This window comes from Nocardia veterana NBRC 100344, assembly GCF_000308855.1.
Classification (GTDB): domain Bacteria; phylum Actinomycetota; class Actinomycetes; order Mycobacteriales; family Mycobacteriaceae; genus Nocardia; species Nocardia veterana.
On sequence record NZ_BAGM01000020.1, the window covers coordinates 1 to 57,671 of the forward strand.

The following is a 57,671-nucleotide window of genomic DNA, read 5'->3' on the forward strand; positions in this document are numbered from 1 at the left end:
GGCGTTCGCGCTGCTGTTCGTCGGCGCCGGGCCCGCCGTCATGGCGGTGGCCGGCGTGGCGGCCACGGTGTACCTGCGTTACCGCGGCGACCCGCCGCCCCGGGCCGGCGCACGGTGGGGTGAATGGGTGAGCGTCGGCGCCTGTGCCGCGCTCGCCGCGGCGATCTGCGGGCAGTTCGGTCCGGCGACGTGGCTCGCGATCGGTGCGCCGATCGCGGCCCTGGTCCTGGTCTTCGTCCCGCTGCGGCGGGTCCCGGCCGCGGAGCCGACGCGTCAGGGCGACGTCAGCGCCCCCGGGCACGCTGGACGGGCAGCGTCCGTACCTGTGAAGGAGAGCCATGTCGGTAGGACGAACAACTGACGAGACGCCCCACCACCCGACGTCCGGTGCCTTGGACTGGGTCGCCGAATTCGCCGATCACCCGAGCGGTTTCATCGCCTGCAACGACGGCACCGATCACTACTCCACCCCCGACGTTCCCGGCGTGGTGGCCTACCGTCGGCGCGGCCGGTCGGTTCTGATCTTCGGCGGTCCGTTCGCTCCGCGGCACGCCCGCGCGGACCTGCTGGCCGCCTTCGCCCGGGACGTGGTCGGCCGCCGCCACACCGTGGTCGTGCAGGTTCGTCCCGAGGATGTGGAATTCTTCGTGCGGCAAGGCTTTTCGGTGAACCAGTTCGGCTGCTCCTACTCGATCGAGCTGGCCGCGTTCACGAGTAGGGGTAAACCGCTGGCCAAGGTGCGCCAGAACATCTCGCGGGCCAAGCGGGAGGGCACCACCGTCACCGAGATCGCACCCGGGGAGCGCGAGGACGAACTCGACGCGATCGACGCCGAGTGGCTGCGGGCGAAGGGACGTCACGTGAAGAAGCTCGACTTCATGGTGGGCCAGCGCGGCGGCCGGGGAGCGCGGTCGCGACGCCTGTTCATCGCCGAGCGGGACGGGCGGATCACCGGCTATGTGTCGTATTCCCCGGCATTCGGCACCCGTCCCGGTTGGCTCTACGATCTCACCCGGCGTACCCCGGATGCGTCGGTGGGCACCATCGAGTTGGTCAATTTCCAAGCGCTGCAACAGTTCACCGCGGAAGGGGCGCGCTGGCTGCACCTCGGACTGACCCCGTTCGCCGGACTCGGAGCCGACGATCATCCGGGGGCGAACGGGTTGGTGCGTTGGATGGTGCGGACCCTGTCGGAACGGGGTTCCTTCGTCTACCCCGCCAAGACCCAGCAGGCCTTCAAACTGAAATGGGCACCGCACATCGTCGAGCCCGAATACCTGGCGTTCCGAGGCGGGCCGCGCCCGAGCTCGGTGTGGCAATTGCTTCGTGTCACCAATTCGGTCTGACGAACAGATCAGAGGAACAGGAATGGAGAACCAGTGACCGATATCGAATCCTCCGCAGGTCGGCTCGCGTGGCGCGCCAAGGTCGGCTTCGCCCGGCGCGCGGTGGTGGCTCAGCTGGCCGGGATGCCCAGCGTGGTGCGCGCGGCACTGGGGGGTGCGCACAACCGGCCCGGAATCACGGTGGCGGCGGCGCCACCGGACAGCCGGCTGGCCCGCCAGGCCACCGATCTGGCCGAGGAGATCTACGGTGAGCAATTGCTCGCCCACTGCGTTCGGTGCTGGTATTTCGGAGATGTCTTCGCGCAGTTGGGGAATCTGCGATACGACCCCGAATTGTTCTATATCGCCTGCCTGTTGCACGATGCCGGCCTGACCGACCGTTTCCGGCCACCGGCCGAGGCGGCGTGTTTCGCCGTGCACGGTGGTGCCGCCGCACGTGACACGTTGACCGGCTGGGGTGCCGAACAGCGTTTCGCCGACACCGTCGCCGACGCGATCGCTGTGCACATGGACGTGCGGGTTCCGGTGGACAGCGGAGTGGAGGCCCATCTGCTGCACGCCGGGGCGCATCTGGACGTTGCCGGGGTGCGCTGCGGTGACGTTCCCCGGGAGGTGCTGGCGGAGATCCTGCGGCGTTGTCCGCGTGCGGATTTCGCCACCGTATTCCTGTCGGCCATGCGGCGTGAGGCCCGGGAACGGCCGGATTCGCGCGCGGCGGTGATGTGGAAGCAGGGCATGGCGCTGCCGGTCAAGACCAATCCGCTCAACCGGATCTTGACCGAGTGACTGACCTTGGGTAGACTCACCGACTGAGGGTCGGTGAATCTACACCGGTTTGCCGAATGGTCATTGGGGGTTGTGATGGTTCGTTTCAGGGTGCTCGGTCGATGCGCCGAATTGGCCCTGCGCCGTCCCCGGGCGGTGCTCGTCGCCGCGCTCGCGGTGCTCGTGGCGGCCGGCGTGTACGGGCTGCCGGCCAGCCTGAAATTGCCCGCGGCGGGCTACGACGTTCCGGGATCCATGTCCGACCGCGCGGACCGGGTTATGGAGCAGCAGTTCGGTGCGGGCGGTTACACCCTGGTGTTCACCGTCCGCGCCCCGCAGGGTGCCGACAGCGCCGCGGCGCGCGATCGGGCCGCGGCGATTTCCGCGGCGCTGCAGAATTCGCCGCATTCCCGGCACGTGCTGTCCTATTGGACGGCGCCGCCACCCCTGAACGCGTCCCTGCGCAGCACCGATGCCACCGTCGGGTTGGTCGTGGCGCGCATCGGCGGAAACGATCGGGAGGCGACCACGCGGGCGCACGATCTCGCCGAACCGCTGATCGGCGAGGTGGGCGGGGTCGACGTCCAGGCCGGCGGTCAGGCGATGACCTACAGCGAGGGCGGGCGTCAGTCGCGCGACGATCTGTTCCTGATGGAGGCGATCGCCTTCCCGCTCACCTTCATCGCGCTGGTGTGGATCTTCGGCAGCGCCCTCGCGGCGCTGGTGCCGTTGGCCGTCGCCGGGGTGGCGATCGCCGCGTCCGCGGCAGCGCTGAGCTTGATCAACACGTTCGCCAGCGTCTCCGTCTTCGCCGTCAATCTGGCCACCGCCCTGTGTCTGGCGCTCGCCATCGACTACACGCTGTTCGTGGTCAGCCGCTACCGGGAGGAATTGGCACGCGGCGTACCGCGCGATCGGGCACTGGTCCGCACGATGAACACCGCCGGCCGGACGGTGACGTATTCGGCTCTCATCGTCGCGTTGACGATCGCGGCCATGGCCGTGTTCCCGCAATATCTGGTCCGATCCCTGGCGTACGCGGGCGTTGTGAGCGTCGGCTTCTCGCTGTTGGGTTCACTGCTGGTGGCGCCCGCGCTGGTGGTGTTCCTCGGGGACCGCATCGACGCATGGGATATCCGGCGACCGTTGGCCCGGCTGCTGGGCCGCGGCACACCCAGCGACCGCACCTCCACCGACAACGGCTGGTACCGCGTCGCGATCTTCGCGATGCGGCATGCGGTTCCGGTGGTCGTCGTGGTGGGCGGCCTCCTGCTGCTGGTCGGTGCGCCCGCGATCGGGATGAAGCTGGGTTATCCGGATGATCGGGTGCTGCCCACCTCGGCCTCGGCGCGCGCGACCGGTGACACACTGCGCACGGAATTCGCGCAGAACTTCGCCGGCACCGTCTACGTCGTCCTGCCCGAATACACCGGTGGTCCGAATCGGTTGAACGACTATGCCCGCGCTCTGTCGCGCGTGGACGGGGTCCTCGCGGTCAACGCGCCCGGCGCCGTATACGCTGCGGGACAAGCGGTTTCGATCAACAGCTACGACGCTGCCGCCGACAATCGCGCGGCCTACCTGAGTATCAGCTCGACTCGGGACCCCTACTCGGATGCCGGCCGCGATCAGCTGGCCGCGCTGCGGGCGGTGGACACTCCCGCGCCGGCGCTCTACGGCGGACTGGCGCAGCGCAATCTGGACAACGTCCGCGGCATCACCGATCGCACGCCGATCGTGATCGCCGTCATCGCCCTGATGACCTTCGTACTGATCTTCCTGATGACCGGCAGCGTCGTACTACCGGTGAAGGCGTTGATCATGAATGTGCTCTCGCTCGGCGCTGCCTTCGGCGTTCTGGTGTGGATTTTCCAGAACGGCCATCTCGGTGCGGCCGGGACCACCGCCACCGGGCATTTCACCGCATTCATTCCGCCTTTGCTGGCGTGCGTGGCCTATGCGCTGGCAATGGACTACGAAGTATTCGTGCTGTCTCGCGTACGGGAGGAATGGCTGAACTCGAGTCGCACCGTCGCCGATAACGAGCAGGCGGTCGGAATCGGTTTGGCGCGCACCGGCAGAATCGTCACCGCCGCGGCCACGGTGATGATATTCGTCTTCATCGCGATGAGTGCCGGGCAGGTGTCCTTCATGCGTGGGCTGGGCATCGGTTTGACCGTCGGTGTGGCATTGGATGCTTTCCTTGTCCGTCCGCTGCTCGTACCCGCGGCAATGCGTTTGATGGGACGATTCAACTGGTGGGCTCCCGCCGCTCTGTCCCGTTTCCACGAAAGGTGGGGATTGACCGAGGAGGAAACTGTGAGAAATCACAGCGACGTGTCGAAAAATATTCCGCAGCGGGATAATCGCGAATTCGTCGCAGATTGATGGTTCACGCACAATTCAGGTCTTGTACCGATCTGGCGATCCGGGGGTCCGGCAGCACGCCGAGCTCCCGGCTCAGCAAGCCTTTCAGATCGTTGTACAGGGCCACCGCCTCGGCCGTCCGCCCGGCCCGCTGCGCGGCCTCGATCATCAGTTCCCACAATCGTTCGTTGAGGGGGTTGTCCTTGATGAACCGGCGGCCGTGCAGGGCGATCCGGTCCAGTCGCCCGAGGTCCATCCACGCCGTCAGCAGGGCTTCCTGGGCATGGCAACGCACCGCGTACAGCTGCTCGGAGAAGCGGCGCACCCCGTCGCTGTCCACCACGTCGCGCAGGGCCTCCCCGCGCCACAGGGCGAGTGCGTCCTCCAGCACGGTGGCGGCGACCAGCGGGGTTTTCGCCGTCAGATCAGCGGCCTGCTCGACGGTGTCGATGAATTGCCAGGCATCGACCTGACTTCGTTCGATATCGATCCGGTAGCCGCTGGTTCCCGAGGTCTCCACCAGATCGGCCGGCAGTTCGTGGGCGCGGAGCCATCGGCGCAATCTCGTGATATGCGCGTGCAGGGCATTGACCGCATTCTGCGTCGATTCCGTGAGCGCGAGTTCTTCGATCAGTTCATCTCGTCCGACCACATCTCCCCGGCGGATGGCCAGTATCGCGACGAGACTGCGAAGTTTGTGCCCGTCGAGTCGAATCGAATTGCCCTCGGACGCCACTGCGGTCGGTCCCAGTACCTGAATTCGCACCTGCACAGCAGCCCCCGAAATAATGTGGCAATTCACCGAATCCCCCAAGCTCCGCTGCTCGTTTGTGAGAGTATTGGCTCGGCTTACCCAAGTCAACCTACCGGATCATCGGTGAGCGCTGCTCTGACGTCCGGCTGAAACCGGCCGCGTTTGCGCGTCAGAGCGGTTTCATACCTCGTTCGTAGTCTTCGTTTCCGGGGGATCGACGGCGTTTCCCTGCACATTCCCAGGATGTTCGAACGAGGTTGGTGAGCATGGCGAGCGCAGCGGACACAGTTGCGATCCCGTCTTTCGGGAGCTACATATCGGGCCGAGACGTCGACAGCGGTGACACGTGGGTCTATGTACCGCGAGCCCGGTCGACACTGACCGACTCGTTCCGGACCTTGACGGCGAAGCGGCGGCTCGACAGCGGTGAACTGCCGGCGACCGCGGCCGACCCGGACGTATTCGCCGGTCGGGTCGCGGTCGCGGACGACCGGACGATCGTCGCGGCGCTGGAGTCCGCCGCGGCCGCCGCGCGGGTGTGGCGGTCGGCGCCGCTGGAGACCCGCGTCGACCGTTTGCTGGAGCAGGTGCGGGCCAACATCGTCGACCACACCGAGACCATCGAACAGATGTTGACGGTCGAGGGGCACCCGCTGCAGTTGGCCCGGTGGGAGATCGCCGGGTGGCTGGAAGCGTGTGATCCGTTGTCGCGCAGCTTTTTCCGTGGCGAACTACACAAGGAATTCAGCTATCGCGGTCGGCGCCAGATCGTCCGGCGGCGCGCCGACGGTGTCGTCTGCGTCAACCCGCCGGCGAACGCGCCCATGTCGAGTGCCATCTTCGCGGCGACGTTGAGCGCGGTGGCGGGCAACGCCGTCGTGGTCCGGCTGCCCCGGTCGGTGCCGCTCGGTGCCGCCTGGGCGTTGCGGGTCGTTCTCGGTGCGGCGTTGGACGCGGTGGGGGCGCCCGCCGGGACGGTGAACGCCGTATGTGGCGAGCCGGAACCCGTCCTGCAGGCCTGGCTCGCCAGCCCCCTGGTCGACGACATCATGTACTTCGGCAGCGTCGAGAACGGACTGAACTTCGAGAAGCGTTGTGTCGCAGCGGGAAAGAAGCCGATTCTGGAGCTCGCCGGAAACGACATCGTGGTCGTGTGGTCGGACACCGATCTCGACCACGCCTCGGATGCACTGCTGGAAGGGTTCTTCGGATCGGGCCAGCTGTGCATGATTCCGAATCTGGTTCTCGTGCATCCGGATGTGGCCGACGACCTGATCGCGCGGGTCGCGAAGAAGGCGCAGCAGCTGCGCCCCGGCTATCCCGACGACGAGGACGTGCTGCTGTCGCCGGTGCTGCGCCACGACCGGTTCCGCCGGGTGCTCGACGACGCGCTGGCGAAGGGCGCACAGCTGATCACCGGTGGGTCCGGTATGCATCTCGACGGAACTCCGGGTGACAGCGGATATTTCCTGCAGCCGACCGTGCTCCGGGTGGACGGGCTCGAGCGCGCGCGCGAACTCGAGGCGGTCGAACACGAGACCTTCTTCCCGCTGCTTCCGATCGTGGTGCCGGCGCCGGAATCCGACGAGCGGCTCCTGGCGCGCTTCATCGACTTCGTCAACTCCAACCTGTACGGCCTGCGGAATTCGCTGTGGGCCGCCGATGCCGGCGTGATTCAGCGGTATGTGGACGAGGTCGTCAACGGCGGCTTGCTGAAGGTCAACGACTCGCACATCGCCTTCTCCGCCCCGCTGCCGTCGCACGGCGGCACCGGATTGACCGGCGGCGCCGTCGGCGAGGCGAACTATCCGGTGCTGCGCACCACGCATATCCAGGGTGTTTCCGTGCTGGCGCCGGGCACCGCACCTCGATACCACTGAAGGGGGAGTCCGGATGCGAACGATGGACGAAGCGCGTGCGGTCTGCGAGAAATACCTCCCGGGGCTGCGCTCGGCCCTGCTGGAACATCCGCTGCCGGAACTGGAATCACCCGGTGGTCCGGCCCTGGAGCTGTTCCGCAAGTACGGAGGTCCGGGTCTGCTGGTGCCGGCCGAGTACTCCGGGCACGGGGTCCAGCCGCTGGAAGCGGTGCGGATCACCCGGGCGATCGGGGCCTGCGCGCCGTCGCTGGCGGTAGCGACGACGATGCATCACTTCTCGGTGGCGACCATCTTCACGCTCGCTGCCGGGCTCCGGTCCAGCGGGGTCGAATGGGCGCTGCTGGAGGGCATCGCCGATCAAAACCTGCTCGTCGCTTCGGGTTTCGCCGAGGGCAGACCCGGACAGGGCATTCTGAGCCCGACGCTGCGCGGGACGCCCGCCCCCGGCGGGATCGTGGTGAACGGGTCGAAGAAGCCGTGCAGTCTCGCGGCGTCGATGGACCTGCTGTCGGCGAGCGTCGCGATCGAGACGCCCACCGGGGTCGAGACCTCGGTGATTCTGATCCCCGCCGGAACGGAGGGACTGTCGGTGCACCCGTTCTGGTCCACCCCGATTCTCGGCGGCGCCGAAAGCGACGAGGTTCGCCTCACCGACACCTTCGTCGACGAGCGACTCGTCGTCCCGGTCGGCGTCGGCGCGAACGGCGAACTGGACGAGCTGCAGACGGTCGGCCTGATCTGGTTCGAAATGCTCATCACCGCAAGCTATCTGGGGATGGCGAGCGCGTTGGTCGAGCGCGTGTTCGATGCCGACCGGGCCGGTGCCGACCGCCGCGCCGAACTCGGGATCCGCCTGGAAACCGCGGCATTGCTCCTGGAGGGTACGGCGGCCGCGCTCGCGGCGGGGGCCAACACCAATACCGACCTCGCCCGGGCCCTGGTGGCCCGATACGGCGCGGTCGACGCGATCCGCGACGCGGCCGGCGCGGCACTCGCGGCACTCGGCGGCATCGCCTTCGTCACCGATCCGGATCTCGCGTATCTCGTCGCCGCCTGCCAGTGTTCGGCATTTCATCCGCCCTCGCGCTCGGCGGCCGGGGCGGACCTGGTCGCGAGCCTGGCCGGCGACGTCCTGCGGATCGAGTGAGCGATGAGTATCGAAACCGAATTCGTTTCCACCGGTGATCAGGTCGCGTCGATCTACCGCCGGCACCTCAGCGCGGGCCGGGCCCGGGTCGGGGAGATGCTGGGCGGACATGTGGAGACCGAATCCAGCGGCGTTTGGGTGACGACCGGCGACGGCGGCCGCTATCTCAATGCCGGCGGGTACGGGGTGTTCATCATGGGCGCCCGGCATCCGCGGGTGATCGAGGCGGTCGGGCGCCAGCTCGACCGGCATCCGGTCGGATCCCGCATGTTCCTCGAACCGATGGCGGCGGAGGCGGCAGAGGCGCTGATGGCCGTGGCGCCGAGCAATCTCACCCGCGTCCACTTCTCCGGCTCGGGCACCGAAGCCACCGAAACGGCGCTGAAGCTCGCGCGGTTGAACGGCCGCACCCACCTGGTCGCGATGCGCAACGGATACCACGGCAAAACGCTGGGGGCGCTGTCGGTTACGGGCCGGGACGTCTTCCAGGACCCGTTCCGGCCGCTGCTTCCGGATGTCACCCACATCCCGTTCGCCAACCTGCCGGCGCTGGCCGCCGCGCTGACCCGCCACCCCGGTGCGGCCTGCGTGATCGTCGAACCGGTGCAGGGGGAGGGCGGGGTGATCGTCCCGCCCGACGGATATCTGCGCAGTGTCGCCGACCTGTGCCGGGAGTACGGGGCGTTGCTGGTCGTCGACGAGATCCAGACCGGGCTGGGCCGCACCGGACACTGGTGGGCGCTCGAGTCCGAGGGGGTCCGGCCGGACATCCTGCTCGCGGGAAAGGCCCTGGGCGGCGGCGTGATTCCGGTGTCGGCGGCGATCGCCACCGAGCAGGTGTACGCGCCGCTGGACCGCGATCCGTTCCTGCACACGTCCACCTTCGCGGCCGCGCCGATCGCGATGGCGGCGGTATGCGGTGCGCTGCAGGCGATCACCGAGGACGATCTGGTGGCACGGGCGGCTCGGATCGGCGCCGAACTGCTGGCCGCGCTGGAGACGATCGTCGAGGCCGAACTCCCCGGCCACCGCTGCCGGGTCCGCGGGCGCGGTCTGCTGATCGGCATCGAATTCGCGGACCCGGCCATGGCCGCGGATCTGCTGATCGAACTGATCACGAACAACGTCATCGCCAATCATTCGCTGAATTCCGACCGAGTTGTCCGCCTGACACCGCCCGCGACGTTGAGCGCGAGCGAAATCGAATTCTTGTTGACCAGGTTCGAGACGTCCGCGCGAGCGGTCGCGACCCGTTATCCCGAAGGATGATCGAGACAATGCGAAACGTCACCCTCACCGTCCGTGTCCGCAATCGGGACGCTGATGAAACATACTGCGCCATACGGGATTTCGAAGACTATCCCAACCACGTCGACGATGTCCGCTCGGTGGTCGTCCGCCCCGGGGCGACCGCGGAATGCGCGGTCAGCGATTGGGAGGTGTATTTCCGCAACGGGCCCCTGCGCTGGGTGGAGATCGACTATTTCCGGCCGGAGCAGCGCAGCATCGTATTCGAGCAGGAATCCGGGGATTTCCATGTGTTCCGGGGCAACTGGACGGTAGCCGAGCTCGACCACGGGACGACCGTCACGTTCCGTGCGGACTTCGACTTCGGAATTCCGAGCCTGGCGGGCGTGCTGGAGCCGATCGCGGAGAAGGTGCTCAAGGAAGGGATAGCCACCATCCTCGCCGGAATTCTCGGCGGCATCGAGGTCGTCGGCGATCCGGCGACCGCGGCGGCGGTGGACCGGAAACTGGCGAGTGCCGCGGTGAGCGGAACGGGGTGCTGACATGGACTACGCCAACCGCTTCACCACGAAAACCACCTACACCCTGCTGCGCGCCGAATACGGCGTCGCGATGCTGGTCTGCGGTGTCCTGTTCCTGCTGCACCTCGGCGAGGTGCGCTGGTGGCCGGCGATCCTGCTGTTCGCCTACATCGACGTGATCGGTTACCTCCCGGGACTCGTCGTCCATCTGCGGGCCGACACCGGTGCGGTGCCCAAGGTCTATTACGTGCTCTACAACACGATGCACAGTTTCATCACCCAGGCGGTGGTGCTCGGGCTGTGGATCTGGATCCACGGCTTCGAATGGGCGCTGCTGGTGGTCCCCATTCACCTGTGCGGTGACCGCGCCCTGTTCGGCAGCTTCGTCAAACCGTTCAGTGTTCCGTTCGAGCCCAAGCAGATTCGTGAATTCGAGGAATTCGAGAAGAGCTTGGCCGGCCACGCGACCGCACGGTGACCGCGATGAGCGAAACCGCCGTCGAATCGGGGCCGGACGACGGGGTCACCGCCGAGGAGAAATGTCTGCGGCTGTACCGGACGATGGCCGCCGGGGTGGCGGTCATCTCCGCGCGGGGTCCCGCGGGTCCGGTGGGGATGACGGCGTCGTCGGTGACGTCGCTGTCGTTGCGCCCGCCGCTGCTGCTGGCATGTCTGTCCCTGGGCTCGAAGACGCTGTCCGCCATCCACCGATCCCGCTCCTTCGCCGTATCACTGCTGACCGAGAACCAGCGGGAAATCGCCGAGGATTTCGCCTCCCCGGCGGGCAGCCGATTCGGCCGGCATCAGCACCGCTACGTCCTGGACGTGCCGGTGCTCGCGACCCCGCTGTCGTGGGCCGTATGCCGCCTCGGCGACAGCCGCACATACGGCGACCACGAACTGGTCGTCGGCGAAATCGTTGCATTGAAGACCGATTCAGGAAGGCCGTTGCTGTGGCACAGTCAGGCGTTCGCGCTGCTGCGAACCTAACGAACAGGCCGATTTGGTGGCCCGAGCACATTCCCACCTGGGCGAAACTCGAGTCGGTGATCCGAGCCGACCTCGTGATCGTCGGCGGGGGCCTGGCCGGGCTCGCGGCGGCCTACTATGCGGCGTCGGCGGATCCGGATCTGACCATCGTCGTCCTCGAAGCCGAATTCGTCGGCGCCGGCGCGACCGGTCGCAGCACCGGGATCGTGTCACCGGGGTTGAGCATCCCGCTCCCGTGGCTGCGGCGCAGGCTCGGCGACCGGGTGACGGCCGAGGCCTTCGACGCCTCCCAGCACGGCGTCGACCGCCTGCGGGAGATCGTCACCACCGAGCGCATCGATTGCGACGCCCGCGACGAACCGCACACGTTGGTGGCCGTGACGGGATCCGATCAGCGTCGGATGGCGGCCCACCTGCGTGCGCTGAACCGGCTCGACCGTCCGGTGCGCTGGCTGACTCGCGACGAGGTGACCGAACACGCCGGGGCGGGTTACGTGGCCGGATTCGCCTACGACAACGCGATGGTGGTCGACCCGTACCGGCTGGCCGTGGGTCTGGCGGACGTGCTGCGCGGCCGTGGCGTGCGGGTCTACGAGGGCAGCCGGGTGCTGTCGCTCGATACCGATGCCGGTCGGCCGCGGGCGATCACCGCGGCCGGCAGCGTCACCGCCCGGCGAATCCTGTTGACCGTGGACGGGTACGGCGGCGAGCTGAACCCGATGCGGTCCTCGGTGGTGCCGATCCGCACCCATCTGCTGGCGACCGAGCCGCTGGCCGGCGACCAACTCGCGGCGCTGGGGTGGAACGGGCGCGGCGGAATCATCGATCAGCGCAACTTCTTCAACTACTACCGGATGACCGCGGACAAGCGGCTCGTCTTCGGCGGTGGCCCGGCGTTGGTGCCGGGCGGCGACCCTCGCCGCGACGCGGCAGCCTCCGATCGGGTGCAGCGGCGCGTCGATATCGAACTGCTGCAACGCTTCCCCGCACTGTCGGGGGTGGAGATCGCGGCCCGCTGGTCCGGCCTCACCGCCAGCAGCATCGACCGGCTTCCGGTGGTGGGCGCGGTTCCGGGTCGCGACGGCGTCTATTACGCCGGCGCCTGGTGCGGGCACGGATTCGCGATGTCGGTCGATACCGCCTGGCGACTGGCCGACATGCTGACCGGTGGCAGCCGACCGCGTCTGCCCTGGTATCGCAGCACCGCACAGCGCATACCCACCCGTTTCGCCCGGACCAACGGCGTCCGGGGCTACCTGCAGTACCTCGACCGACTGGACCGTTACCGCGTGCGGCGCGAGACCGCCCGGCGGCACGTCCGCACCGAGCATCGGACCGTAGAAGGGCAGCCGCAATGACCACCACCCCAGAAGCAGAGCAGACCTTCGACGTCGCCGTGGTCGGCGGCGGGATCGGCGGCGCCGCCCTCGCCGCGATCCTGGCCCGGCACGGCGTCCGCGTCGTCATCGTCGAAGCCGGCGGCCATCCGCGCTTCGCGATCGGCGAATCGACCGTGCCGGAGACCATCATGGGCCTGCGCAACCTGGCCCGCCGCTATGACGTTCCGGAACTGGAGAACCTGTCCTCGCACGGACAGTTGCGCCGCAAGGTCAGCGCGGCCTCCGGCGTGAAGCGCAACTTCGGCTTCGCCTATCACCGCCCGGGCGAACCTTTCCGACCCGAGGAATGCACCCAGTACCCCACGTGGGGGCCGCCGCTGGGGCCGGACTCGCACTTCTTCCGGCAGGACATCGACGCCTACGTCTATCGAATCGCCTTGTCCTACGGCGCGGTCGGTCTCACCTACACCCCCGTGACCGACGTCGAATTCGACGACTCCGGAGTCACCGTGCACACGGCCGGAGCCACCCGTATCCGGGCCCGCTACCTGGTGGACGCCGGAGGTATGCGCAGTGTCCTCGGCGAAGTGCTCGGGCTGCGGACCGAACCGCCGTACCGCACCCGGACCCGGACGATCTTCAGCCACTTCACGGGGGTGCGGCCGTTCGACGAGCTGGCCGGACCGCGCCGCCGGCACGGGATGCCGAGCCCCTTCTCCCAGGGCACACTGCACCACCTGTTCCCGGGTGGCTGGGTGTGGGTGATTCCGTTCGACAACCATCCCGACTCCACCAGCGGACTGTGCTCGGTCGGCCTGAGTCTGGACATCGACCGCTACCCGCACGATCCGGACGAGTCGCCCGAGGCCGAATTCTGGTCGCACATCCGCACCTTGCCGACCGTGCACCGGCAACTCGAGAACGCCCGCGCGGTGCGGCCCTATATGTCCAACGCGCGCAACCAGTTCGCGTCCACCCGGGTCGTCGGCGACCGCTGGTGCCTGCTGCCGCACGCGTCGGATTTCATCGATCCGCTGTTCTCCAGCGGACTGGCGGTCACGGTGATGGCGCTGAACGCGTTGGGGCACCGGCTCATCGACGCGGTCCGTGACGACGACTTCCGCCGCGAGCGGTTCGAATATCTCGAGACGTGGGTGAAGCGTTCCTTCGATTACTACGACAAACTGGTCGGCTATTCGTACGTGGCCTTCGACGATTTCGAGCTCTGGAACGCCTGGTTCCGGGTCTGGACCATCGGAACCCTCTACGGCGTCAACGGTCAGATGCAGGCCGGGTTCGACTTCGACCGCACACACAACACCCTGGCCTTCGACGCGCTGGAACAGGCGCCGTACCGCGGCGTCCAGGCGATCGACAATCCGGACTGCGCCCGGCTGTTCGACACCGCGTGTGCCGCCATGCAGGAGTATCGGGACAAGGAGATCACCGTCGGGCAGGCCTGCGGCCGCATCTACGCGGCCCTGGCCGACAGCGGCCTGTCGCCCGATTTCTGGCATACGCTCGACCCCGCCCGGCGGTGCCCGTCCGGACCGTTCACGCTGGCGTCGATGACGCGAATCCTGTTGTGGGGCAAGTACCGGAGCCCGGAATCGGTGCGCGGACGGTATTTCACCGGCGGATTCGACATCGTCGTTCCCAGTGCGGGGGCGTACTACGGCCGCGAGCTGGCCGGCGGCCTCGGCACCGCCTATCGCGGGCTGCGCGACATGGTGGCGGCGGGCAACCGCGACTGGCGCCGGCGGAATTGACCGGGAATACCGATGGGGGTTGTTCCGCCCGTGCCGTCGCACACCGTCCTGGTCCTGTTGGTCCAGCTGACCCTGCTGCTCGGGCTGGCCCGGCTGCTCGGCACGCTGTGTGCGCGAATCCGCATGCCCGCCATCGTGGGCGAGCTCCTGGCCGGGGTGCTGGTGGGCCCCTCGGTGTTCGGGCATCTGCTTCCGGCGCTGTCGCGGTGGGTGTTTCCACCGCAACCGGACCAGCAACACCTGCTGGACGCGATCGGCCAGCTCGGCGTGCTGCTGCTCGTCGGGCTGGCCGGCAGTCACGTGAATCTGCGATATATGCGTTCGCACGCCGGCACCGTCGCCAAGATCAGCGGTATGGCCTTCGTCATCCCGCTGGCGATGGGCGTCGGCGCGGGCGTCGTGCTGGCCCGGCCGCTGCGATCCGAGGGCTCGCATCCGTTGATCTTCGCGTTCTTTCTCGCGATCGCGTTGGCCGTGACCGCCATTCCGGTCATCGCCAAAACACTGCTCGACCTCGGCCTGATGCAGCGCAGCATCGGACAGCTGATCCTGTCCTCCGGCGCCGTGGACGACGCCCTCGGCTGGATGTTGCTGTCGGTGGTGGCGGCGCTGTCGGTTCGTGGGCCGAGTGTGTCGGGTGTGCTGCTGTCCGTCGGCGCCGTCGCGGCCGCCGCGCTCGCGGTCATGGTGTGCCGGCGACCGATCCGGGCCCTGGTGCGCCGCGCGGCCGACGGCGGTGAGCCGGCCACCGTCACGGCGACGGTGGTGATCGTGCTGCTGGCCGGCGCGGTCACCACGCAGGCGCTGGGGCTGGAGGCGATTCTCGGCGCCTTCCTCTGCGGAATGGTCGTCGCCTCGTGCCGGCTGCCCGCCGAGCTGGTGCGACCGCTGGATACGACCGTGCTGGCGGTCTTGGCGCCGATCTATTTCGCGGCCGCGGGTTTGCGGATGGACCTGGGCGCGCTGTCCGATCCGAAGGTTCTCGGCACCGGCCTGGCCGTCCTGGCCATCGCCACCGTCAGCAAGTTCGCGGGAGCATATCTGGGCGGGCGGCTCAGCGGCCTGGACAGTCGCTTCTGCATCGCGCTCGGTGCGGGAATGAACGCACGCGGCGTCATCGAGGTCGTCATCTCCGGCATCGGGCTCAGTTTGGGAATCCTCAGCCCGGCGGCCTATACCGTCCTGATCCTGGTCGCCCTGATCACGTCGTTGACCGCGCCGCCGCTGCTGCGCTGGGCGCTCGGCGACCCGGCCGCCACCGGGAGGGAGGGACGCGATGAACCCGCGTGCGCGGCCGCCGACGTCAAGTCGGCCAGTGGGCGCATCGTCGACGACTAAACTGGGTTATGTGAGTGAGGTCAAGACGAGCCGCCGCGAGATGTATGCCGCGCTGACGAAGAGCGCCATTCTCGAGGCCGCCAAGAAGTTGTTCGTCGAGCGCGGCTACGACGACACCTCGGTCGACGACATCGCTCGGGCGGCCAATGTCAGCAAGGGCGCGGTGTATCACCACTTCCGCGACAAGCGGGAGATGTTCGCCCAGGTCTACCGGGAGACCACCGCCGCGGTTTCCACGGTGGTGGCCCAGGAGGTGCTGCGGGTTCCCGCCGATTCGTGGCAGCGGATGGAGGTCGCCGCCACCACCGCCATCCGCGCCTACGCCCGCGACCCGCAAGCCCGGGCGCTGTTGCAGCAGGTCACCCGGGTACTCGGGGACGAACAGACCAAGGAGATCGAACTCGAGTACGCGCTGCCGCTGATCCAGCAGTTGTTCGAGGAGATGAACCGGGTGGGCGAGCTGGCCCGCTTCGACACCGAGGTCGCCGCCCAGCTGGCCTTCCGGGTGCTGTGCGAGGCGTCGCTGATCGTCGCCGCTGCCGCGGATCCCGATGCCGCGTCGCAGCGCGCCGAAACCGTCATGCTGCTGATGCTCGGCGGTCTGAAGAAGTAGCGGAGCGGCAGAAGTAGCGACCGGGGCCGGTCAGCGCGGCATGGTCAGAAAATCCTCGACCGGGCGCCGCGGCGTGGGCGCTACGAAGGTGTCGTGGGGCGCGGTGCCCAGGCGCACCAGGACCTGGGGGATGCGTACGGGGTCGGGCAGGACCGCGCTGATCGCGCGCACGGCCGCGGGAATCTCGGTGATATGGGTGAGCGGACAGGTGGCCAGGCCGGCGGCGGTGGCGGACAGCAGGGCCGTGGAGAGCGCTTCGCCGGTCGCGAGCCAGTCGTGTTCGGCGTTGACGGCGGTGCTGAGGACGACGAGGGTGGCGTGGTCGGGTTCGTCGGCGCGGCGCGGGCTTCCGGGCGGGATCGGAAAGTCGCGGCCCACGTCGACGAGGGCGGCCTCGCGCGCGGTGGCCAGGGCCGAGGGAGGTATCCCCTCGGGAAGGTCGAAATTACCCGTCCACCACCGCAATTCGTTCTGGTACGGAGTGTCGAACTGTTGTAGTGCGGCGGTCTGCCGGGAGGCGGCGGCCAGGCGGGGTCGTACCGAATCGTCCACCGCATCCACCCGCACCCCGGCCCGTTCGGACACCTCACGCAACCGGTCCACCAGCTCGGGGCGGTCCGGCGCCGCCATCGGCAGCCGGTCGGTGCGGCGTTCGCGGATCGCGTCGGCCAGCGCCCGCTCACCGTCGGTCGGCGGTCGCGGCGGCTCGAATTCGGCGATGGCCAGCAGATCGTGCGGCGCCTGCTCCGGGACGTAGGACACGGCGATCGGATGCCCCTGCTCGGCGAAGGCGATCCGGGCGTGATGCAGATTCGCACCGCAACTGATCACCTCCTGCCGTCCGCTCGGATCGGCCACCTTCAACTGCCGTTCCGAATCGCTGAACAGCTGCAACCGTTTCCCGTCGAAATCCCAGCGCCACGGCTGGGTGTTGTGCACCGACGGCGCGCGGGCGGCCAGCTGTAGGGCCGAAACGATGGTCGAGCGGTCGGGAACGTTCTGCATGATGCCTCCCAGAGCGATGATTCGTCGGGTGCACGTGCGCATCGGTCAACGTATTTCCACTATGGCAGTTATCAACCCGCATGCGCCGAGCAATCTCTGTTCCGGGCTTCGACCGGCCAATCGCTCATGCCGCCGGCTTTTCGCCGGTTTCCGATCGTTAGCCGACACCGGGCCGGCCGGTAGGGTAGTGGGCGTCGTCGCCGGAGTATCGCTCGAGAAACGCTGCGCGGAAGGACATCCACATGGCTTCGAAAGCACCCGTCGTGGTGGGAGTCGACAGTTCCGACGATGCGCTGCGAGCAGTCCGCTGGGCCGCCGACGATGCCGCGCTGCACCGGGTTCCGCTCGAGTTGATCAGCGCGGTGCCGCCGATTCCGGACGACCGCGGTGACGACGATCGGGTGCGAGACCATCACGAGCAGACCCGTCGACAGGCCGTACAGGCGGTCGAGGCGGCGAGGCGGGTGGCGGCCGACATCGCGCCGCGGGTCGAGATCGGCGCGGCCGTGGTGGATGCGCCGATCATTCCGGCCCTGCTCGCCCGCGCCGACGAGGCCCGTCTGATCGCGGTCGGCGCCCGCGGGCTCGGAGCGTATCAGCGCAGCCTGCTCGGTTCGGTCAGTACGGCACTCGTGCGGCATGCGCGGGGCCCGGTCGCCGTGGTACCGGCCGAACCGCTGCTCGGTTCCGAACGTCCGGTACTCGTCGGCTACGACGACTCTCCGTGCAGCGCGGACGCTTTGGCGATCGCGTTCGCCGAGGCGCGGCGGCGCGGGACGGATCTGGTGGTCGTGCACACCTGGCAGCGGTTCGGCAGTTATCCCTCGCCGGCCGCACTGGAGGAGGAGGGCAACCGGATGCTGGATGCCGCCCTCACCGTGCACGATGATCCCGACGAGCCGGTCTCGGTACGGCGGGTGGTGGTCGAGGACCGGCCGGTGCGTCGGATCCTCGCCGAGTCGGCGACCGCTCAGCTGGTCGTGGTCGGCAGCCACGGCAAAGGCGGATTTCCGGGAATGACGCTGGGCTCGACCAGTCAGGCCCTGATGCACAGCGTCGAATGCCCGATCATCATCGCCCGGCCGCGCGCGGCCTGATCAGGCGGTGAGGTCGGCCAGCAGCTTCCAGGTGCGCAGCTGATCCTCGGGTCCGGCGAGATCGGATTGGTGCACCAGCAGTTCGGTGGCGCCGGCGTCGACGTAGGCACGAAGTCCCCGGGTCACGTATTCCTCGTCGCCGATCACCGCCACATCGATCGCGTGCGCGACGCCCTCGCGGTCGAGAACCGCTCGGTAGGAATCGAATTGCTCGTAGAACGACAGCGCTCGCGCGGCCTCGGCCCGCACCTCCTCGGCGCGGTCGGTGACCACCGCGACCACGCCCGCGACAACCTGCAGCGGACGTACGGGATCGGCGGGGCGCGCGCGTTCGAGGGCCGGCACGATATGCGAAGCCAGGGTGCGCGGTCCGGCGAGGAACGGCAGTACCCCGTCGGCCAGCTCCCCCGTCGCACGCAGCGCCTGCGGACCCATCGCGGCGACCAGCAGCGGGATGTTCCCCCCGCCGTGCACCGTGGTGGGCAGCGGTGGGCGGGCGTGCACGCGTTCACCCGCGACGTCGACGGTGCCTTCCTCGATCGCCTGCCGCAGCGCGATCAGATATTCGCGCAATCGCCGGACCGGTTTGTCCTCGCGGATACCGAAGGCGGCCGATTCCAGTGGCGGAGCGCCCAATCCGAGGCCCAGCCGGAAGCGCCCGCCGGACGCGGCCTGGGCGGTCTGCGCCTGGGCGGCGACCACCAGCGGGTGGCGCGGATTGATCGGCACCACCGAGGTGCCGACCTCCACCCCGGGGACGGCACGGCCCACCACGGCGGCGAGCGTGAGGGAATCGAGGTCGAATTTCTGGCCGAACCACACCGACCGCACGCCGGTGTCGCGCGCCGCTTCCGCGAGGCGGACGACCTCGTCGACGTCGTTGCCGGCGTCGGGGCGCGGCCACACCGATACGCCGATCGGAACCGAGATGCTCATTCGTCCAGACGTTAGCCGGTGGAGCCCGCGGCGCCACCCTTGTGATCGGTGCGCACGAAACCTTTGCGGGGAACGCTCTTCCGGGGTCGCGACGCGGACGGATGCCGGATTATGGCGATTCGGCCGGATATCATCGGTGTGATGGGGCGTCGACTATCCGGTGTGCCGGCCTTCGCCGTGCTGCTCGTCATCGCGATCGTGACCGCGTGGGAACAGCAACCGCACGGGCACCGGTCGGCCGCGGTGGCGGAATTCGGCGCCGAGCGGGCGCTGACGACGGTGCGGGAGATCGCCTCCCGGCCGCATCCGGTGGGGACGTCCGAACACGATCGAGTCCGCGACCATCTGGTGGCGAAGCTGCGGGAGCTGGGTCTGGACACCGACATTCGTCCCGGCGTCGGCCGGTTCCCGGTCGATCGCGGACGCGACGTGGCGGTACTGGGTAATGCCGCGAATATCGTCGCCCGCTGGCCGGGAACCGCCGCGACCGGCACCGTTTACCTTGCCGCCCATTACGATTCGGTGCCGTCGGGCCCGGGCGCGAACGACGACGGCGTGGGTGTGGCCACGGTGCTGGAAGCGGTGCGCGCGCTGCGGGCGAGCGGGCTGCGGCCGCGCAACGACCTGGTGGTGCTGCTGACCGATGCCGAAGAGGTGGGTCTGGTCGGCGCCGAGGCCTTCGTCGCCGCCGGCGGTGTCGACCCGCGCGGCGGGGTGGTGCTCAACCACGAGGCGCGCGGTTCCGGTGGGCCGGTGCTGATGTGGCGGATCAGCCGGCCGGACGGCGGGCTGATCGGGCCGGTGGCCGATGCGCCACATCCGAACACCGATTCGCTCTCGACCACCCTGGCCGGCGATCAGACCGGTAGCAATACCGATTTCGCCGCCCTGGACCCGGCCGGCCTGCGCGTCCTCGATTGGGCCTTCGCCGCGCGAAACGCGTACTACCACAATCCCTTCGACGACCCGGCGCATGTCGATCCCGGGACGGTGCAGCAGTTCGGCGACAATACGGTCGCGCTGGCCCGGGACTTCGCGGGTCGTGATCTCGGCGCCGTCGATCGCTCGAATCCCGCGTACTTCCAGTTGCCGTTCGGCGTGCTGGTGGTGCTGCCGCTGTGGGTGATCCTGGTCCTCGCGCTGGCGACGGTGGCCCTGGTCGTCTGCGTGATGTGGCGACTGCGCCGGACCGGAGCGGCCTCGATCGGGCGCAGCCTCGGCGCGCTGGTGACGACAGTGGTGGCGGTCCCGGTCGGGATGGCGGCCGCGTACGGGTGGTGGGAAGCGGTCCAGGCGGTGCGACCCGAGTATCGCGTGCTGTTCGTGGATCCGTATCGGCCGCAGTTCTACTACGCTGCCGTCCTCGTCCTGTGTGCCGCGGTCCTGCTGGGCTGGTTTGCGTTGTCGCGGCGGCTGTTCGGGCCGTCAGCGACGGCGGCCGGTGTGCTCGGCGCGGTGGCGATGATCGGCGGGGCAGCGGCGATCATGGTTCCGGCAGGTGCGGTGCTGGTGGTGATACCCGCATTCGCGGCGGCCGTGGGCACGGCGCTGACCTTCGTGGTGCCGGAGCGGTGGCGGCTGCCGGTGCTGACGTTGTTTCTCGTTCCGGCCGCGGTGATTCTCGGCGGCACCGCGTTCTCGGCGCTACAGACCGGTCTGGCGGCGGCCCCGTATCTCACCGCTCCACTGGTGACGGTGCTGGGTGGCCTGTTCCTCCTCACCCTGACCGCCTCCTGGCCGAGTCGACGCGGGGTGCTCGTGCCGGCCACCGCGGTGGTGCTCGCGGTGGCGCTGGCCGCGGCCGGTCTGGCCGTCGATCGGTTCGACGACCGGCATCCGCTGATGTCGCAGCTGTCCTACGCGCTCGACGCCGATCACGGTACGGCGCAATGGATTTCCCGGCAGCCGCCGGACCGCTGGACCCGGGACTTCGTCGCCGCCGCGCCGCCGCCCGCGCCGTTCGACCAGCTGTGGGACGAAGTGGTCGCGGCCGGTCCCGCCCCGGTCCGGGACCTGCCCGCGCCGAGCGCCGAAATCCTGTCCGACACCACCGAATCCGGATTGCGGACGGTGCGGCTGCGGTTGCGTTCGAATCGGAACGCGACCTCCCTGGCACTGCGCTACGGGTCGCCGGTCGGGTCGCTGCGCGTCGCGGGTCGCGACCTCACACCGGCGCCGGCCGCAGGCTTTCAGTTTCACGCCCCGACCGCATCGGGTGTCGTGGTGGAGCTGACCGCGCCGGCCGGGCCACTGCCACTGCGGGTGATCGACTACAGCTGGCTGCCGGATTCCCGTCTCGCCGACGCACCCGCCGATATCTTCTATCGCCAGGACAGCACGGCCGCCGTCTTCACCGAGCTGCGGTTGTGATGTCGGTTCAGGCCCCGGCGGCCGTGCCCTCGGCGTAGTCCGAGGGATCGAAACGCCGTGTCTTCCATCGGAACAGCAGGGTCGCACCCGGCCAGTTGTTGGTGATGCGGCCGGAGGCGTTGCGATACCAGCTGGAGCAGAAGTTCCACGGGGTGTCGACCAGGCGCTTCTGCAACCAGTCGTCCCAGGCCTGCTCGACGGCGGGCTCGGCGGCGAGGAAGTGCCCCGGCTCGGCGCCCAGATATTCGACGACCTGCCGGATGTAGCGGGCCTGTGATTCCAGCATGTAGATGATGGATCCGGACCCGACATTGGTGTTGGGCCCGTACATCATGAACAGATTCGGGAATCCCGGCACCGACATGCCGAGGTAGGCGCGGGCGCCCTCGGCCGCCCATTCGTCGGACAGTTTCCGGCCGCCCAGACCGTAGATGTTCATCGGCGCCAGGAATTCGGTGCCCTTGAATCCGGTGCCGTAGACGATGACGTCGACCTCGTGTTCCACCCCGTCGGCGGTGCGGATTCCGGATTCGGTGATCGCCTCGATCGGGGTCGTCTCCACACTCACGTTCGGTTGGGCGAGCGCGGGGAAGTAATCGTTGGAGAACAGGCCGCGTTTACATCCGGCGGCGTAATCCGGAGTCAGCTTCGCCCGCAACTGCTCATCGGGGACGGCCTTTTCGCGGTGGCGGTCGGCGATCGCGATGACCGGGCGCTTGATCCACGGCACATCGGTCAGGGCCAGCGCCATGACCTCGAAGAAGGTCCAGATCGCGAACCGTTCGGCCCAGCGGCTGGGTGGGAAGTATTTGAACAGTGCGTGGTGGACGGCCGAATATTCGGTGTCGAATTTCGGCAGAACCCAGGCCGCCGAGCGTTGGAACAGCGTGAGGTGTCCGACGGTCGGCTGGATAGCCGGAATGTATTGGATCGCACTGGCTCCCGTCCCGATGCAGGCGACGCGCTTACCGGCCAGATCCACGCTGTGGTCCCATTCGGCGGAGTGGAAGGCGGGGCCGGTGAAGGTGTCGATACCCGGGATGTTGGGCATCGCCGGACGGGAGAGCTGGCCGACCGCGGGAATCAGCACATCGGCGGTCAGCGTCTCGCCGTCGGCGGTGCGCACCTGCCATCCGCCGCGACCCGGATCGAATTCCGCGTCGGTGATCTCGGTGCCGAACCGGATCTTGCGTGGCAGATCGTATTTCTCGGCGACCGAACGCATATAGGCGTGGATATCGCGCTGTCGGGAAAAGCGGCGCGGCCAGTCGGATTTCGGTTCGAACGACCACGAGTACAGCGGGGAGGGCACGTCGCAGGCCGCGCCCGGATAGGTGTTCTCGCGCCAGACGCCGCCCAGGTCCTGGGCCTTCTCGACGATCGTGAAGCTGTCGATTCCGGCGCGCTGCAGTTCCAGCGCCATGCCGAGGCCGGCGAATCCGGCACCGATGATCAGGATGGATGGCGTGGCGGTCATAGTCGAAGCGTAGAGCCGCCGGGCGTGCGATTCCGAGAGATCATCGGCCAATGAATCAATATTTCCGGCCACGAGCCGGTGGGGGATTCGCCGGCGAATCGCGGCTCCGACTGGACAGTGGTGGCCGGTCGAACCTACTATCGATGGCAGATCCTCATCCAAAAAGCCTGTCCCGGTGGGCATTTGGTGTTCACGGCGGCGCTGCAGGGGGTGTCGTCGCGCGTTCGATGACCGTCGGGACGGATCTGCCGTCGGCGGCGTGTCGGACGGCAGGGCGGCTGCGCGTGGCGGTCAGGGGTCCGCCACGCGCAGCCTTTCATCTCTGCCGCGTCCGTCTCTGTGTTCATCTCTTCTACGTCCAGCAGCCATATGCTCGCCCGGCATGCCTCGATTCATCCCATGTCTGCCCTGTTCCGCCTGCGTGTCGCCGGAAAATCCAACCATCTGGTCGGGCCGATAACCGCTACGTCCGGTTTCGGCTATCCTCGCGGCAGGTGTGACGTCGTTCACCGGTGAAGGAGTGCGGGTACTGATGTTGAGCACGATGCAGGACGAGCAACTGTCGCTGGCCACCCTGCTGCGATATGCGTCCACGTTCCACGGCGATGCCACGGTGTCGACGTGGACGGGCGACGGAGTGCGGACCATGACCTACCGGGAGTTGGGTTCCGAATCGGCGCGGTTGGCGAATGCGCTGCGGGGGCTGGGGATCGATGTGGGTGATCGCGTCGCCACCTTCATGTGGAACAACAACGAACACATGGTGGCCTATGCCGCCGTCCCCGCGATGGGTGCGGTGCTGCACGCGCTGAATCTGCGGCTGTTCCCCGAGCAGGTCACCTACGTGGCCAACCACGCCGAGGACAAGGTCGTCATCGTCGACGGTTCGCTGCTGCCGATGTTCGGGAACTACCTGCCGACGCTGAAGACCGTTCGCCACGTCATCGTGGCCAACGGCAATGCCGCCGATCTGACCGCGCCGGACGGGGTGCAGGTGCACTCCTATGCGGAACTGCTTGCCGCGCAACCGGATACCTACGACTTCCCGGTGATCGACGAACGCTCCGCGGCCGGTATGTGCTACACCTCCGGTACGACCGGAGATCCCAAGGGCGTTGTCTATTCGCACCGATCCAACGTGCTGCACGCGATGCAGGTGCTGACCAACGCGAGTATGGGCTTCACCTCCTCCGACACGGTGCTGGCCATCGTGCCGCTGTTCCACGCCAACGCCTGGGGATTGCCCTACGCCGCGATGCTGTCGGGGGCCAGTGTGCTGATGCCCGACCGATTCCTGCAGCCCGCCCCGCTGCTCGAGATGATGGCCGCGGTACGGCCGACCTTCGCCGCGGCGGTGCCGACCATCTGGGGTGGTGTGCTGGCGCAATTGGAGGCGAAGCCGCAGGACATCACGCATCTGCGTGAAGTGGTCGTCGGTGGCTCCGCGCTGCCGCCGTCGATGATGCGGGCCTTCCAGGAAAAGCACGGGGTGCGGCTGCTGCACGCCTGGGGGATGACCGAGACCTCGCCGCTGGGCAGCGTCGCGCATCCGCCCAAGGGCGTGACCGGCGAGGACGAGTGGGAGTACCGCTACACCCAGGGGCGCTTCCCGGCCCTGGTGCAGGCGCGGCTGGTCGCCGACGACGGATCGGTACTGCCCAACGACGGCGAGGCCGTGGGCGAGCTCGAGGTGCGCGGACCGTGGATCGCCGGCGCCTACTATTCGCCCGAGGGCGCCTCGGTCGATCCGGACAAGTTCGACGACGGCTGGCTGCGCACCGGCGACGTCGGCAAGATCACCCCGAACGGCTACCTGACCCTGGTCGACCGCTCCAAGGACGTCATCAAGTCCGGTGGCGAATGGATCTCCTCGGTCGATCTGGAGAACGCGATCATGGGCCATCCGGCGGTCGCGGAGGCTTCGGTGATCGGTGTGCCCGACGAGAAATGGGATGAGCGGCCGCTGGTGGCGATCGTGCTCAAGGAGGGCGCCTCCGCCGAACCCGCGGAACTGCGGGACTTCCTGGCCGACAAGTTCGCCAAATGGCAGCTGCCCGAACACTGGACCTTCATCGACGAGGTGCCCAAGACCAGTGTCGGCAAATTCGACAAGAAGCGGCTGCGGGCCCGCTACGCCGACGGGGAGTTGAGCGTCACCACCCTCTGACCGCACACCCCCACCGCAGCCGCGGCCGGCGATCCGGTCGCGGCTGCGGCGTTCGTGGCTCGCACCCGGTGGCGCCGCTCGCCGGACTTCGCCGTCGTCGGTGCGTTGGCCGGATCTGTTGGCGCTGCGTCAACAAGATGTCGTACGCTGTGCCCCGGTGGCCGGAGGGCGCCCGAGCACGGTCAGGAAAGGGTTGGCGATGACGGAGACACACAGCGCCGGGAGTGACGGCGCCGGAACGGACAGCGCCGGAACCAACGAGGAGACTCCCGCCTTCGCGGACATGGTGAACGGCGCACTGGAGTTCACCATTCCGATCGCGCACAAGATGGGCGTGAAGGCGCTGGACATCCGCCCCGGCTTCGCGGCCACCACGGTGCCGATCGAGGGCAACGGCAACCACTTCGGCGTCATGTATGCCGGCGTGCTGTTCACGGTCGCCGAAATCCTGGGCGGTGCGATTCCCATCGCCACCTTCGACACCGCCAAGTACTACCCGTTGGTGAAGGATCTGCAGATCTTCTTCCGCAAGCCCGCGAAAACCGATGTGCGCGCGCAGGCCTCGCTGTCGGAGGCGGAGATCGCGCGGGTGCTCGCCGACGCCGAGGCCAACGGCAAGGCCGACTTCACCCTCGAGGCGACGGTGACCGACGCCGACGGCGTGGTGGTTGCCGAAACCCGGGGCCTCTACCAGCTTCGCGCCCACGGCAGGTAGCGACCGCCGCGGCCCCCGCGCAGCCGCTGTCGACCGATCGTGTGCCACGGGGTTACGGTAAGGGCGCGTACCGTCGATGGGGCGGTGTGGTGAGCGCCCGACGAAGGAGTCCGCGCGGCTATGCACCGGTGCCTCCGTGCGGGCCCGGCTCCACCGGGCGGGGACAGAGAGGTCCGGCGTCATGGGCGTACACCGCCATCCGATGCGAGTTCGACGGCACGGCAGGGGGTTTCGAGGATGAATCCGTTACGCGCGGTGACCGCGCGAATCTGGACCGAACTGGACTATCTGCGACTGGCCCTCGGCAGCGGCGTGATCGGTTTCGAATCGCCGTTCACGCTGCTGTCCGCCGGTGACGCCCTACTGCGCCACGGGGCGCTGCCGGCGCTGCTGCGATTCGCGGCGGCCCGATACGGCGACCGGGCCGCCCTGATCGACGAGCTGGGCACGCTCAGCTACCGAGAACTCGAGGACCGCTCCAATCGGCTGGCCAACGAATGGCGCAAACGCGGCCTGCGGACCGGCGAGGGCGTGGCGATTCTGGCCCGCAACCACCGCGGCCTGCTGGACGCGGTCTTCGCCGGGGCCAAGTGCGGAGCCCGAATCATCCTGCTCAACACCGATTTCGCCGGACCGCAACTGCGCGACGTGGCTACTCGCGAAGGCGCCGATCTGCTGGTCTACGACGAGGAGTACGAACCCCTGCTCGGCGATCTGAGCCCGCGGCGCGGGGCGTATCGAGCATGGTCGGAAGTCGGTCACATCAGCAGCCTGGAATCACTGATCGTCGCGGGATCGCCCGCGACCCCGCCGTTTTCGTGTTCCGGCGCCAAGATCGTCCTGCTCACCAGTGGAACCACCGGCACGCCCAAGGGCGCGCCGCGGTCGGAGCCACGATCGCTGGAGCCGCTCGGCGCGCTGCTGAGCAAGGTGCCCTTCCGCACTCGTGAGGTCACCGAATGCCCGGCGCCGCTGTTCCACACCCTGGGGTTCGCCATGGCGCTGCTGGCCATCGGGTTCGGATCCACCCTGGTGATCCGGCGTCGTTTCGAACCGCGGCGGGTGCTCGACAGCATGGCCGAGCATCGGGTGACCACCCTGATCGCGGTGCCGGTCATGATGGCGCGATTGGTGGAGCTGGGACCGCAGGCGATCGCCGAGAAGGATCTGTCCGCGCTGCGGATCATCTTCGTGGCCGGGTCGCAGTTGGGTGCCGACCTGTGCCGCAAGGTCACCGCCGCCTTCGGGCCGGTGGTCTACAACCTCTACGGATCCACCGAGGTCGCCTATGCCACCATCGCCACGCCGGAGGATCTGGCCGTCGAACCCGGATGTGTGGGATCGCCCGTGCGGGGCGCCGTGGTGAAGATTCTGGACGAGACCGGCACCGAGGTGCCGGCCGGTACCACCGGCCGCATCTTCGTCCGCAACGCGATTCCGTTCGAGGGGTATACCGGTGGCGGCGGTAAGGAACGGATCGACGGGCTGATGTCGACCGGAGACGTCGGCCATTTCGACTCGGCCGGACGGCTTTTCATCGACGGCCGCGACGACGAGATGATCGTCTCCGGCGGCGAGAACGTCTTTCCGGGCGAGGTCGAGGAGCTGCTGTCCACCCACCCGGGCGTGCGCGAGGTGGCCGTGATCGGCGTGCCCGACGACGAATACGGTGCGCGCCTGATCGCTTTCGTCGTGCCCGCCACCGACACCCGCGGCACGCAGGAGCTGGGAGCGGAGGAGCTGAAGGGATATGTGAAGGCGAATCTGGCGCGCTACAAGGTGCCGCGCGAGATCGTCTTCCTCGACGAGCTGCCGCGCAATCCGACCGGCAAAGTGCTGAAACGCCAACTGCGCCAACGCTGACCGGACGCGGGTCCGGCGCCGGGCGAGCCGGCGCCGGACCACGGGTCAGCAGTTGCGCAGTTCCGGGCTCTGGTTGAGCAGTTGGGCACGCGTGGAAATGAAGGTGGAGTAGGTCTCGCCGCCGACCGCCGAGAGCGGGAAGGCCGCCACCCGGTGGCAGTTCTGGAAGGCGAGCTTGATGCCGAAATGCCGTTCCAGGCTGCCGCGAATCGAGTCCGACGCCATGGCGCGCAGCAGTTGGCCGCGGGCCGTCTCGTCCGGCGGGGGAACCTGGTTGTCCGCGAACTCGGCTGTGCCGGAACGCAAATCGGCGGCCACCCGGCTGACCACTTCGTAGGCGTAGGGCAGGGAGGTGCGGACGCATTCGACGAATTCTTCGTCGCTGACCGGACCGTTCTCGGCGCGTTCGAGCAATGCGGCTGGGACATCCAATGACATAACGCTCTCCTCGTGGGATGGCGGATGATGCCCCTCGATTCTAAACGACAAACATTGTCAACAAGGCTGAATCGGCCGTGAAAGTGCCGATTGCAGAGCGGCTTTCGTCTCCTCCGAGAGCTTGCGCACCAGGTCGGCGGCCGGTATGGCCGCGGTCAGGGTGTGGGTCTGACCTGCCCAGAGATTCACCGCGTCCGGGTTGTCGGCGGCGCGGGCGGCGGCCCGCAACGGCCCGGTGGCGTAATGGATTTCGGGATAGGCCGCGGGCGCGTCCGGGTTGTCGAGCATGAATTGGTTGCGCAGGCCGCGGGCCCGCCGGCCGCTGAACGCGCGAGTCAGCATCGTCGGGGTGTCGATCTCGAGCGCGTCGCGATGCAGGGCGGCGGTGCCCGCCTCCGGACAGCGCAGGAAGGCCGTGCCCAGCTGCGCCGCCGCGGCGCCGCCCGCGAGCGCCGCGGCGATCCCGGCACCGGTGGCTATTCCGCCCGCCGCGACGATCGGGACCTCGACCGCGGCGCGGATCAGTTGCAGCAGGGCGAGTGTGGTCAGGGGATCGGCGCCGTCCTCCTCGGGGCGATCGGCGAATCCGCCGCGGTGGCCGCCGGCTTCCGAACCCTGGGCGACCAGGACGTCCGCGCCGGCGTCGACGGCTACCCGCGCCTCGGCCACCGAGGTGACCGTCACCCACACTCGGATCCCGCGCGGTGCAGGCGTTCGATCTCGGCGTCGGACGGGCAGCCGAACGTGCACGAGACCACCGCGACCGGGTCGGCGGTGAGCAGATCCAGTTTCTCGTTCCAGGCGTCGTCGTCGAACCGGGCCTCGCCCAGGGCGAAGTGACGGGCCAGCCGATCGAGATAGGGCGCGAAATGTTCCGGCGGTGTCGGCGCGCCCGGGACGAACAGGTTCACGCCGAAGGGGACCTCGGTCAGCTCCCGCAGGGCGGCGAGGCGGGCGGCGGTATCGGCGGGGGTCAGATACCCGGCGGCCAAGAAGCCCAGCCCGCCCGCGCCGCAGACGGCCGCCGCGAGTTCCGGGGTGGACGGCCCGCCGGCCATCGGCGCCAGCACGATCGGGGTGCGCAGGTTGTCGAGGATCACCCTCTCAGTGTGAACCGCCGCGGCGGGCGCGGGTAACGGTCGCGCGGATTGCGGGATCCGCCTCCTACCTGCGGATTCCGATCCGGAGGTTGCGAAAAGGTCACGACGGAGTACAGTTTGCGTCACAACAGATGCCGAATCGTTACCGAATGTCAGGTTTCGCGGATGTCCGCCGCCCGGCAGGTACCGATCCCGGCGTCGCCACCGAGTTGATCGACGCTAGGACGAGCCTTGCCGCAGCACCGTGAGACATCCAGTTCCGTATCCGTGAAGGACCTGCTCGGTGACATCTCCGCCGGTGACGGCGCTGCCGGGCGGCCCACTCGCCATCGTGCCCAGCCGCGGACGGCCGATCGCATGAAGCTCGCCGCCAGCGCGGCCGTCGCGACCGGCGCCCTGATCGGCACCGCGACCCAGCTCGCGCACGCCGCGCCGCTGCTGCCCGGCGGCCACAACGACAACGCCGACCCGGTCGCGCTGAAGTCCGCCTCCGAACCGGCGCACGAGGCCGAACAGCAGGCGGCGGCCCCCGCGCCCGCCCCTGCGGCCGAAACTCCGGCCGCGCCGCAGGCTCAGCCCATCGCCGCGCCCGCCCCGGCGCCGTTCGGGCTGCAGAATCTGCCGCCCGAGGTGGCCGGTCCGCTGTCGCAGGCCGAGCAGGTGCTCAAGGGTATTCAGCAGCAGCTGGCCCCCGCCCAGGCCGTGCGCCCGGTGGCCGGCGTGGTGAGCTCGGGCTTCGGATCCCGTTGGGGCGCCATGCATTACGGTGTCGACTTCGCCGATGCGATCGGTGCGCCCATCCACTCGGTGGAAAGCGGCACGGTCATCGACGCGGGTCCCGCGTCGGGGTTCGGCCTGTGGGTGCGCGTCAAGCAGGACGACGGCACCACCGCCGTCTACGGCCACGTCAACGACATCCTGACGCACGTCGGCCAGCGCGTGAACGCCGGTGACGTGATCGCCACCGTCGGCAATCGCGGGAACTCCACCGGTCCGCACCTGCATCTGGAGATCTGGGATCCCAACGACATCAAGATCGACCCGGCGCCCTATCTGGCGAGCAAGGGTGTCGTGCTGTCCCAGCAGTCGTGGGGGGCGGGCGAATAGCGCCGGCGCTGATGTCGGCCGCCCGGTTCGGCCGGCCGCGGGGGGTTGATGCCTTGCCTGGTTTGTACGAGTTGTTCGACTCGGATTCGATGCACGGCCGTACCTACACGGCATTGGTGCAGCATCCACGCTCCAGCGTGTCCGAGTTGGCGCAGTATCTGGAATGCTCCCGGGAGGCCGTCGTCGCGGCCCTGGAAAAACTGAGCGAGATGCAGGCCGTCGTGCGGATCGAGTCCGGCGACGGCGTGCGCTGGGACGCGCATGCCCCGGAGGCGTTGTCGGAGGCCGAATCCCGGCGGCGGCAGGCCGAGACCGCGCGCATGCACGCCGCGGCCGCCCGCCTCGGTGAGACCTTCCGCTCGGTGCGGCGCACTTCTCGTGGCGACGGCACCGTGGTGCCGATGTACGAGGCCCGCGAGGTCGTGGCCGAATTCGAGGACCTGCAGCGCGCGGCCCGCGGCCGCATTCGGATGATCGATCGCGGTCCGTATCTGTGCGAGGGCGAGCGAGCCGAGCGCCTGTTCGAGTTGCGGTCCGCCCGAATCGCCGCGGGAGTCCGCTACCAGACGCTGTATCAGGACACCATCTATCAGGACCCGGACCGGTTGCGGTTCGCGCTGGCCGCCAACACCGCCGGTGCGCAGGCCCGGACCCTGCCCGATCCGCCGTTCAAGGTGATCATCGCCGACGACGATCGCGCCGCCCTGATGTTGCACCACGACGAACGCCGCGGCGATCCGATGGGGCTGCGGATCGCGGCGTGCCCGACCCTGGACATCGTGATCCACACCTTCGAGGTGCTGTGGTCGCTGGCGGCGCCGATCTCGGTGAATCCGGAACAGCCGCTCGACGAACGCGACCGCGCGATCCTGACCCTGATGGGACTGGGCGCCACCGACGACACCATCGCCCGCCGGCTGGGCATGTCGCGGCGAACCGTGGTGCGGCGAACCGCGAGCCTGCTCGAACGGCTGGGTGCGAGCACGCGGTTCCAGGCGGGCGTGCAGGCGATCCGCCGCGGCTGGCTGTGACTAGAGTCACGGGGGTCGACTCGGGGTGCAACATCGAGGCACCCTGACACCGATGAGTACCAGGAGTACCGGTGGGTTCATCGTCGGCCGATCCGGCGCGACCCGGGGTGCTCACCTTCCTTATATGATTGCTCGGACCGCGCGAGGGGGCGTTCGACCGTGCGGACCTGCTGGACGCGAGAGGTGAAGACGCTCGAATGGATACTGCCCGCCGTTCCGCTCGTGGAGGTCGCCGCCGCCGGTCGGGCAGCCCGCTTTTCGGCCAGCTGCTGACCGCCGCGGTGGAGTCCGCCGCCGATTCGGTCGCGATTCGGTTCGACCCCACCGGTGACGAGGCGGATGCGCGGCAGCTCACCTACCGCGAGCTGGACGAGGCGTCCTCCCGGCTGGCGCGTGAACTGATCGCGCGCGGTCTCGGCGCCGGCGACGTGGTCGCCATCGGTATCGGCCGCTCGATCGAATCGGTGCTGTCGGTGTGGGCCATCGCGAAGACCGGTGCGGCCTACGTACCCGTGGATCCGACGTATCCGCCCGAGCGGATCGGGCATATCGTCACCGATTCGGGTGCGGCGCTGGGCCTGACCCTCGGGCGGTACCGGGCCGGTCTGGGCGACCAGGTGGAGTGGCTCGAACTCGACGAGCCGGCGGTCGCCGAGCGGATCGCCGCCCACCCCTCGCATCCGATTTCCTATACCGACCGGGTCCGCCCGCTCACCGAGCAGCATCCGGCCTACGTCATCTACACCTCCGGATCCACCGGCCGGCCCAAGGGCGTCGTCGTCACCCACGCCGGGCTGGGCAGCCTGGTGGCCGCCGAACGCGAGCGCTGGGGCGTCGACGGCGATTCCCGCGTGATGCACGTGTGCTCGCCGAGTTTCGACGTCTCGGTCCTGGAGCTGATGCTCACCTTCTCCTCGGGGGCGACGCTGGTGGTCTCGCCGCCGGATGTGTTCGGCGGCTTCGAGCTCGCCGATCTGCTCCGGCGCGCGCGGGTCACCCACATGATCATCACGCCGGGCGCCCTGGAGTCGGTGGAGTCGGAGAATCTGCCCGACCTCGAGGTCGTCGCCGTCATCGGTGACCGCTTCGGGCCGGAACTGGTGGCCCGCTGGGCGCGCGACGGCCGGCGGTTCTACAACGAATACGGCCCGACCGAGGCGACGATCGTGGCGACCGTCGGTGCGCCGCTGGTGCCGGACGAACTGATCACGATCGGTTCGCCGCTGCCGGGAATCGCTGCCTTCGTGCTGGATTCGCGCTTGCGGCCGGTGCCGGAAGGTGTGGTAGGCGAGCTCTATCTCGCGGGACCCGCACTGGCACAGGGTTATCTGAATCGGCCCGGGCTCACCGCCGAACGCTTCGTCGCCGGCCCCTTCGGTGACGGCCCCGGCCAGCGGATGTACCGCACGGGTGATCTGGTGCGCCGCACCGCATCCGGCACGATCGAATATCTGGGCCGCTCCGATTTCCAGGTGAAGGTCCGCGGTTTCCGCATCGAACTCGGTGAGATCGACAATGCGCTCACCGCGCACCCGGATATCGATTTCGCGGCGACGCTGGGTAAGCCGCTGCCGTCCGGCGCCACCGGCCTGGTGTCGTACGTGCTGCCGCGGCCGGGCGCCACGGTGAACACCAAGGAGCTCGAGGATTTCCTGGCGAAATCCCTGCCCGCCTATATGGTTCCGGCCGTCATCATGGTTCTCGACGAGATCCCGCTGACGCCGATCGGCAAATTGGACCGCCCGCGGCTGCCGGAGCCGAGCTTCGCGTCCAAGGAATTCCGCGCCCCCGCCACGCCGGTGGAGGAGATCGTCGCCGAGGTTTTCGCGGCCCTGCTGGTTCCCGGTGTGGACGATCAGCCGGGCCGGGTCGGCGCCGACGACGACTTCTTCGAACTGGGCGGCAATTCGCTGCTCGCCGCGCAGGCCGCCGCCCGCATCGGGTCGGCGCTCGGGGTGCGCGTGCCGGTGCAGCTGCTGTTCGACGCTTCCACGGTCGCGGCCTTCGCCGAACAGGTCGAGCGACATGCGGGGGCGGGCACCCAGCTGCGGCCGATGCCGCGACCCGAACGCATCCCGCTGTCGTATGCGCAGCAACGGATGTGGTTCCTCAACCGCTTCGACCCCGCGGGTGCGGTGAACAACATCCCGGTCGTGGTCCGGCTGTCCGGACAACTGGATCTCGGCGCGCTGGAGGCGGCGGTCGCCGATCTGGTCGCTCGGCACGAGGTGCTGCGCACGGTCTATCCGGAACTGGACGGCGAGGGATACCAGCGGATTCTGCCGGTCACCGATCCGCGCGCGGTGCCGGAGCTGGCGGTGGTCGAGGCCGCCGAGGGGGACGTCGCCGGTCTGGTCGTCGAAACCGTCTCGGGCGGGTTCGACGTGACCGTCGCACCGCCGGTGCGGTTGCGGGTGATCCGGCTCGGCGAGACCGAGCATGTCCTGGTGTGCGTCGTGCACCACATCGCCGGTGACGGGTTCTCGATGGCCCCGCTGACCCGCGACCTGATGACCGCCTATCTGCAGCGCGCGCAGGGGGCCGAACCCGACTGGACGCCGTTGACGGTCCAGTACGCCGACTACACGCTGTGGCAGCGGGAAGCGCTGGGCGCCGCCGACGATCCGGAATCGGTGCTGTCCCAGCAGATCGAGTACTGGCGCCGGCAGTTGGCCGGCGTGCCGGAACAACTGGAGCTCTCCGCCGATCGGCCGCGCCCCGCGGTCGCGTCCAATGCCGGCGCCACGATCGACTTCCGGCTCGACGCGCAGCTGCACGCATCGTTGAATCGGATTGCCCACGAACACGGTTCGACCCTGTTCATGGTCGTGCACGCGGCCTTCGCCACCCTGCTGGCCCGGTTGTCCGGCAGCCGGGACATCGTCATCGGCACGCCGATCGCCGGTCGCGGTGACGCGGCACTGGACGACCTGATCGGCATGTTCGTCAACACCCTGGTGCTGCGGACCGAGATCGACCCCGCCCAGCCGTTCGACGAGGTGCTGGCGGCGGCGCGGGCCACCGACGTGGCGGCCTTCGGGCACGCCGATGTGCCGTTCGAGCGGCTGGTGGAGATTCTGGACCCGGTGCGCTCGACCGGCCGCCATCCGCTCTTCCAGGTGATGCTGACCTTCCAGAACATGGCGCGCACCGCTCTGGAGCTGCCCGGCCTGGCCGTCTCGGGTGTCGAGCTCGGCTCGGAGCCGGCGAAATTCGACCTGCAGCTCACCATGGCGGAGGATGTGGACGAACGCGGTGTGCCGCAAGGGATTTCGGCGGCGTTCACCTACGCAACCGACCTCTTCGACGACGCCACGGTGCGCGACTTCATCGATCGGTTCCATCGGATCCTGACCGCGGTGGCCGCCGATTCGGCCGCCGTCGTCGGCGATATCGACGTGCTGTCGCCGGGCGAACGGGAACTGGTGCTGCACGACTGGAACACCCCCGGTGTCGCGGTGCCGCCGGTGACCCTGGTGGACCTGATCGAGGCGCAGGCGCAGCGGCGTCCCGGGGCGAACGCGATTCGATTCGGTGACGTCGCACTCACCTTCGGCGAGCTGCTGCAGCGCGCCAACCGGGTGGCCCGCGCCCTGATCGCCAACGGCGTCGGCCCGGAAACCCTGGTGGCCGTGGCGGTTCCACGCACCGAGGAGCTGCCGGTGGCGCTGCTCGGCGTGTTGATCGCCGGCGGCGCGTACCTGCCGATCGACACCGGCTACCCCGCGCAGCGGCTGGAGTTCATGCTCACCGACGCCGCGCCCACCTGCGTGCTGACCACCGCCGAGTTGCGAGATGCGGTGCCGGCCAACGGCATTGCGACCGTACTGCTGGAAGAGGTCGGCAATTTCGACGGCGCGGCCGTCACCGATGCCGACCGGGTCGCTCCGCTGCGCCCGGCGGATCTGGCCTACGTCATCTACACCTCGGGCTCCACGGGTGTGCCGAAGGGCGTCGGCGTCACCCATCGCAATGTGCTGGAACTGTTCGCGAACACCCAGCTGCTGTTCGACTTCGACGAAACCGACGTCTGGACCCTGTTCCACTCGTTCGCCTTCGACTTCTCGGTCTGGGAACTGTGGTGTGCGCTGGCCAACGGCGGGGCCGTCGTGGTCGTCGACCATCTGACCTCGCGGTCGCCGGAGTTGTTCCGGGAGTTGCTGATTCGCGAACAGGTGACCGTGCTCAACCAGACGCCGTCGGCGTTCTACCAGCTCGCCGAGGCCGACCGCGCGGCATACGGTGCGGCCGGTGACGACGGTGCGGTGACGCACGCCGGTAAATTCGCGCTGCGCTACATCGTCTTCGGTGGCGAGGCCCTGGATCTGCGCCAGCTCAGCCGCTGGTTCGATCGGCACGGCGCGTCGCAGCCGCAGTTGGTGAACATGTACGGCATCACCGAAACCACGGTGCACGTCTCGTTCCTGGCCGTCGATCAGGGACTGGCCGATCATCCGGCCAGCGTCATCGGCCGGGCGCTGCCGGGACTGGAAACCTATGTCCTCGACGACCGGCTGCATCCGGCCCCGGTAGGGGTGGCCGGCGAGATGTACATTGCGGGCCATCAGCTTTCGCGCGGCTACCTGGGCCGCCCGGGGCTGACCGCCACCCGCTTCGTGGCCAACCCGTACGGGCCCCCGGGATCGCGGATGTATCGCTCGGGCGATATCGGCCGGTGGGCCGGCTTCGACGGGGAGGCCGCCCTCGAATACGCCGGGCGCAGCGACCAGCAGGTGCAGTTGCGCGGATTCCGGATCGAACTCGGGGAGATCGAGGCGGCGCTGCTGCGCTGTGCCGGTGTCGCGCAGGCGGTCGCCCTGGTTCGCACCGGCGAGCACAGCGGTGAGCGGCTGGTCGGCTATGTCGTCGGCGAGGCCGGTACCCAACTGGATCCGATGGCCGTACGCGACGAGGCGGCCCGCTTCCTGACCGGATACATGGTCCCGGACGCCCTGGTGGTGCTCGATGCGCTGCCACTGACCCCCAACGGCAAACTCGACCGGCGCGCGCTGCCGGAACCGTCGGTGCGCAGCGCCGCGGAATTCCGGGCCCCGCGCACCCCGATCGAACAGACCGTCGCCGACGTCTTCGCCGAACTGCTCGGCGGATCGGCCGAGCAGACCGCGGTCGGTCTCGACGACGACTTCTTCGCGCTGGGCGGCAATTCGCTGCTCGCCACCCGTGCGGTCGCCCGGATCAACGAGGCGCTGGACTCGAATGTCGTGGTCCGGGAACTGTTCGAGGCAGCTACGGTCGCGGGCCTGGCCGCCCGGGTGGTGCCGGGGGCGCGCGGCGCGGCCCGGCCGCGGCTGGAACCGGCCGTCCGGGACGAGCGCATTCCGCTGTCGCTGGCTCAGCAGCGGATGTGGGTGATCAACCAGCTCGATCCCGAATCGCCCGCCTACAACATTCCGCTGGCCATCCAGCTCACCGGCGACCTGGATATCGAGGCGCTGCGCGAGGCCGTGCTCGATGTGCTGGAACGGCACGAGGTCCTGCGCACCCGCTACCCGGTGGCCGGCGCGGACGAGACGCCGTATCAGGAAATTCTGTCGGCGCGCCAAGCGCTGCCGGACGGTCTGCCGGTGGAGACCGCCGACGATCCGATCGGCCGGATCGGGGCGTTGCTGGCCACCGGATTCGATGTCACTCGCGAGGTCCCGGTCCGCGCCCTGCTGTTGCGCAACGGCTCCGATCATCTGCTGGCGCTGGTGCTCCATCACATCGCCGGCGACGGCGCGTCGCTCGCCCCGCTGGCCCGTGACCTGGTGACCGCGTACATCGCGCGCAGCGGCGGTCACGAGCCCGGGTGGGCTCCCCTCGAGGTGCAGTACGCCGACTTCGCGGTGTGGCAGCGCTCGGTGATCGGCACCGACGACGATCCGGATTCGGTCGCGGCTCGGCAGCTCGACTTCTGGCGGGAGCGGCTGGCCGGGGTGTCCGGTGCGCCGTTGCTGATTCCGGATCATCCGCGACCGGCGGTGGCGTCGATGCGCGGCGAGGCCCTGGGATTCACGGTCCCGGCGCAGGTGCACGAGGGCCTGGTTCGGATTGCGCGCGAACACAATTCGTCGCTGTTCATGGTGGTGCACGCGGCCCTGGCGGCGCTGCTGGCGCGGCAGTCGGGTTCCGCCGACGTCGTGATCGGCACGCCGATCGCCGGGCGCGGCGAGCGCGCGCTCGACGATCTGGTCGGCATGTTCGTCAACACGCTGACCCTGCGCACCGGTGTCGACACCGGTGACACCTTCGACACCCTGGTCGAAACGGCGCGGGAAGCGGATCTGGCGGCATTCGCCAATTCCGATATCCCGTTCGAGCGGGTGGCCGAGGTCGTCGCGCCGGGCCGCAGCGGGGCGCAGAGTCTGTTCACCGTGGTGCTGTCGTTCCAGAACAACGAGCGGCCGAGTCTGGACCTGCCCGGGCTGCACATCGCCGCGCTGGACACCGACGCGGTCGCGGCGAAGTTCGATCTGCAGGTCACCGTCGAACCGCAACACGATGCCGACGGGTCGCCGGGCGAACTGATCACGCTGTTCACCTACGCGCGGGAGCTGTTCGAACCGGAAACCATGCGCACCCTGGGCAACCGTTTCGAGCGCGTCCTCGCGGCGGTCGCCGCCGATCCGCAGATTCTGCTGGGCGCGATCGACCTGGGTGACACCGAGACCGCGGCCGTCCCCACCGCCACGCAGCCGGAACCGGCCGACACCGGTTCCACCATCGGCACCGCCCTGGCCCAGGCGCTCGCCGCCGCGGTCGAGGACGATCCCGAGGCACCGGCGCTGACCTGGGGCGAGGAGTCGGTGACCTATCAGGACCTCGACGCCCGCTCGTCGCGGCTGGCCCGTGCGCTGATCGGCCGCGGCTGCGGTCCGGGCACCGGGGTCGCGGTCCGTCTCGACCGCGGCGTCGAGTCGACCGTCGCGACCTGGGCGGTGCTGAAGGCCGGTGCCGCGCTGGTGCCGGTGGTCGGTGCCGAGGCCCTGCCGTCGGGCTTGGAGATCAAGATCGGCATCACGCTGGCCGACAGCCGCCCACAGCCGGGTCCGGCCGGAATCGAATGGCTGATCCTCGACGATCCGGCGGTGTCGGCGGAGATCGCACGGGAATCGGCCCGGCCGGTCACCTATGCGAACCGGATCCGGGCGTTGCGTGCCACCGATCCGGCCTTCGCCGCCGCCGACGGTGCGCTGCGCTACGACCAGCTCGCCGAGGCGGTGGACCGATTGCGGTCGCGCGCCGAGCTGACCTTCGAGTCCCGCACCTTCCGGCACGGCCGCCCCGCTGGGGTCGCGGCCCTGCTCGAGGTGGTGGCCGCCGGTGTCACGGGCGCCTCGATGGTGTTGTCGGACGAGGTGAGCACGCAGGCGCTGGCCGACGAGTGGGTCACCCATCTGTTCACCGAGCCGGGCGAGCTCACCCGGCTCGATCCCGGGCCGCTCGAGGATCTGCGCGCGGTACTGCTCGAGGCGGGTCCGGCGCCGGCCGGCGACTTCGGCTCCGCCGAGGTGGTCGTGTTGCCCGGCGATGTGCTTCGCTGAGGACGGCCGGGCCGGCGTTCGTGTGGTAAGTAACGAGCCGTGCGGCCGGGATCGATGGAGAGACGTGGCGCCGTGCGGGCGCATGCGGGGACGACAGGCAGGATGAGATACGTGGTTCGGCGGATGGTCAGCGGCAAGTACGTGCTGGGCGGGACGGCATGACCCGCCCCACCCGGACCCGTCCGGCCCGCACGCGTCGGCCCCGCGTCACCACCCTGCCGCAGCTGATGGCCACCGCGGTGGAGGCCGATCCCACCGGCACCGCGCTGGTCTACGCCGACGCCACCACCACGCTGGCCGAGATCAGCTACGCCGAACTCGACGAGCGGTCCACCCGGCTGTCCCGGTTGCTCATCGCCCGCGGCATCGGCCCCGAGGATCTGGTCGCGGTGGGAATTCCGCGGTCGGTGGAGTCGGTGCTGGCGGTGTGGGCGATCGCCAAGACCGGGGCCGGATTCGTGCCGGTGGATCCCAACTATCCCGCCGACCGGGTCGCGCACATGGTCACCGATTCCGGGACGAAGCTCGGCCTGACCGTCGAACAAGTGGCCGCGGAGCTGCCGGATTCGGTCGAGTGGCTGACCGTCGACGCCCCCGAATTCGCCGCAGCCCTCGCGGAATTCCCGGGTGATCCGGTCACCTATGCCGATCGGCTGCGCCCGCTGCGCGCCGAACATCCCGCCTACGTGATCTACACCTCCGGTTCGACCGGCAAACCCAAGGGTGTCGTCGTCACCCAGGCCGGTTTGTCGAGCTTCTGCGATGAGCAGCGGGAGCGGTATCGCGTCGCGAGCGATTCGCGCACGCTGCATTTCGCCTCCCCGTCGTTCGATGCGTCGGTGCTCGAACTGCTGCTGGCGCTCGGCGGGGCGGCGACCATGGTGGTCGCGGCGCCCACGGTCCTCGGCGGCGACGAATTGGCGAGTCTGCTGCGCCGCGAAGCGGTGACGCACGCCTTCGTGACGCCGGCGGCGCTGGCGTCGGTGGACCCGACCGGACTGGATGCGCTGCGGGTCGTGGTGGCCGGCGGTGAGGCCTGCCCTCCGGAGCTGGTGCGGCGCTGGGTGATTCCGATCGGTGACGACGGTGCGACCCGGGAGTTCTTCAACGGGTACGGCCCCACCGAGACCACCATCATGACCAACATCAGCGCGCCGCTGGTGCCGGGGGAGACGGTCACCATCGGCGGGCCGATCCGCGCGATCACCGAATACGTGCTGGACGAGCGCCTGGCCCAGGTGCCCCGCGGCGCCGTCGGCGAGCTGTACATCAAGGGCGCGCAGGTGGCCCGCGGCTACCACCGCCGGCCCGGGCTGACCGCCGCCCGGTTCGTCGCCGATCCGTTCGATCCCGACGGTTCCCGGCTCTACCGCACCGGCGATCTGGTGCGCTGGACCGCTGCCGGTGAGCTGGAATACGTGGGCCGCAACGACTTCCAGGTCAAGATCCGGGGGTTCCGGATCGAACTCGGCGAGATCGACGCGGTGCTGGCCGCCCACGAGTCGGTGGATTTCGCGGTCACGGTCGGACACGAATTGCCCACGGGCGCCACCATTCTCGTGTCCTATGTGCACGCCGCGCCCGGACAGGCCGCCGACCCGGACACCCTCATCGAGGCCGCCGGTCACAGCCTGCCGGCACATATGGTGCCGACCACCGTCATGGTGCTCGACGAGATTCCGTTGACGCCGGTGGGCAAGCTGGACCGCGCCGCGCTGCCCGCCCCGGTGCTGGCCGCCCGCGAGTTCCGCGCCCCCGCGAATGCGCTGGAGGAGATGGTCGCCGGGGTATTCGCGGATCTGCTCGATCCGGGCACGCCGGTCGGCGCCGACGACGACTTCTTCGATCTGGGCGGAAACTCCCTGATCGCGACGCGGGTCGCGGCCCGGCTGGGCGCGGCGATCTCGGCTCGCGTCCCGGCCCGGCTGTTGTTCGAGGCCCCGACGGTGGCGGAACTGGCACAGCGGCTGGAACCGCTCAAGGGGGAGGGCGGCCGGTTGCCGCTGGCGCCGATGCCGCGGCCGGAGCACATTCCGTTGTCGCTGGCGCAGCAGCGGATGTGGTTTCTCAACCAGTTCGATCCGGAGTCGGCCGCCAACAACATTCCGTTCGCGATCCGGCTCACCGGGGCGCTGGACGTGGCCGCGTTGCAGGCCGCCGTCGCCGATGTCATCGAACGCCACGAAACCCTGCGCACGGTCTATCCCGCGATCGACGGCACCGGTTATCAGGTGATTCTGCCTGCCGCGCAGGCGGTTCCGGATCTGACGCCGCAGCCGGTGCCGGAGGCCGAACTCGAGGGCTGGCTGGCCGCCGAGCTGCTCGCCGGATTCGATGTCGCCGCGCAGGTGCCGTTGCGTATCGCCGTCGCGCAGGTGGGGCCGACCGAGCACGTGGTCGCGGTCGTGGTGCACCACATCGCCGCCGACGGTGCCTCGATCGCGCCGTTCATGCGCGATCTGGTCGCCGCGTTCCTGGCCCGGCGCAACGGGTCCCGGCCGCGCTGGGCGCCGCTGGCGGTGCAGTACGCCGATTACGCCCTGTGGCAGCGCGCGGTTCTCGGCGACGAGAACGATCCCGACTCGATCGCCGCCGGGCAGATCGAGTACTGGCGAAAAACGTTGGCGGGCAGCGCCGAACGATTGGACCTGCCGTTCGATCGCCCACGCCCGCAGATCGCCTCCGGCGTCGGCGCACAGTACCGCTTCGAGCTGGACGCGAACACCCACGCCGCCCTCGAGGAGCTCGCGCAGCGCACCGGAACCTCGCTGTTCATGGTGGTCCACGCGGCGTTCGCGGTGCTGCTCGCCCGGGCCTCGGCCACCGACGACATCGTGGTCGGCACGCCGGTCGCCGGCCGCGGTGAGGCCGAACTCGACGCCCTGGTCGGCATGTTCGTCAACACGCTGGCGCTGCGGACCACCGTCGATTCCGCCGCCACCTTCGAGCAGTTGCTCGCCGCGGTGAAACAGACCGACCTCGGCGCGTTCTCGCATGCGGAGCTGCCGTTCGAGCGCCTGGTCGAGGTGCTGGATCCGGTCCGTTCCCAGGCCCACCACCCGCTGTTCCAGGTGGCGCTGTTCTTCCAGAACATGGAGACCCCGCGCCTGCAGCTGCCCGGGCTGACCGTGGACGCCGTCGAATTCGACGGCGCCATCGCGAAATTCGACCTGCAGCTGACCGTCGTGCCGCGGCAGGAGGCCGACACCCCGGCCGGCCTGTCGGCGATGTTCACCTATGCGGTGGAGTTGTTCGACGAGGCGACCGTCGCCGGTTTCGCCGACCGGCTGGTGCGCATCCTGCACGCGGTGGTCACCGACCCCGGGCGCGCGGTCGGTGAGATCGACCTGCTGGACCCCGCGGAGCTCGAACAGATCCTGCGGGTGTGGAACGACACCGGCCACCCGGTCGAACCGGAGCTGCTGTTGGACGGGTATCGCCGTGCGGTGCAGCGTAATCCGGATGCCGTGGCGGTGCGCTTCGAGGGCGCCGAACTCACCTACGCCGAATTCGACGCGCAGGTCAATCAGCTGGCGCGGTTGCTGATCGCCCGCGGGGTCGGCCCGGAAGCGCTGGTGGGCCTGGCGATTCGCCGCTCGCTGGATCTGGTGGTCGGCATGTACGCGATCATCACCGCCGGTGGCGCCTACGTGCCGCTGGACCCGGACCATCCGGTCGAGCGCATCACGCACATCCTGGAGACCGCCCAACCGGTCTGCGTGGTGACCACCCGCGCCGACGCGGTGCCGGTGCCGGCTCACATTCCGCTGCTGCGCCTGGACACCATGGACCTCGGCGGCTTCGACCCCGCTCCGGTGCGGCCGGAGGAGCTGGCCGCGCCGCTGCGGCCCGAGCACCCCGCCTATGTCATCTTCACCTCCGGGTCCACCGGTCGGCCGAAGGGCGTCGCGGTCTCGCACCGCGCGATCCACAACCAGATCGAGTGGATGCTGGCGGCGTATCCGCTCGGCACCGAGGACGTGTACCTGCAGAAGACGGCGACCACCTTCGACGTCTCGCTGTGGGGTTACTTCATGCCGTTGCGCGCAGGCGCCCGGCTGGTGCTGGCCACGCACGACGGTCACCGCGATCCGCTCTACATCGCGGAAACCATTGCGGCGCAATCGGTGACGATGACCGACTTCGTCCCGTCGATGCTCACGGTCTTCGCCACCCAGATCAGCCCGGGCAGCTGCCCGACCCTGGCCGACATCTTCGTCATCGGCGAGGCGCTGCCGCCGGAGACCGTCGATGCCGTCCGCGCGGTCAGCGACGCGCGCATCCACAACCTGTACGGTCCCACCGAGGCCGCGGTCTCGGTGACCTATTGGCCGGTCGGCGACGAACGGCCGACCGTTCCGATCGGCCTGCCGCAATGGAACACCCGGGTCTATGTCCTCGACGGGCGGTTGCATCCGGTACCGCCCGGGGTCCCGGGCGAGCTGTACCTGGCCGGTGATCAGTTGGCCCGCGGCTATGTGCGGCGCCCCGATCTCACCGCCGATCGATTCGTCGCCGACCCGTTCGACACGGGTGCGCGGATGTACCGGACCGGTGATCTGGTGCGGTGGCATCCCGCCGACGAGGTCGGGCCCGGCCGGCTGGACTACATCGGCCGCACCGACTTCCAGGTGAAGTTCCGCGGCCAGCGCATCGAGCTGGGTGAGATCGAGACCGCGCTGCTGGCCCTGCCCGGCGTCAGCCAGGCCGTCGCGGTGGTGCTCGGCTCGGATCTGGGCGATCAGCTGGTGGCCTATGCGGTGCCGGCGCCCGGGATCACACTCGATCCGCAGCGGTTGCGCAACGGTGTGGCGCAGACCCTGCCGGCGTACATGGTGCCGTCGGTGATCACCGTCCTCGAGGCGCTTCCGCTCAACGCCAGCGGCAAATTGGACCGCAAGGCGCTGCCCGAACCGACCTTCGGCACCCGCGAATTCCGGGCGCCGAGCACGCCGGTCGAAGAGGTGGTGGCCGAGGTCTTCGGCTCGGTACTGGGTATCGAGCGGGTCGGGGCCGACGACGACTTCTTCGCGCTCGGCGGTAATTCGCTGATCGCCACCCAGGTGGTGGCGCGGCTCGGCGCCGCCCTCGACACCCGGATTCCGGTCCGGGCCCTGTTCGAAGCCCCGACCGTGGCGGGCCTTGCGGCGAGCGTGGATTCCCGGACACATCAGCGGCGGGGGGTGCGCCTGGGTTCGATCGAGCGGCCCGAGGCGCTGCCGTTGTCGCTGGCGCAGCGCCGGATGTGGTTCCTGAACCGATTCGACCACGCCGACCAGCGCGCGGCCGGAACCGGTTCCGCCGCTTACAATCTGCCGTTCGCGCTGCGGCTCACCGGCAGCCTGGACGTGGCGGCGCTCAGTGCCGCCCTCGACGATGTGGTCGCCCGGCACGAGGTGCTGCGGACCATCTATCCCGAGACTCCGGACGGCCCGGTCCAGCTGGTGCTGCCGGCCGACACCCGGCTCGGGTTGCAGCCGGAACCGACCCCGTCGGGTGTGCTGACCGACGTCGTCTACCGTCTGGCGGCAACCGCATTCGACGTCACCTCCGAGGTGCCGTTGCGGGTGCGGCTGCTGGAGATCTCCGACCTCGCGCCCGGTTCCCGGCGCGAGTACGTCCTCGCGGTGGTCGTGCATCACATCGCCGCCGACGCCTCGTCGATGGGCCCGCTGGTCCGCGACGTGATGACCGCCTATGCGGCGCGCACCTGCGGGCAGGCCCCGGAGTGGGCCCCGCTGCCGGTCCAGTACGCCGATTTCGCGCTCTGGCAGCGTGCCGTGCTCGGCGACGAATCGGATCCCGATTCGATTGCCGCGCAGCAGATTTCCTACTGGCAGCGCGAACTGGCCGGGCTCCCCGACCTGCTGGAGCTGCCCACCGACCGGCCCCGCCCGGCGGTGGCGAACCTGGCCGGCGCCCGGGTGGATGTGCACATCGCGCCCGAGATCCACGCCGGACTGGTGGAGCTGGCCCGGGCGCACGGCGCCACCCTGTTCATGGTCGTGCATTCGGCCCTGGCCGTGCTGCTCGCCCGCCTGTCGGGCAGCGCCGACATCGCCATCGGCAGCCCGGTCGCCGGGCGCGGCGAGGCCGAACTCGACGATCTGATCGGCATGTTCGTCAACACCGTGGTGTTCCGGACCCGGGTCGACCCCGGTGAGTCGTTCACGGAACTGCTGGTGCGACAGCGCGAAACCGATCTGCAGGCGTTCGCCCACGCCGACATCCCGTTCGAGCGGCTGGTCGAAATCCTGAACCCGCCGCGCTCCACCGCGCACCATCCGCTGTTCCAGGTCGGGCTGTCGTTCCAGAACGTGGCGCGCACGCAGCTGGAGCTGCCCGGGCTCAGTGTGTCCGGGGTCGACGCGGACCTCGACGTCTCGCAGTTCGATCTGCATCTGATCGTTTCCGACAGCTACGACGAGGACGGCCGCCCCGCGGGGATCGGCGGTTTCCTGACCTACGCGACGGATCTGTTCGACGCCTCGACCGCGATCGAGCTCACGCGGCGGCTGTCGCTGCTGCTCGCCGCCGTGGTTCGCGATGCGGACATACCGGTCGGTGATATCGACATCCTGACCGCGGCCCAGCGCGACCGCCTGGCGGAGGTCGAGCGGGGCGCCGATCGGGCGATCGACACCGCCGCGACGCTGCCCGATCTGCTCGCCCGCAGTGTGGCCGCGAATCCGGCGGGGCCCGCCCTGGTCGCCGAGGGCGTCGAACTCGACTACGCCGAACTCGGCCGGCGCGTCAATCGCCTGGCCCGCAAGCTGATTTCGCTCGGGGTCGGCCCGGAGGCCCGGGTGGGCCTGGCGCTGCGGCGCGGGGTCGACCTGGTGGTGGGCATGTACGCGGTGGCCGCGGCCGGTGGCGCCTACGTACCGCTGGACCCGGATCAGCCCGCCGAGCGGACCGGCTACATTCTCGACGCGGCCGATCCGGTCTGCGTGCTGACCACCTCCGATATCGGCGAGCTGCCCTGGTCGGGTCCCGAGCCGTCGGACGGGAACGACGTGGTGCGGGATTGGCGTGGCCGCTCGGAATCCATTCCGGCACACCGTCCGAACGCGGGTGCCGGGGTGATACGGATCGACGAACTCGATCTGTCCGAGCTCTCCGCTGCTCCCGTCACCGATGCGGAGCGGTCGGCGCCCCTGCGTCCGCAGCACACCGCTTACGTGATCTTCACCTCCGGCTCGACCGGACGCCCGAAGGGTGTGGCGGTGCCGCATGCGGCGATCGTGAACCAATTGCTGTGGAAGCAGGCCGAATTCGAGCTGGGCGCCGAGGATGCGGTGCTGCTGAAGACGGCGGCCACCTTCGACCTGTCGGTGTGGGAATTCTGGTCCGCGGCGGTGGTGGGCGGCCGGCTGGTCATCGCCGCACCCGACGGCCACCGCGATCCCGAGTACCTCAACGAGCTCATCGACCGCGAAGGCGTCACCACACTGCATGTGGTGCCGTCCATGCTGGACGCACTGCTCACCGCAACCGAGTCGGCCGCACGGGTTTCCGGCGCCACCGGTGCCACACCGCTGCGGCGCGTGCTCGCGATCGGTGAAGCGTTGCCGGCCGCGCTGGCCCGGCGATTCGCGGCCGTCCATCCGGACGTGGCGCTGTACAACCTCTACGGCCCGACCGAGGCCGCGGTCTCGATCACCAGTCACCGCGTCACCGAGCGTGACGACACCTCGGTGCCGATCGGCGCGCCGGAATGGAACAGCCGGGCGTACGTGCTGGATTCGCGGCTGCATCCGGTTCCGGAAGGCGTGGCCGGTGAGCTGTATCTGGCCGGCGCGCAATTGGCGCGCGGTTACTTCGGGCGCCCCGATCTGACGGCGGACCGCTTCGTCGCCGATCCGTTCGGTTCCGGTACCCGGATGTATCGCACCGGTGATCTGGCGGCCTGGAATTCCCAGGGTGAGCTGGAGTATCGCGGCCGCACCGACTTCCAGGTGAAGGTGCGTGGCTTCCGGATCGAACTGGGCGAGATCGAGGCGACGCTGTTGCGGCTGCCGCAGCTCGCTCAGGCCGTGGTCGTCGCCAAACCCGACGGCCGCAACGGGCACCGGTTGGTCGCGTACCTGGTATCGGCCGACCGCGAACTCGATGTGTCACGGGTGAAGTCGGCGCTCGAAGCCGCGCTGCCGTCCTATATGGTCCCGGCGGCCTTCGTGGTGCTGGACGCGTTGCCGCTGACCGTCAACGGGAAGCTGGACCGCGCGGCCCTGCCCGATCCGGTGGTCGAGGTCAAGCGCTACCGTGCACCGCGTACCGTCGCCGAACAGGTGATCGCCGAGGTCATCGGCGATGTGCTGGGCATCGACCGGGTGGGATTGGACGACGACTTCTTCGCACTCGGTGGCGACAGCATCGTCTCCCTCCAAGTAGTGGCCCGCGCCCGGGAGCGTGGCGTGAATTTCCTACCGCGCGAGGTGTTCTCGGCTCGCTCGGTCGAGGCGCTGGCGGCTCGCGCGACGGTCACGCCGGTGCACGCCGACGAGCGATTCGGCGCCATGCCGCTGCTGCCGCCGGCGGTGCGCCTACTGCGCCTCGATCCCTCGGGCCGGGACCGGCGGGCCATTGCCGTCGATCTGCCCGCCGACAGTTCGGCCGAGCGCATCGAGGCGGCGATTTCGGCACTGCTGCAGCGGCATCCGATGCTCTCGGCGCGGCTGGACCGTGAGCGCAACCTCCTGGTGGTTCCCGAGGAGCCGATGGCCGCGCCGCTGCGCCGGTTCGCGCCCGGTGACGACGGCACCGCGATCGTGGTGCGCGCGCTGTCGGAGGATCTGGATCCCGACGCCGGTCACGGCATCGCGTTCGGGCTGGTCGCCCCGGCCGGAGCCGACGACGGCGCGGACGCGCCGACCGCGTTGGTCGCCGTGGCCAACGGTCTGGTCGTCGACGACACCTCCTGGCGGATCGTGGCCGACGAACTGTCGCATGCGTGGGCCGGCGGGCACTCCGCACCGGCCGTCGATCACGCGGGACCGGTCGGCGTCGGCAAGGCACTGGCCGAGCGGGCCGAGGAAACCGCCGTCGTCGCCCAGTTGGGCTGGTGGCAGAAGCATCTCGCGCAGGCGCCGGACGAAGTGGCGGTGGACGAGGTCGACCTGACCGATCGCGGCCGGGTGTCGCTCGTGCTCACCGCCGAGGGTGCGGCCGCGGTGGACGCCGTGGCGCGCGCATACCACGCGACGATCGAGGACGTCCTGCTCACCGCGTTCGCCCTGGCCTGGGCGGGACCGACCCGGAGCGCTGTCGCCGAGGTCGTGGGCCCGGTGGTGCAACTACCGGTGGACGGCCGCGCGGTCACCGGCCCCGAATCCGAGGGCACCGTCGGTGGATTCACCTTCACCTATCCGCTCGTCGTCGGACTCGACGACATCGACGTCGAGCAGGCGTTGCTCGGTGCGGACGCGGCCGGCGCCGCCATCGCGCAGACCAAGGAGCTGCGCCGATCGGTGCCCGACGCGGGCATCGGTTACGGCCTGCTGCGCTACCTGAACGCCGAGACCGAGCCGGTGCTCGCGGCGCTGGCCCAGGGGCGCACCGCATTCCGCTACCGCGATCTGCGGCCGGCGCATCCGCATCCCGACACCCCGGCCGCCGATCTGCTGCTGGATATCACCGTCGATGCCGCGGAGGACGGGCTGCTGGCCCGATTCGACTATGCCGCAACGGTTTTCACCGTCGACGAGGTCAAGGAGTTCGCCGGGCAGTGGGTCCGGGCGCTGGGCGGCCTCGCCGAGCACGGCACCCATCCGGGCGTCGGCGGATTCACCGTCTCCGATTTCGCCCTGGTCGATCTGAACCAGCGCGACATCGATCGCCTGCACCGGCGGTATCCGGCGCTGACCGATATCTGGCCGGTCACCCCGCTGCAGTCGGGCATGCTCTTCCACGCCCTGCTCGCCCGTGCCTCGACCGACGTCTACCTCATGCAGTTCGTCGTGGGACTCGGCGGCGCCGTGGACGCGCAGCGGTTGCGGGCGGCGGCGCAGGCCGTGCTGGATCGTCACGACAATCTCCGGGTCGCCTTCGCCGGTGACGCCGCGGGCAACCCGGTACAGGTCGTGCTGGACCGGGTCGAGGTGCCGTGGCGCGAGATCGATCTCGGGCACCTGCCGGCGGACCGGGTATCGGCCGAACTGACCAGGATCCGCGAACAGGACTATGCCGAGCGGTTCGACATGGCGAGCGCGCCGCTGCTGCGCTTCACCCTGATCCGCACCGGTCCGCAGAGCTGCCGACTGCTCGTCACCACTCACCACATCCTGCTCGACGGCTGGTCCATTCCGCTGGTGATGCAGGAAGTGCTGACCGTGTACGCCCTGGGCGCGCGGTCGCGGCAGCTGCCCGCGGTCCGGTCCTACGGCGACTATCTGCGGTGGTTGAGCGACCAGGACGTGGCGGCGGCCCGCGACCGGTGGCGGCACGCGCTCGCCGGTGTCGACGAGCCGACGCCGTTGGCGCCGGTCGACCCGGGCCGGGAGATCTCCGCGGGCGTCGGCGAGGTCGACTTCGCCCTGTCGGTGGCCGAGACCGCGGAACTGGCCCGGCTGGCCGCCGCCTTGGGCGTCACCGTGAACACCGTGGTGCAGGCGGCGTGGGGTCTGCTGATCGGCCGCTGTACCGACCGTGACGATGTGGTGTTCGGCGCGACGGTGTCCGGTCGCCCGCCGACGCTGTCCGGGGTCGAGACGATGGTGGGCCTGTTCCTCAACACCATCCCGGTGCGCGTCCGCCTCGGCGCCGAGGAGACGTTGAGCGGACTGCTCGCGCGGTTGCAGGCCGAACAGGCCGATCTGCTGGACTTCCACTATCTGGGCCTCAGCGAGATCCAGCGGGCCGTCGGGGTGGAGGGCCTGTTCGACACGCTGGTGGTGTTCGAATCCTTCCCGGTCGACGAGAAGGGCCTGGCCGCGCTCGGATCGATCGACGGCATGCAGGTGCAGGGCGTGGAGTCGGTCACCGGCACGCACTATCCGGTGACCGTCATGGTGGTGCTCGACGATCAGCTGCGCATCTCGCTGAAGTATCTGCGCGATGTCTTCGGCGAACAGGAGGCCGCGGCGCTCGCGAACCGGCTGCGGCAGTCGATCGACCGTTTCGTGCGCACCCCGCACGCGCGGGTGGCCGAGGTCGACGCGCTGCTGCCGGACGAAGTGACGGAACTGGCCGCGCGCAATGCCACCGACGATCGGCAGCTGCTCGACGATGCGACCCTGCCGATGCTGTTCGATGCCCAGCTCGCGCGCACTCCGCAGGCCCCGGCCGTGTACTTCGGCGACACCGTGCTCACCTATCGTGAGCTCGACCGCCGGTCCCGCGATCTGGCGCGGGAGCTGGTGGCCCGCGGGATCGGGCCGGAAACGCTGGTGGCCGTCGCCATGCGGCGTTCGATCGAGCTGGTGGTGGGCATCTACGCCGTGCTGCGCGCCGGTGCGGGCTATGTGCCCGTGGACCCGGACCATCCGGCCGAACGCAACGAGTTCGTCCTCGCCAACACCCGGCCCGCCTGTGTCCTGACCACCGCCCGCGACGGGTTCGCCACCTCGGCCGACATCCCGATCGTGGATGTGACGGCGCCGCGCGATGCGGGGCAGTCCGCGGCGGTGCGGCTGCCGCGGGTGCATCCGGGTTCGGTCGCCTACGTCATCCACACCTCCGGATCGACGGGCCGGCCGAAGGGTGTGGTGATCACCCACCGGCAGATGGTGAATCAATTCCGCTGGGCCCAGCGGACCTATCCGCACGACACCGGTGACGTGGTCCTGCACAAGACTCCGATCACCTTCGACATCTCGACGTGGGAACTGTTCTGGCCGCTGCACACCGGCGCCGCGATCGCCGTCGCCGAACCGGACGGACACCGCGACCCGGCCTATCTGTCGCGGCTGATCGATACCCGTTCGGTGACGACGGTGCACTTCGTGCCGTCGATGCTGGACGCGTTCCTGGATCCGGACGCCAATCCCGCGGTGACTCGGGGATATTCGTCGCTGCGCCGGGTCTTCGCCGCCGGCGAGGCGCTCTCGGGCGACACCGCGCGACTGTTCGCGGCGACCCTGCCCGAGACCGATCTGGTGAACTGGTACGGCCCGGCCGAGGCGACCGTGGTGACCGCCTGGCCGGCCGGCGCCGACGTCGAACGCGCCGTGCCGATCGGAACCCCGGTGGCGAATACCCGGGTGCACGTGCTGGATCGCCAGCTGCGCCCGGTCCCGCCCGGCGCGCCCGGCGAGCTGTATGTGGCCGGTGTGCAGTTGGCTCGCGGCTATGTGAACGCGGCGCCGCTCACCGCGGAGCGGTTCGTCGCGCACGAGGGTGGCGAACGGCTGTACCGCACCGGCGACATCGTCCGCTGGCGCACCCAGCCGGACGGGGCGGTTGCGCTGGAGTACCTGGGCCGCAGCGATTTCCAGGTCAAACTGCGGGGACAGCGGATCGAACTGGGTGAGATCGAGGCGGTGCTCGCGCGCGATCCGGAAGTGCGGCACGCGGTGGTGTCACTGGTGCGCGGCGCCTCGGGTGATCGTCTGGTCGCCTACGTCGTCGCTGCCGGCGGTGCGCTGGACGAGGCGAGACTGCTGGCCCATGCGCGAGAATCCCTGCCCGCGTACATGATTCCGGCGGCGGTGGTTGTGCTGGCGGAACTGCCGCTCAATGCCAGTGGCAAGTTGGACCGCAAGGCCCTGCCGGTGCCGCAGGTGTCGGGCCGGCCCTATCGGGAGCCGGCGACGGCGACCGAACAGACGGTCGCCGCGGTGTTCGCGGAGGTGCTCGAGGTCGATCGGGTGGGCGCGGACGACGACTTCTTCGATCTGGGCGGCAATTCGCTGGTCGCCACCCGGGCGATCAGCCGCCTGCGCGCGCTCACCGGCGTCGATGTCCGAGTGCAGTGGTTCTTCGCCGGGTCGACCGTGGCCGCCCTGGCCGAACGCATCGATACCGCCCCGGGCACGGCTTACGACTACGACGCGGCGGCCGAGGAAGCGCTCGGAGTGCTGTTGCCGATTCGTGCCGAGGGCACCGGCACCCCGGTGTTCTGCTTCCACCCGATGTACGGATTGGCCTGGTGCTACGCCGGATTGGCGCGCTATATCCCGGATCGACCGATCTTCGGGCTGCAGTCCCCGGCCCTGTCCGAGGACGACTATTTCCCGCGGTCGCTGCGGGAGATGGCCGAGGAATATCTGCGCCGGATCCGGACCGTGCAGCCGCACGGCCCGTACCGGTTCCTGGGCTGGTCGCTCGGCGGCGTGCTCGCGCACGCGGTGGCGACCACCCTGCAGGCCGAGGGCGAGCGGGTCGAAAGCCTCGTCATGTTCGACAGCCGTGCCGAAATGGATATCGCACACTTCCGCAGCACCATGCGGGAAGCGCTGGCGGAGATCGGTATCGGCGCGGAGGCGCTGATCGGCACGGGTGACAGCGATATCCGCGATCTGAGTGACGATGCGGTGCAGCAGTTGTTCGAGGCGTTCGGGCCGGATATGGGTGCGTTCACTCCGGAACGCGTGCACCGGATCTACCGCAGCGCGGTGCAGTCCGCCGAACTGACCACCGAGCATCGGCCGGGTGTGTTCCGTGGCCGGGTCGACTACTTCACCGCGTCCGACAACACCACCGAGGTCGGCGATTGGCGCAAGTACGTGGACGGCGATGTGGTCGAATATCGGGTCGAGGCCGAACACAGCTTCATGATGTCGCCCGAAGGCCTGGCGGAGTTGGGACCCCTGCTGGCAGAGTTGCTCGGCGGGCGGGGCGGTCCCGCCGAAGCGGGTTCCGGTTCGGCATGATGGGTCACGCATACGTAACGGAGCGGTCTGGTCAGACGACTAGATAGGCCGTAGGGTCGGGCGAGGTCCGGCCCTTCCGGTGCGCCTCGCCGGGCGCCGCCGGAAAAAGCTGAAACCGAATGTCGAGCAGATAGCGAAGGTGTGAACATTGATTCGTCGACACTTCCGGCGTAGTGGTCTACGGGCTGCTGCCGTGCTCGCGGCCACCGGACTCCTGACAGGCGTCGTGGCCGGAGTCGGCGCTACCACCGCCTCGGCGGACGACCCGGTCATCGCGTCGAAGTCGCTGTTGTCCGACCCGAAGTCGCCCGACGGATCGCATATCGCCAAGGCCACCTACAAGGACGATCGCAGCATCCGGCTGTACGTCTACTCGGCGGCGATGAACCGCACCTTCCCCGTCGATGTGCAGCGCCCGGCCGATGCCTCGGTGCCGCGCCCGACCCTGTATCTGCTCAATGGCGCCGGCGGCGGCGAGGACGACGCCTCGTGGCAGAAGAAGACCGATATCGTCAACGGTTTCCTGGCCGACAAGAACGTCAACGTCGTACAGCCCATCGGTGGCAAGTGGAGCTACTACACCGATTGGCTGAAGGACGACCCGACCCTGGGCCGCAACAAGTGGAAGACCTTCTTCACCGAGGAGCTGCCGCCGCTGATCGACGGTGCGCTGGGCACCAACGGCGTGAATGCCATTGCCGGCCTGTCCACTTCGGGTACCTCGGTCCTGAATCTGGCGATCGCCAAGCCGGGCCTGTACAAGTCGGTCGCCGCGTATTCCGGTTGCGCCGAGACCAGTTCGCCGGTGGGTCGCGAAGCGATCAAACTGACCGTCAACACCTGGGGCGGCGGCGATGTGCGGAACATGTACGGCGAGGACGACAATCCGGCCTGGCAGGACAACGACCCGCTGCTGCACGCGGAGGCGCTGCGCGGGCTGAACCTGTACATCTCCTCCGGTAACGGTCTGCCCGGCCAGTGGGACACCCTCAACGGCCCCTACACGCTGCCCGGCGCCTACGGCCTCGGAAATCAGCTCGTGGTCGGCGGCGTGATCGAGGCGGCGACCAACTACTGCAGCCACAACCTGCAGACCAAGCTGAACTCGCTGAACATCCCCGCCACCTACAACTTCCGGGATTCCGGCACCCACTCGTGGGGCTACTGGCACGACGACTTCCTCGACTCCTGGCCGCTCCTGGCCCGCGGTCTGGGCATCTGACCGCCTCGTACGAACCACCGAATCCGCCTCGATCGCCGCAGCGCTCGGGGCGGATTCGCCGTTTACGAAGGGTTGGCTCGAAGAAAAGTTCGGGTACCCGTAAAATAATTTTCATGGACACGATCACCGTGGCGGCCCGGCCGACGATGCGCTTCCGGCTGCGGTCGATCGCGGTGCTGCTGGGCCCGGCGTTCGTGGCGGCGATCGCCTACGTCGATCCCGGCAATGTGGCCTCCAACATCAGCGCCGGCGCCCAGTACGGCTACCTGCTGATGTGGGTGGTCGTGATGGCGAACGTGATGGCCGCGCTGGTGCAGTACCTCTCGGCGAAACTCGGTGTGGTGACCGGTCGTTCGCTGCCCCAGATCGTGCGGGAGCGCGCCGGACGGCCGGTGCGGCTCGCCTACTGGGCGCAGGCCGAATTGACCGCGATGGCAACCGATCTCGCCGAGGTCGTGGGCGGGGCCATCGCGCTGCACCTGCTGTTCGGACTGCCGCTGTTGCTGGGTGGGGTGATCACCGGCACGGTGTCGATGGGGCTGCTGGCGGTGCAGAACCGACGCGGGCAGCAACCGTTCGAACGGGTCATCATCGGCCTGCTCGCGATCATCGCGGTCGGGTTCCTGGCCGGGGTGGTGATCTCGCCGCCCTCGCCGTCCGGCGTCGCGGCCGGGCTGGTGCCGCGTTTCGACGGCGCGCAGAGCGTCCTGCTGGCGGCCGCGATGATCGGCGCCACCGTGATGCCGCACGCCATCTACCTGCATTCCGGACTCACCCGGGACCGGCACGGCCGGACCGAGCCCGGCCCGCGGCGCAGCCGCCTGCTGCGGGCCACCCGGGTGGACGTGGGGCTGGCGATGATCATCGCCGGTGCGGTCAATCTGGCCATGCTGCTGATGGCCGCCGCCACCCTCGGCGGCCGCGATATCGACTCGATCGAATCCGCGCATTCCGCCGTTCGAGAGGTGCTGGGGCCCTGGGCCGCTCTGCTCCTGGCCGTGGCCCTGCTCGCCTCCGGCCTGGCCTCCACCTCGGTCGGCGCCTACGCGGGCGCGATGATCATGGACGGTCTGCTGCGTCGCAAGATCCCGCTGCTGATCCGTCGCGTGGTCACCCTCATCCCCGCCCTGTTCATCCTCGCCGCCGGCGTCGACCCCACGCGCGCTCTGATCGTGTCGCAGGTGGTGCTGTCGTTCGGCATCCCGTTCGCCCTGATCCCACTGGTGCGATTCACCGGAGACCGGGAGTTGATGGGGGACGACGTGAACCACCGGGCGACGACCTCCGCGGCGTGGGTGATCGCCGCCGTCATCAGTGCGCTGAATCTGCTGCTGATCTGGTTGACGGTCACCGGAAACTGACGGGCCGGGTCTACGGTTTCGGCTCGAGTGCCGCTTGGACACCCGGTCCGGCGCAGATGCATGTTCTCGCCCCGGCGACCGGGGCTGCTCGCACCGGTGAGCTGCCTACCGGAGTGATCTGTTACGGTGTGACCCGATGACTACCGGGACGGCATTGCGCCACACGCGGATTGGTTACCCGGTGCTGTTCTGAGCGCCGTGCGGGCCGGAGGTGGCCCGCTTGTCGAGCGCGGATTCCGCGGTTCCGCGCGAGCTCCGCCCTTTTGTCGTAGTGATTCCGAGATCTCAACTACGACACAAGGATTCGACGATGAAGACAATCAATACCCGCTCGGTCGATGTACGGACACCCGATGGTGTCGCCGACACATATATCGCCAGTCCCGACGACGGCGCCGCCCATCCGGCTGTGCTGGTGATCCAGGACGGCTTCGGACTGCGACCGAGCCTGCGGGCGCTGGCAGATCGTATCGCCACCCACGGTTACACCGTCATGCTCCCGAACGCCTATTACCGGCGCGGGCGGGCACCGGTCGTCGAACTGCCGGACTTCATCGACCCCGTGCAGCGGCCGGAGATCTTCCACGAGGTCTTTCCGATGATCCGCGAACTGACACCGGAACGACTGCGCTCCGATGTCGGCGCCTACCTCGCGTGGCTAGCGGCGTCGCCGCTGGTCACCGCCGGAAAGGTCGGCGTCACCGGCTACTGCATGGGAGCGCGGCTGGCGGTACTGGCCGCCGCCATGTTCGGCGACCGGATCGGGGCGGTGGCCGGATTCCATGGCGGCCCGCTGGTGACCGACACCCCCGACAGTCCACACCTGATCGTCGGAAACATCACCGGTGAGCTGTATTTCGCGCACGCGGGCGACGACGACCACATGACCCCGGAACATATCGCCCGCTTCGATCGGGCTCTCACGGCTGCCGGTGTCCGGTACCGCACGGAGGTCTACGAGGGAGCCCAGCACGGCTTCACGCAGGCCGACACCTCCGCCTACGACGCCGATGCGGCCGAACGGCACTACGGCGAACTGGTGGCACTGTTCGACCGCACACTGCGAGGGTGACCGAGGGATTCGTGCCGGAGCGCGACTCGGCTCGCGAGCTGTGCTGCCGGGGCGCCACGGTCGCTGTCTCACCACGTCGGCGAAGCTATTGGCGCGCGACGATGCGTCTTGCCTGGTCGAAAAGGGTGCGGCAACTGGAAAGCCGGTTCGCGTCCGAGTTCTGCGCTGATAGAGTTCGAACATGCATTCGAGTGGGGGTGAGATTGCGGAGCAGGTAGTGGGACCGCTGTCGGCTGCGGTCTCCGACCTGCTCGAGCGATCGCTGGTGCCGTTGTCGGACGGCGATCTCGTCGAGGTGATGCGGGGTGTGGAGCGCTGCGCCCGTCGGTTGGCCGCGATGCAGCATCGGTTGTTGATCGAGGCGGAGGAGCGGTCCATCCCGGCGCGGTGCGGGGTGAAATCCGTGAAGCGTTTTCTGATGGAAACGTTGCGCTTGTCGAGTGCGGAGGCGGGCAGTCGGGTGAACGCCGCCCGCTGGGTGGGCACCTTCCGAGGCCTCGACGGCGAACTGCGGGAGCCGCATTTGTCCTGCACTGCAGAGGCTTTGGCGCACGGCGCGGTCTCGATCGACCATGTGCGCGGGATCGCGCAGGTGATGAACCGGGTGCCCGGCGCGGTCTCGGAGGCGGATCGCGAAGCGGCCGAGCAATTGCTCGCCGAATTCGCGCGGTCGGGATCGCCGGACGATATCGCGAAGGTCGGTGATCGGATCCTGGCGTATCTGGATCCGGACGGCCGGCTCAGCAACGACCGGGACCGTGCCCGCATGCGCGGCATCATGATCGGTCGGCAACGGCCCGACGGGATGTCCCCGATCCGTGGCGATATCGATCCGGTGATGCGGGCCCTGCTCGACCCACTGCTGGCGAAGTATGCTCGGCCGGGGGTGTGCAATCCGGAGGACCCGTCGAGTCCGGCCGCCGATATCGACGGCGTGGATCCGGCGGTGTTGGCCGCGGCCGCGCGGGCCGACCATCGCAGCACCGCCCAGCGCAATCACGACGCGCTGACCACCATCCTTCGATCGGGGCTGGTTGCCGAGGACCTCGGGCGCCACCGCGGCATGCCGGTGACCACTGTCCTGACGATGAAACTCGAAGATTTGGAAAAGGATTCGGGGGTCGCGACCACCGCCACCGGTGGTGTGGTGCCCATCCGGGAGGCGCTGCGACTGGCCGAACGATCGCGTCCCTATCTCGCGGTGTTCGACCATGCCGGGCTCCCGCTTCACCTGGGCAGAATGAAGCGGCTGGCATCCCGTGCGCAGCGGTTGGCGC

Annotated in this window: 32 protein-coding genes and 1 pseudogene (1 of these 33 running past the window's edge); 27 read left to right on the forward strand and 6 right to left on the reverse strand. The window is 69.0% G+C overall.

Going from position 1 to position 57,671, the window contains the following annotated elements; genetic code table 11:
- The 4 genes from ON37_RS32690 to ON37_RS03615 form a co-directional block, all read left to right on the forward strand.
- Window positions 1-361, forward strand: a 361-nt coding sequence (locus ON37_RS32690; RefSeq protein WP_040716670.1) for a hypothetical protein, incomplete at its 5' end; no start/stop codon positions are given.
- Window positions 339-1,346: a bifunctional lysylphosphatidylglycerol flippase/synthetase MprF gene (locus tag ON37_RS03605; protein ID WP_083892701.1), complete on the forward strand. Its 1,008-nt coding sequence runs from the start codon at window positions 339-341 to the stop codon at window positions 1,344-1,346. The genes ON37_RS32690 and ON37_RS03605, both read left to right, overlap by 23 nt.
- Before the next feature lie 33 nt (window positions 1,347-1,379).
- Window positions 1,380-2,132: an HD domain-containing protein gene (locus tag ON37_RS03610; protein ID WP_040716672.1), complete on the forward strand. Its 753-nt coding sequence runs from the start codon at window positions 1,380-1,382 to the stop codon at window positions 2,130-2,132.
- 75 nt (window positions 2,133-2,207) lie between these two features.
- On the forward strand, window positions 2,208-4,499 hold the full coding sequence (locus ON37_RS03615; protein WP_051031143.1) for an MMPL family transporter: 2,292 nt from the start codon (window positions 2,208-2,210) through the stop codon (window positions 4,497-4,499).
- 4 nt (window positions 4,500-4,503) lie between these two features.
- Here the strand turns inward: ON37_RS03615 and ON37_RS03620 are convergent, their stop codons facing one another.
- Complete coding sequence (locus ON37_RS03620; RefSeq protein ID WP_169332983.1) at window positions 4,504-5,244, reverse strand: AfsR/SARP family transcriptional regulator; 741 nt, start codon at window positions 5,242-5,244, stop codon at window positions 4,504-4,506.
- Between the two features lie 248 nt (window positions 5,245-5,492).
- Between ON37_RS03620 and ON37_RS03625 the strand changes: the two genes are divergently transcribed.
- Genes ON37_RS03625 through ON37_RS03670 form a run of 10 tightly spaced genes read left to right on the forward strand, consistent with a single transcriptional unit; the run spans window position 5,493 to window position 16,078 of the window.
- Window positions 5,493-7,112 carry an aldehyde dehydrogenase family protein gene (locus ON37_RS03625; RefSeq protein ID WP_040716673.1) on the forward strand — a complete coding sequence of 540 codons (1,620 nt, stop codon included), beginning with the start codon at window positions 5,493-5,495 and terminating at the stop codon, window positions 7,110-7,112.
- Between the two features lie 13 nt (window positions 7,113-7,125).
- A complete protein-coding gene (locus ON37_RS03630; protein WP_040716674.1) occupies window positions 7,126-8,259 on the forward strand; it encodes an acyl-CoA dehydrogenase family protein in 1,134 nt (377 codons plus the stop codon).
- Window positions 8,260-8,262: 3 nt separating this feature from the next.
- Window positions 8,263-9,528 carry an aspartate aminotransferase family protein gene (locus ON37_RS03635; protein WP_040716675.1) on the forward strand — a complete coding sequence of 422 codons (1,266 nt, stop codon included), beginning with the start codon at window positions 8,263-8,265 and terminating at the stop codon, window positions 9,526-9,528.
- 8 nt (window positions 9,529-9,536) lie between these two features.
- Window positions 9,537-10,049: an SRPBCC family protein gene (locus ON37_RS03640; RefSeq protein WP_040716695.1), complete on the forward strand. Its 513-nt coding sequence runs from the start codon at window positions 9,537-9,539 to the stop codon at window positions 10,047-10,049.
- 1 nt (window position 10,050) lies between these two features.
- A complete protein-coding gene (locus ON37_RS03645; protein ID WP_040716676.1) occupies window positions 10,051-10,506 on the forward strand; it encodes a membrane protein in 456 nt (151 codons plus the stop codon).
- Between the two features lie 5 nt (window positions 10,507-10,511).
- On the forward strand, window positions 10,512-11,018 hold the full coding sequence (locus ON37_RS03650) for a flavin reductase family protein (RefSeq protein ID WP_040716697.1): 507 nt from the start codon (window positions 10,512-10,514) through the stop codon (window positions 11,016-11,018).
- A 56-nt stretch (window positions 11,019-11,074) separates the two neighbouring features.
- Window positions 11,075-12,376, forward strand: coding sequence for an NAD(P)/FAD-dependent oxidoreductase (locus ON37_RS03655; protein ID WP_051031148.1), 1,302 nt, complete (start codon window positions 11,075-11,077; stop codon window positions 12,374-12,376).
- Window positions 12,373-14,127: an NAD(P)/FAD-dependent oxidoreductase gene (locus ON37_RS03660; protein WP_040716677.1), complete on the forward strand. Its 1,755-nt coding sequence runs from the start codon at window positions 12,373-12,375 to the stop codon at window positions 14,125-14,127. Before ON37_RS03655 ends, ON37_RS03660 begins: the two co-directional genes overlap by 4 nt.
- A 12-nt stretch (window positions 14,128-14,139) precedes the next feature.
- Entirely contained in the window at window positions 14,140-15,465 is a 1,326-nt protein-coding gene (locus tag ON37_RS03665) for a cation:proton antiporter (protein WP_040716678.1), read from the forward strand.
- A gap of 10 nt (window positions 15,466-15,475) precedes the next feature.
- A complete protein-coding gene (locus tag ON37_RS03670; RefSeq protein WP_040716679.1) occupies window positions 15,476-16,078 on the forward strand; it encodes a TetR/AcrR family transcriptional regulator in 603 nt (200 codons plus the stop codon).
- Between the two features lie 30 nt (window positions 16,079-16,108).
- Here the strand turns inward: ON37_RS03670 and ON37_RS03675 are convergent, their stop codons facing one another.
- Window positions 16,109-17,083 carry an Acg family FMN-binding oxidoreductase gene (locus ON37_RS03675; protein WP_051031150.1) on the reverse strand — a complete coding sequence of 325 codons (975 nt, stop codon included), beginning with the start codon at window positions 17,081-17,083 and terminating at the stop codon, window positions 16,109-16,111.
- A gap of 242 nt (window positions 17,084-17,325) precedes the next feature.
- On the opposite strand from ON37_RS03675, the gene ON37_RS03680 reads away from it, so the two are divergent.
- Entirely contained in the window at window positions 17,326-18,180 is an 855-nt protein-coding gene (locus ON37_RS03680) for a universal stress protein (protein WP_040716680.1), read from the forward strand.
- Here the strand turns inward: ON37_RS03680 and ON37_RS03685 are convergent, their stop codons facing one another.
- Window positions 18,181-19,116 (reverse strand): TIGR03564 family F420-dependent LLM class oxidoreductase, encoded by a 936-nt coding sequence (locus ON37_RS03685; protein WP_040716681.1) that lies wholly within the window; start codon window positions 19,114-19,116, stop codon window positions 18,181-18,183.
- A gap of 141 nt (window positions 19,117-19,257) precedes the next feature.
- On the opposite strand from ON37_RS03685, the gene ON37_RS03690 reads away from it, so the two are divergent.
- Window positions 19,258-21,486: a M20/M25/M40 family metallo-hydrolase gene (locus tag ON37_RS03690; protein WP_168441177.1), complete on the forward strand. Its 2,229-nt coding sequence runs from the start codon at window positions 19,258-19,260 to the stop codon at window positions 21,484-21,486.
- Window positions 21,487-21,493: 7 nt separating this feature from the next.
- On the opposite strand, the gene ON37_RS03695 is transcribed toward ON37_RS03690, so the two are convergent.
- Window positions 21,494-22,963 carry a flavin-containing monooxygenase gene (locus ON37_RS03695; protein ID WP_040716682.1) on the reverse strand — a complete coding sequence of 490 codons (1,470 nt, stop codon included), beginning with the start codon at window positions 22,961-22,963 and terminating at the stop codon, window positions 21,494-21,496.
- 532 nt (window positions 22,964-23,495) lie between these two features.
- Between ON37_RS03695 and ON37_RS03700 the strand changes: the two genes are divergently transcribed.
- From ON37_RS03700 to ON37_RS03710, 3 genes are all read left to right on the forward strand, one after another.
- Window positions 23,496-25,130, forward strand: a complete 1,635-nt coding sequence (locus tag ON37_RS03700) for a long-chain fatty acid--CoA ligase (RefSeq protein WP_040716703.1) — start codon at window positions 23,496-23,498, stop codon at window positions 25,128-25,130.
- A 283-nt stretch (window positions 25,131-25,413) separates the two neighbouring features.
- Window positions 25,414-25,845, forward strand: a complete 432-nt coding sequence (locus tag ON37_RS03705) for a PaaI family thioesterase (protein ID WP_040716705.1) — start codon at window positions 25,414-25,416, stop codon at window positions 25,843-25,845.
- Window positions 25,846-26,082: 237 nt separating this feature from the next.
- Window positions 26,083-27,708, forward strand: coding sequence for an acyl-CoA synthetase (locus tag ON37_RS03710; protein WP_040716684.1), 1,626 nt, complete (start codon window positions 26,083-26,085; stop codon window positions 27,706-27,708).
- 45 nt (window positions 27,709-27,753) lie between these two features.
- Here ON37_RS03710 and ON37_RS03715 read toward each other — a convergent pair whose 3' ends face one another.
- Complete coding sequence (locus ON37_RS03715) at window positions 27,754-28,146, reverse strand: SCO5389 family protein (protein ID WP_040716685.1); 393 nt, start codon at window positions 28,144-28,146, stop codon at window positions 27,754-27,756.
- A 57-nt stretch (window positions 28,147-28,203) separates the two neighbouring features.
- Window positions 28,204-29,204 (reverse strand): annotated as a pseudogene (locus tag ON37_RS34610) (nitronate monooxygenase).
- Window positions 29,205-29,513: 309 nt separating this feature from the next.
- On the opposite strand from ON37_RS34610, the gene ON37_RS03725 reads away from it, so the two are divergent.
- The 8 genes from ON37_RS03725 to ON37_RS03760 all read left to right on the forward strand — a co-directional run.
- Window positions 29,514-30,353 carry a M23 family metallopeptidase gene (locus ON37_RS03725; protein WP_245552980.1) on the forward strand — a complete coding sequence of 280 codons (840 nt, stop codon included), beginning with the start codon at window positions 29,514-29,516 and terminating at the stop codon, window positions 30,351-30,353.
- A 53-nt stretch (window positions 30,354-30,406) separates the two neighbouring features.
- On the forward strand, window positions 30,407-31,384 hold the full coding sequence (locus ON37_RS03730; protein WP_040716706.1) for a helix-turn-helix transcriptional regulator: 978 nt from the start codon (window positions 30,407-30,409) through the stop codon (window positions 31,382-31,384).
- 197 nt (window positions 31,385-31,581) lie between these two features.
- Window positions 31,582-38,928: a non-ribosomal peptide synthetase gene (locus ON37_RS03735; protein WP_040716688.1), complete on the forward strand. Its 7,347-nt coding sequence runs from the start codon at window positions 31,582-31,584 to the stop codon at window positions 38,926-38,928.
- A 239-nt stretch (window positions 38,929-39,167) separates the two neighbouring features.
- The gene (locus ON37_RS03740) at window positions 39,168-52,739 is read left to right on the forward strand and encodes a non-ribosomal peptide synthetase (RefSeq protein ID WP_444543873.1); all 13,572 of its coding nucleotides are present in this window, start codon (window positions 39,168-39,170) and stop codon (window positions 52,737-52,739) included.
- Window positions 52,740-52,965: 226 nt separating this feature from the next.
- Window positions 52,966-53,961 (forward strand): alpha/beta hydrolase, encoded by a 996-nt coding sequence (locus tag ON37_RS03745; protein ID WP_174362064.1) that lies wholly within the window; start codon window positions 52,966-52,968, stop codon window positions 53,959-53,961.
- Between the two features lie 146 nt (window positions 53,962-54,107).
- Window positions 54,108-55,322, forward strand: coding sequence for an Nramp family divalent metal transporter (locus ON37_RS03750; protein ID WP_040716707.1), 1,215 nt, complete (start codon window positions 54,108-54,110; stop codon window positions 55,320-55,322).
- 310 nt (window positions 55,323-55,632) lie between these two features.
- On the forward strand, window positions 55,633-56,394 hold the full coding sequence (locus tag ON37_RS03755) for a dienelactone hydrolase family protein (protein ID WP_040716692.1): 762 nt from the start codon (window positions 55,633-55,635) through the stop codon (window positions 56,392-56,394).
- 181 nt (window positions 56,395-56,575) lie between these two features.
- On the forward strand, window positions 56,576-57,671 hold the 5' portion of the coding sequence (locus tag ON37_RS03760) for an HNH endonuclease signature motif containing protein (protein ID WP_083892705.1). 410 nt of this gene lie beyond the right edge of the window; 1,096 of the gene's 1,506 nt are visible here — the first part of the coding sequence; its start codon is at window positions 56,576-56,578; its stop codon lies off the right edge, out of view.

What these genes read in the sequence shown, in the direction of transcription:
- ON37_RS03605 (WP_083892701.1), top strand. Translation starts at nt 339, where the DNA reads ATGTCGGTAGGACGAACAACTGACGAGACGCCCCACCACCCGACGTCC.
- ON37_RS03705 (WP_040716705.1), top strand. Translation starts at nt 25,414, where the DNA reads ATGGTGAACGGCGCACTGGAGTTCACCATTCCGATCGCGCACAAGATG.
- ON37_RS03675 (WP_051031150.1), bottom strand. Translation starts at nt 17,083, where the DNA reads ATGCAGAACGTTCCCGACCGCTCGACCATCGTTTCGGCCCTACAGCTG.
- ON37_RS03750 (WP_040716707.1), top strand. Translation starts at nt 54,108, where the DNA reads ATGCGCTTCCGGCTGCGGTCGATCGCGGTGCTGCTGGGCCCGGCGTTC.
- ON37_RS03700 (WP_040716703.1), top strand. Translation starts at nt 23,496, where the DNA reads ATGTTGAGCACGATGCAGGACGAGCAACTGTCGCTGGCCACCCTGCTG.
- ON37_RS03650 (WP_040716697.1), top strand. Translation starts at nt 10,512, where the DNA reads ATGAGCGAAACCGCCGTCGAATCGGGGCCGGACGACGGGGTCACCGCC.
- ON37_RS03640 (WP_040716695.1), top strand. Translation starts at nt 9,537, where the DNA reads ATGCGAAACGTCACCCTCACCGTCCGTGTCCGCAATCGGGACGCTGAT.
- ON37_RS03695 (WP_040716682.1), bottom strand. Translation starts at nt 22,963, where the DNA reads ATGACCGCCACGCCATCCATCCTGATCATCGGTGCCGGATTCGCCGGC.
- ON37_RS03735 (WP_040716688.1), top strand. Translation starts at nt 31,582, where the DNA reads ATGGATACTGCCCGCCGTTCCGCTCGTGGAGGTCGCCGCCGCCGGTCG.
- ON37_RS03665 (WP_040716678.1), top strand. Translation starts at nt 14,140, where the DNA reads ATGGGGGTTGTTCCGCCCGTGCCGTCGCACACCGTCCTGGTCCTGTTG.
- ON37_RS03690 (WP_168441177.1), top strand. Translation starts at nt 19,258, where the DNA reads ATGGGGCGTCGACTATCCGGTGTGCCGGCCTTCGCCGTGCTGCTCGTC.
- ON37_RS03615 (WP_051031143.1), top strand. Translation starts at nt 2,208, where the DNA reads ATGGTTCGTTTCAGGGTGCTCGGTCGATGCGCCGAATTGGCCCTGCGC.
- ON37_RS03755 (WP_040716692.1), top strand. Translation starts at nt 55,633, where the DNA reads ATGAAGACAATCAATACCCGCTCGGTCGATGTACGGACACCCGATGGT.
- ON37_RS03685 (WP_040716681.1), bottom strand. Translation starts at nt 19,116, where the DNA reads ATGAGCATCTCGGTTCCGATCGGCGTATCGGTGTGGCCGCGCCCCGAC.
- ON37_RS03635 (WP_040716675.1), top strand. Translation starts at nt 8,263, where the DNA reads ATGAGTATCGAAACCGAATTCGTTTCCACCGGTGATCAGGTCGCGTCG.
- ON37_RS03715 (WP_040716685.1), bottom strand. Translation starts at nt 28,146, where the DNA reads ATGTCATTGGATGTCCCAGCCGCATTGCTCGAACGCGCCGAGAACGGT.
- ON37_RS03680 (WP_040716680.1), top strand. Translation starts at nt 17,326, where the DNA reads ATGGCTTCGAAAGCACCCGTCGTGGTGGGAGTCGACAGTTCCGACGAT.
- ON37_RS03645 (WP_040716676.1), top strand. Translation starts at nt 10,051, where the DNA reads ATGGACTACGCCAACCGCTTCACCACGAAAACCACCTACACCCTGCTG.
- ON37_RS03710 (WP_040716684.1), top strand. Translation starts at nt 26,083, where the DNA reads ATGAATCCGTTACGCGCGGTGACCGCGCGAATCTGGACCGAACTGGAC.
- ON37_RS03630 (WP_040716674.1), top strand. Translation starts at nt 7,126, where the DNA reads ATGCGAACGATGGACGAAGCGCGTGCGGTCTGCGAGAAATACCTCCCG.
- ON37_RS03660 (WP_040716677.1), top strand. Translation starts at nt 12,373, where the DNA reads ATGACCACCACCCCAGAAGCAGAGCAGACCTTCGACGTCGCCGTGGTC.